Annotated in this window: 58 protein-coding genes, 1 tRNA gene, 1 rRNA gene, 1 pseudogene and 1 riboswitch (1 of these 62 cut by a window edge); of the genes and pseudogenes, 24 read left to right on the top strand and 37 right to left on the bottom strand. The window is 57.9% G+C overall.

The annotated features are described in order from the left end of the window. Positions 1-20: the start of a precorrin-3B synthase gene (locus RAE04_RS10230; protein ID WP_317027287.1), read on the bottom strand. 766 nt of this gene lie to the left of the window's left edge; only the first 20 of its 786 coding nucleotides appear in the window; it begins with the start codon at positions 18-20; the stop codon falls past the left edge of the window. An 85-nt stretch (positions 21-105) separates the two neighbouring features. Here RAE04_RS10230 and RAE04_RS10225 point away from each other — a divergent pair, with 85 nt between their 5' ends. Genes RAE04_RS10225 through RAE04_RS10215 form a run of 3 tightly spaced genes read left to right on the top strand, consistent with a single transcriptional unit; the run spans position 106 to position 3,136 of the window. Further along, on the top strand, positions 106-708 hold the full coding sequence (locus tag RAE04_RS10225; RefSeq protein ID WP_317027286.1) for an FxsA family protein: 603 nt from the start codon (positions 106-108) through the stop codon (positions 706-708). Positions 709-710: 2 nt separating this feature from the next. Further along, a complete protein-coding gene (lnt, locus tag RAE04_RS10220; protein WP_317027285.1) occupies positions 711-2,237 on the top strand; it encodes an apolipoprotein N-acyltransferase in 1,527 nt (508 codons plus the stop codon). A gap of 5 nt (positions 2,238-2,242) precedes the next feature. Continuing rightward, complete coding sequence (locus RAE04_RS10215; protein ID WP_294164587.1) at positions 2,243-3,136, top strand: polyprenol monophosphomannose synthase; 894 nt, start codon at positions 2,243-2,245, stop codon at positions 3,134-3,136. A gap of 77 nt (positions 3,137-3,213) precedes the next feature. Here RAE04_RS10215 and RAE04_RS10210 read toward each other — a convergent pair whose 3' ends face one another. Further along, the gene (locus tag RAE04_RS10210) at positions 3,214-3,597 is read right to left on the bottom strand and encodes an RNA polymerase-binding protein RbpA (RefSeq protein WP_023021567.1); all 384 of its coding nucleotides are present in this window, start codon (positions 3,595-3,597) and stop codon (positions 3,214-3,216) included. A 130-nt stretch (positions 3,598-3,727) separates the two neighbouring features. On the opposite strand from RAE04_RS10210, the gene RAE04_RS10205 reads away from it, so the two are divergent. From RAE04_RS10205 to RAE04_RS10190, 4 genes are all read left to right on the top strand, one after another. After that, entirely contained in the window at positions 3,728-4,069 is a 342-nt protein-coding gene (locus tag RAE04_RS10205) for a hypothetical protein (RefSeq protein WP_034655353.1), read from the top strand. A 3-nt stretch (positions 4,070-4,072) separates the two neighbouring features. Continuing rightward, complete coding sequence (locus RAE04_RS10200; RefSeq protein ID WP_317027284.1) at positions 4,073-4,774, top strand: YceI family protein; 702 nt, start codon at positions 4,073-4,075, stop codon at positions 4,772-4,774. Positions 4,775-4,788: 14 nt separating this feature from the next. After that, a complete protein-coding gene (locus tag RAE04_RS10195; protein WP_204611469.1) occupies positions 4,789-4,953 on the top strand; it encodes a hypothetical protein in 165 nt (54 codons plus the stop codon). Positions 4,954-5,536: 583 nt separating this feature from the next. Next, positions 5,537-6,445 (top strand): Dyp-type peroxidase, encoded by a 909-nt coding sequence (locus tag RAE04_RS10190; RefSeq protein WP_317027283.1) that lies wholly within the window; start codon positions 5,537-5,539, stop codon positions 6,443-6,445. 26 nt (positions 6,446-6,471) lie between these two features. Here the strand turns inward: RAE04_RS10190 and RAE04_RS10185 are convergent, their stop codons facing one another. Next, the gene (locus tag RAE04_RS10185; protein WP_317027282.1) at positions 6,472-7,785 is read right to left on the bottom strand and encodes a class I SAM-dependent methyltransferase; all 1,314 of its coding nucleotides are present in this window, start codon (positions 7,783-7,785) and stop codon (positions 6,472-6,474) included. Between the two features lie 233 nt (positions 7,786-8,018). Here RAE04_RS10185 and RAE04_RS10180 point away from each other — a divergent pair, with 233 nt between their 5' ends. The 4 genes from RAE04_RS10180 to RAE04_RS10165 all read left to right on the top strand — a co-directional run bounded on the left by RAE04_RS10180 (position 8,019) and on the right by RAE04_RS10165 (position 12,578). Beyond that, complete coding sequence (locus tag RAE04_RS10180) at positions 8,019-9,362, top strand: NAD(P)/FAD-dependent oxidoreductase (protein WP_005324756.1); 1,344 nt, start codon at positions 8,019-8,021, stop codon at positions 9,360-9,362. 160 nt (positions 9,363-9,522) lie between these two features. Continuing rightward, positions 9,523-9,620: riboswitch (TPP riboswitch) on the top strand. Next, the gene (gene thiM / locus RAE04_RS10175; protein ID WP_317027281.1) at positions 9,608-10,420 is read left to right on the top strand and encodes a hydroxyethylthiazole kinase; all 813 of its coding nucleotides are present in this window, start codon (positions 9,608-9,610) and stop codon (positions 10,418-10,420) included. It overlaps the preceding riboswitch by 13 nt. Beyond that, entirely contained in the window at positions 10,421-11,050 is a 630-nt protein-coding gene (gene thiE, locus RAE04_RS10170) for a thiamine phosphate synthase (protein WP_317027280.1), read from the top strand. After that, positions 11,043-12,578, top strand: coding sequence for a bifunctional hydroxymethylpyrimidine kinase/phosphomethylpyrimidine kinase (locus tag RAE04_RS10165; protein ID WP_317027279.1), 1,536 nt, complete (start codon positions 11,043-11,045; stop codon positions 12,576-12,578). Before thiE ends, RAE04_RS10165 begins: the two co-directional genes overlap by 8 nt. On the opposite strand, the gene RAE04_RS10160 is transcribed toward RAE04_RS10165, so the two are convergent. Next, positions 12,575-13,177: a class I SAM-dependent methyltransferase gene (locus tag RAE04_RS10160; protein ID WP_198493029.1), complete on the bottom strand. Its 603-nt coding sequence runs from the start codon at positions 13,175-13,177 to the stop codon at positions 12,575-12,577. The two genes, RAE04_RS10165 and RAE04_RS10160, sit on opposite strands and share 4 nt — an antisense overlap. A gap of 108 nt (positions 13,178-13,285) precedes the next feature. Here RAE04_RS10160 and RAE04_RS10155 point away from each other — a divergent pair, with 108 nt between their 5' ends. Together RAE04_RS10155 and RAE04_RS10150 are read left to right on the top strand one after the other, a co-directional pair. Continuing rightward, positions 13,286-14,359 (top strand): magnesium and cobalt transport protein CorA, encoded by a 1,074-nt coding sequence (locus RAE04_RS10155; protein WP_239274276.1) that lies wholly within the window; start codon positions 13,286-13,288, stop codon positions 14,357-14,359. Between the two features lie 23 nt (positions 14,360-14,382). Then, positions 14,383-15,549 carry a saccharopine dehydrogenase family protein gene (locus RAE04_RS10150; protein ID WP_317027278.1) on the top strand — a complete coding sequence of 389 codons (1,167 nt, stop codon included), beginning with the start codon at positions 14,383-14,385 and terminating at the stop codon, positions 15,547-15,549. On the opposite strand, the gene RAE04_RS10145 is transcribed toward RAE04_RS10150, so the two are convergent. Next, a complete protein-coding gene (locus RAE04_RS10145; protein ID WP_005324747.1) occupies positions 15,546-15,992 on the bottom strand; it encodes a PaaI family thioesterase in 447 nt (148 codons plus the stop codon). The genes RAE04_RS10150 and RAE04_RS10145 overlap by 4 nt on opposite strands. Before the next feature lie 59 nt (positions 15,993-16,051). On the opposite strand from RAE04_RS10145, the gene gndA reads away from it, so the two are divergent. From gndA to RAE04_RS10125, 4 genes are all read left to right on the top strand, one after another. After that, positions 16,052-17,503, top strand: coding sequence for an NADP-dependent phosphogluconate dehydrogenase (gene gndA / locus RAE04_RS10140; RefSeq protein ID WP_005324746.1), 1,452 nt, complete (start codon positions 16,052-16,054; stop codon positions 17,501-17,503). Positions 17,504-17,610: 107 nt separating this feature from the next. Then, positions 17,611-18,909 carry a DEAD/DEAH box helicase gene (locus RAE04_RS10135; protein WP_317027277.1) on the top strand — a complete coding sequence of 433 codons (1,299 nt, stop codon included), beginning with the start codon at positions 17,611-17,613 and terminating at the stop codon, positions 18,907-18,909. A 19-nt stretch (positions 18,910-18,928) separates the two neighbouring features. Beyond that, a complete protein-coding gene (locus RAE04_RS10130) occupies positions 18,929-19,777 on the top strand; it encodes a 3-methyladenine DNA glycosylase (RefSeq protein ID WP_317027276.1) in 849 nt (282 codons plus the stop codon). A 40-nt stretch (positions 19,778-19,817) separates the two neighbouring features. Then, entirely contained in the window at positions 19,818-20,663 is an 846-nt protein-coding gene (locus RAE04_RS10125; protein ID WP_317027275.1) for a hypothetical protein, read from the top strand. 284 nt (positions 20,664-20,947) lie between these two features. Here the strand turns inward: RAE04_RS10125 and RAE04_RS10120 are convergent, their stop codons facing one another. The 5 genes from RAE04_RS10120 to secA2 form a co-directional block, all read right to left on the bottom strand. Next, complete coding sequence (locus RAE04_RS10120; protein ID WP_198493025.1) at positions 20,948-21,511, bottom strand: MerR family transcriptional regulator; 564 nt, start codon at positions 21,509-21,511, stop codon at positions 20,948-20,950. A 146-nt stretch (positions 21,512-21,657) separates the two neighbouring features. Next, the gene (locus tag RAE04_RS10115; protein WP_317027274.1) at positions 21,658-22,251 is read right to left on the bottom strand and encodes a bifunctional nuclease family protein; all 594 of its coding nucleotides are present in this window, start codon (positions 22,249-22,251) and stop codon (positions 21,658-21,660) included. Between the two features lie 49 nt (positions 22,252-22,300). Continuing rightward, a complete protein-coding gene (locus tag RAE04_RS10110) occupies positions 22,301-23,047 on the bottom strand; it encodes a MerR family transcriptional regulator (RefSeq protein WP_269954259.1) in 747 nt (248 codons plus the stop codon). A 98-nt stretch (positions 23,048-23,145) separates the two neighbouring features. Then, entirely contained in the window at positions 23,146-23,580 is a 435-nt protein-coding gene (odhI, locus tag RAE04_RS10105) for an oxoglutarate dehydrogenase inhibitor Odhl (RefSeq protein ID WP_239274284.1), read from the bottom strand. Positions 23,581-23,665: 85 nt separating this feature from the next. Continuing rightward, entirely contained in the window at positions 23,666-25,957 is a 2,292-nt protein-coding gene (gene secA2 / locus RAE04_RS10100; RefSeq protein WP_317027273.1) for an accessory Sec system translocase SecA2, read from the bottom strand. 87 nt (positions 25,958-26,044) lie between these two features. Here secA2 and RAE04_RS10095 point away from each other — a divergent pair, with 87 nt between their 5' ends. The 3 genes from RAE04_RS10095 (at position 26,045) to RAE04_RS10085 (ending at position 27,736) form a co-directional block, all read left to right on the top strand. Continuing rightward, a complete protein-coding gene (locus RAE04_RS10095; RefSeq protein WP_317027272.1) occupies positions 26,045-27,202 on the top strand; it encodes an alpha/beta fold hydrolase in 1,158 nt (385 codons plus the stop codon). Then, positions 27,202-27,591 carry a YchJ family protein gene (locus RAE04_RS10090; protein WP_179386485.1) on the top strand — a complete coding sequence of 130 codons (390 nt, stop codon included), beginning with the start codon at positions 27,202-27,204 and terminating at the stop codon, positions 27,589-27,591. The genes RAE04_RS10095 and RAE04_RS10090 overlap by 1 nt, the downstream gene beginning before the upstream one ends. 71 nt (positions 27,592-27,662) lie before the next feature. Next, positions 27,663-27,736, top strand: a tRNA-Pro gene (locus RAE04_RS10085). A gap of 50 nt (positions 27,737-27,786) precedes the next feature. Here RAE04_RS10085 and RAE04_RS10080 read toward each other — a convergent pair. Continuing rightward, positions 27,787-28,131 (bottom strand): annotated as a pseudogene (locus RAE04_RS10080) (cadmium resistance transporter); the annotation flags it as partial. Between the two features lie 194 nt (positions 28,132-28,325). On the opposite strand from RAE04_RS10080, the gene RAE04_RS10075 reads away from it, so the two are divergent. Next, entirely contained in the window at positions 28,326-28,934 is a 609-nt protein-coding gene (locus RAE04_RS10075) for a response regulator transcription factor (RefSeq protein WP_317027271.1), read from the top strand. A 45-nt stretch (positions 28,935-28,979) separates the two neighbouring features. Here the strand turns inward: RAE04_RS10075 and RAE04_RS10070 are convergent, their stop codons facing one another. Further along, positions 28,980-30,362 carry a hypothetical protein gene (locus RAE04_RS10070; RefSeq protein WP_317027270.1) on the bottom strand — a complete coding sequence of 461 codons (1,383 nt, stop codon included), beginning with the start codon at positions 30,360-30,362 and terminating at the stop codon, positions 28,980-28,982. A gap of 204 nt (positions 30,363-30,566) precedes the next feature. Then, positions 30,567-30,740: an Rv0909 family putative TA system antitoxin gene (locus tag RAE04_RS10065; RefSeq protein WP_317027269.1), complete on the bottom strand. Its 174-nt coding sequence runs from the start codon at positions 30,738-30,740 to the stop codon at positions 30,567-30,569. Between the two features lie 335 nt (positions 30,741-31,075). On the opposite strand from RAE04_RS10065, the gene RAE04_RS10060 reads away from it, so the two are divergent. Then, the gene (locus tag RAE04_RS10060; protein WP_317027268.1) at positions 31,076-32,335 is read left to right on the top strand and encodes a site-specific DNA-methyltransferase; all 1,260 of its coding nucleotides are present in this window, start codon (positions 31,076-31,078) and stop codon (positions 32,333-32,335) included. On the opposite strand, the gene RAE04_RS10055 is transcribed toward RAE04_RS10060, so the two are convergent. The 3 genes from RAE04_RS10055 to RAE04_RS10045 are packed head-to-tail and all read right to left on the bottom strand — an operon-like array spanning position 32,332 to position 36,370. Continuing rightward, positions 32,332-33,312 (bottom strand): alpha/beta hydrolase family esterase, encoded by a 981-nt coding sequence (locus RAE04_RS10055; RefSeq protein WP_317027267.1) that lies wholly within the window; start codon positions 33,310-33,312, stop codon positions 32,332-32,334. The genes RAE04_RS10060 and RAE04_RS10055 overlap by 4 nt on opposite strands. Continuing rightward, complete coding sequence (locus tag RAE04_RS10050; RefSeq protein WP_317027266.1) at positions 33,288-35,030, bottom strand: ABC transporter ATP-binding protein; 1,743 nt, start codon at positions 35,028-35,030, stop codon at positions 33,288-33,290. Before RAE04_RS10050 ends, RAE04_RS10055 begins: the two co-directional genes overlap by 25 nt. Further along, complete coding sequence (locus tag RAE04_RS10045; RefSeq protein ID WP_408933108.1) at positions 35,030-36,370, bottom strand: ABC transporter transmembrane domain-containing protein; 1,341 nt, start codon at positions 36,368-36,370, stop codon at positions 35,030-35,032. Before RAE04_RS10045 ends, RAE04_RS10050 begins: the two co-directional genes overlap by 1 nt. A 127-nt stretch (positions 36,371-36,497) precedes the next feature. Here RAE04_RS10045 and RAE04_RS10040 point away from each other — a divergent pair, with 127 nt between their 5' ends. Further along, positions 36,498-37,304, top strand: a complete 807-nt coding sequence (locus RAE04_RS10040; protein ID WP_317027264.1) for a class I SAM-dependent methyltransferase — start codon at positions 36,498-36,500, stop codon at positions 37,302-37,304. On the opposite strand, the gene RAE04_RS10035 is transcribed toward RAE04_RS10040, so the two are convergent. The 5 genes from RAE04_RS10035 to scpB form a co-directional block, all read right to left on the bottom strand. After that, positions 37,301-38,686, bottom strand: a complete 1,386-nt coding sequence (locus RAE04_RS10035; RefSeq protein WP_317027263.1) for an anaerobic C4-dicarboxylate transporter — start codon at positions 38,684-38,686, stop codon at positions 37,301-37,303. The genes RAE04_RS10040 and RAE04_RS10035 overlap by 4 nt on opposite strands. 156 nt (positions 38,687-38,842) lie before the next feature. Then, the gene (gene der / locus RAE04_RS10030) at positions 38,843-40,423 is read right to left on the bottom strand and encodes a ribosome biogenesis GTPase Der (RefSeq protein WP_225746983.1); all 1,581 of its coding nucleotides are present in this window, start codon (positions 40,421-40,423) and stop codon (positions 38,843-38,845) included. Then, positions 40,416-41,111, bottom strand: a complete 696-nt coding sequence (cmk, locus tag RAE04_RS10025) for a (d)CMP kinase (RefSeq protein ID WP_317027262.1) — start codon at positions 41,109-41,111, stop codon at positions 40,416-40,418. Before cmk ends, der begins: the two co-directional genes overlap by 8 nt. Continuing rightward, positions 41,111-42,022 carry a pseudouridine synthase gene (locus RAE04_RS10020; protein WP_317027261.1) on the bottom strand — a complete coding sequence of 304 codons (912 nt, stop codon included), beginning with the start codon at positions 42,020-42,022 and terminating at the stop codon, positions 41,111-41,113. The genes cmk and RAE04_RS10020 overlap by 1 nt, the downstream gene beginning before the upstream one ends. A gap of 55 nt (positions 42,023-42,077) precedes the next feature. After that, entirely contained in the window at positions 42,078-42,632 is a 555-nt protein-coding gene (gene scpB, locus RAE04_RS10015) for an SMC-Scp complex subunit ScpB (RefSeq protein ID WP_200436151.1), read from the bottom strand. An 88-nt stretch (positions 42,633-42,720) separates the two neighbouring features. Between scpB and RAE04_RS10010 the strand changes: the two genes are divergently transcribed. Continuing rightward, positions 42,721-43,287, top strand: coding sequence for a GNAT family N-acetyltransferase (locus RAE04_RS10010; protein ID WP_317027260.1), 567 nt, complete (start codon positions 42,721-42,723; stop codon positions 43,285-43,287). Here RAE04_RS10010 and RAE04_RS10005 read toward each other — a convergent pair. From RAE04_RS10005 to rrf, 16 genes are all read right to left on the bottom strand, one after another. Continuing rightward, positions 43,284-44,081 (bottom strand): segregation and condensation protein A, encoded by a 798-nt coding sequence (locus RAE04_RS10005; RefSeq protein ID WP_317027259.1) that lies wholly within the window; start codon positions 44,079-44,081, stop codon positions 43,284-43,286. The two genes, RAE04_RS10010 and RAE04_RS10005, sit on opposite strands and share 4 nt — an antisense overlap. A gap of 6 nt (positions 44,082-44,087) precedes the next feature. Continuing rightward, complete coding sequence (locus RAE04_RS10000; protein WP_317027296.1) at positions 44,088-44,960, bottom strand: ParA family protein; 873 nt, start codon at positions 44,958-44,960, stop codon at positions 44,088-44,090. A gap of 126 nt (positions 44,961-45,086) precedes the next feature. Then, positions 45,087-46,094, bottom strand: coding sequence for a hypothetical protein (locus RAE04_RS09995; RefSeq protein ID WP_317027258.1), 1,008 nt, complete (start codon positions 46,092-46,094; stop codon positions 45,087-45,089). 12 nt (positions 46,095-46,106) lie between these two features. Next, positions 46,107-46,997, bottom strand: a complete 891-nt coding sequence (gene xerD, locus RAE04_RS09990) for a site-specific tyrosine recombinase XerD (protein ID WP_317027257.1) — start codon at positions 46,995-46,997, stop codon at positions 46,107-46,109. Further along, a complete protein-coding gene (locus tag RAE04_RS09985) occupies positions 46,994-47,632 on the bottom strand; it encodes an NUDIX hydrolase (protein ID WP_317027256.1) in 639 nt (212 codons plus the stop codon). Before RAE04_RS09985 ends, xerD begins: the two co-directional genes overlap by 4 nt. 3 nt (positions 47,633-47,635) lie before the next feature. Next, the gene (locus RAE04_RS09980; RefSeq protein ID WP_317027255.1) at positions 47,636-48,538 is read right to left on the bottom strand and encodes a copper transporter; all 903 of its coding nucleotides are present in this window, start codon (positions 48,536-48,538) and stop codon (positions 47,636-47,638) included. Positions 48,539-48,541: 3 nt separating this feature from the next. Then, complete coding sequence (gene steA, locus RAE04_RS09975) at positions 48,542-49,693, bottom strand: putative cytokinetic ring protein SteA (RefSeq protein WP_317027254.1); 1,152 nt, start codon at positions 49,691-49,693, stop codon at positions 48,542-48,544. Between the two features lie 19 nt (positions 49,694-49,712). After that, positions 49,713-51,383 carry a DNA repair protein RecN gene (gene recN, locus RAE04_RS09970; RefSeq protein ID WP_317027253.1) on the bottom strand — a complete coding sequence of 557 codons (1,671 nt, stop codon included), beginning with the start codon at positions 51,381-51,383 and terminating at the stop codon, positions 49,713-49,715. Further along, positions 51,383-52,267, bottom strand: a complete 885-nt coding sequence (locus RAE04_RS09965; protein WP_049378093.1) for an NAD kinase — start codon at positions 52,265-52,267, stop codon at positions 51,383-51,385. The genes recN and RAE04_RS09965 overlap by 1 nt, the downstream gene beginning before the upstream one ends. Next, positions 52,264-53,070: a TlyA family RNA methyltransferase gene (locus tag RAE04_RS09960; RefSeq protein ID WP_317027252.1), complete on the bottom strand. Its 807-nt coding sequence runs from the start codon at positions 53,068-53,070 to the stop codon at positions 52,264-52,266. Before RAE04_RS09960 ends, RAE04_RS09965 begins: the two co-directional genes overlap by 4 nt. Beyond that, positions 53,070-53,231: a hypothetical protein gene (locus RAE04_RS09955; RefSeq protein ID WP_005324658.1), complete on the bottom strand. Its 162-nt coding sequence runs from the start codon at positions 53,229-53,231 to the stop codon at positions 53,070-53,072. The genes RAE04_RS09960 and RAE04_RS09955 overlap by 1 nt, the downstream gene beginning before the upstream one ends. Next, on the bottom strand, positions 53,222-54,205 hold the full coding sequence (locus RAE04_RS09950) for an HAD-IIA family hydrolase (RefSeq protein ID WP_317027251.1): 984 nt from the start codon (positions 54,203-54,205) through the stop codon (positions 53,222-53,224). The genes RAE04_RS09955 and RAE04_RS09950 overlap by 10 nt, the downstream gene beginning before the upstream one ends. After that, positions 54,205-55,014 carry a hypothetical protein gene (locus RAE04_RS09945; RefSeq protein ID WP_317027250.1) on the bottom strand — a complete coding sequence of 270 codons (810 nt, stop codon included), beginning with the start codon at positions 55,012-55,014 and terminating at the stop codon, positions 54,205-54,207. Before RAE04_RS09945 ends, RAE04_RS09950 begins: the two co-directional genes overlap by 1 nt. Positions 55,015-55,093: 79 nt before the next feature. Next, entirely contained in the window at positions 55,094-55,453 is a 360-nt protein-coding gene (locus tag RAE04_RS09940; RefSeq protein WP_317027249.1) for a hypothetical protein, read from the bottom strand. Between the two features lie 2 nt (positions 55,454-55,455). After that, entirely contained in the window at positions 55,456-55,905 is a 450-nt protein-coding gene (locus RAE04_RS09935) for a hypothetical protein (RefSeq protein ID WP_317027248.1), read from the bottom strand. 271 nt (positions 55,906-56,176) lie between these two features. Further along, positions 56,177-56,266, bottom strand: a 5S ribosomal RNA gene (gene rrf, locus RAE04_RS09930); the annotation flags it as partial.

Here is a 56,266-nt window from a genome sequence, read left to right as displayed (position 1 = left end):
AAAAGCGCAGGAGTAAACATGCGCACTAGTCTAACCTGCCGCGGTTGCACCTTCGCGCATGAGTGTTGCCAGCACTTTATCAGTCTGCCTCGTTAGACTGAGGCCATGCCGTTTATGTATTTTGCTCTCTACATCGTCGCAGAGACCCTGACCTTCTGGGCCGTTTCTAAGTGGATCGGTGTTGGCTGGGCGCTTATCGCCCTCTTTGTCACCATGTTCTTCGGAATGTCCATCGCTGGCATTGAAGTGCGCCGCTTGATGGGAAAGCAGGTCGAGCGCACAGGGGACGGTACATACGTCGTTCGCGGCGGCAATGTGGGCAAGACCGCCAGCAATGTGGGCCTTACCTTGGTAGGCGGCATGTTGCTTTCTTTGCCGGGCTTCTTGACGACGATCCTCGGAGCCCTCTTTATTTTCTCGCCGACCCGCGCCGTCTTCCGCACGGTGATGGCCGCCTCCTTGTACCGCAAGATCGAAAACATGGGCGTGAAGATCTACGAGGCCACCCCAATGGCGCAGCAGCACGACTCTTATGGCGACTTTGGCTCCTTTGGTCGTGGCCAAGCAACACAAAGTGGGCACCCCAGCACGCAGGATGCTGGCCCGCATGAGGTGTTGGATGAGGAAGAGATCCGCCGCTGGAGCGAGAACCTGGATCCAGATGACTTCGGACCCTCCGATGGCGAGTCCAAGGGCGGAAAGAGCTAGTGATGCTGACTCTTACCCGCCTCGTTGTGGCGGGCCTTTCTGGTCTGCTCACGTATGCCTCCATAGAGCCCCGTGGTTGGTGGTGGGCTGCCGTTGTGGGCGTGGGCTTGCTGTACGCGAGCTTGCTGCCGTGGGGAACTAGGCACGTTTCCGCCCGTGTGGGCGCGCTTCTTGCAGTAACACATTCGCTCGTGCTGTATCTGCTGACGCTGCCATGGATCGGCGAATTGGTGGGCAGCGGGCCATACATCGCTTTGGCCGTATGGCTTTCGGTATACGCCATTGTACTGGGCCTTGGCGGCGCAGCAGTAGCGCGGTGGAAGTACGGTTTTATTGCCTTCCCGTTCTTCTACCTCGCGGTGGAGGTGCTGCGTTCTTCGGTACCATTCGGCGGTTTCTCTTGGGTGAAATTGGCTTGGGGACAAATCGACGGACCGCTAGCCAACCTCGCGCCGTGGGGTGGAACCTCGCTCATTACCGCAGCCACTGTTCTGTGCGGCTGCGGTCTCGCTGCGCTGCTGATTCAACGTGGATGGAAGGCAAAGAGCGTCGCACTCTTAGCAGCGATCCTTCCCCTTGCAAGCGCGACGGTGGCAGGCTTGGGAATCAACCGAGACGTTTCCACTGTCGGGGAAGCAAAGGTTGCCGCAATCCAAGGAAACGTACCTCGCATGGGCCTAGACTTCGCCGGGCAACGCCAAGCGGTCCTCAACAACCACGTGGCCGAAACAAAGAAGCTAGCCGCCCGCGAAAAAGACATTGACCTAGTTATCTGGCCCGAAAACTCCTCTGATATCAACCCACTCCGTGACGGCAAGGCAGCCTCGGCAATCAGCGGCGCCGTCGATGCGATAGACGCACCTGTTTTGGTTGGCACCGCCACGCGGGATGAGGTGGGGGCCCGCAACACAATGCAGGTCTTCGCTCCTGGTCATACGGTGGGAGACCATCACTATAAGAAGTACCTACAACCTTTCGGCGAAACTATGCCCATGCGGGATTTCTTTGCCAAATTTTCTGACTATGTGGACCTCGCCGGCGATTTTAAGCCCGGCGACGGCCCAGGTGTGGTCTCCATGGCGGGCGTGCCGGTTGGCGTGGCAACGTGCTACGAGGTCTCCTTCGATAGCGCCTTTAGGGAGTCGGTGAAAAATGGTGCAGAACTGCTGACTACTCCCACCAATAACGCCACCTTTGGCTATTCCGATATGACCTACCAGCAATTGGCCATGAGCCGATTGCGTGCAATGGAGACGGACAGAGCCGTGGTGGTGGCGGCGACTTCTGGAGTATCCGCCATTGTTCACCCAGATGGACACGTTAGCCAGTCCACGGAGATTTTTACGCCAGATGCCTTAGTAGAGCAGTTGCCCTTGCGTAGTGGCGAGACCTTTTCCGTCAGGTTTGGTTCGCCCCTGCAATGGCTCATGGTTATTATTGGAACAGTCTGCGCACTGGTAGCTTTGCGCACAAACCGCCTGCGACGCACCCCGCGCCGCTCCGGCACAGATACATACGTAGGAGCATAAACACTGTGAGCACGCTTGAATCCTCGACCTTGGTTATCATCCCGACCTATAACGAGATCGAAAATCTGCCTCTTATCACCGGACGCGTCCGCGCGGCAATTCCGGAGGTACATATCCTTATCGTGGACGACAACTCTCCCGATGGAACTGGTGACAAGGCCGATGAGTTCGCAGCGCAAGATGACCACATCCACGTTCTTCACCGCGAGGGCAAAGGCGGCCTGCTAGGCGCTTATATCGCCGGCTTTGAATGGGGATTGGAGCGCGACTACCAAGTGCTGTGCGAGATGGATGCAGACGGCTCCCACGCCCCGGAACAGCTTCACCTGCTGTTAGAAGAGGTGGACAAGGGCGCGGACCTAGTTATCGGCTCCCGCTATATCCCGGGTGGCGAGACCGTCAACTGGCCAGCATCCCGCGAGTACCTGTCCCGCTTGGGCAATATCTACATTTCCGTCGCGCTGGGCGCTGGCCTGTCCGATATGACCGCCGGTTACCGTGCGTTCCGCCGCGAACTCCTCGAGTCCATCGACTTTGATGAGCTGTCCAAGGCCGGCTACATCTTCCAGGTGGATTTGGCCTTCCGTGCGGTCAAGGCCGGCTTTGACGTCCGCGAGGTTCCCATTACCTTTACCGAGCGCGAATATGGCGAATCTAAGCTTGATGGTTCCTTCGTGAAGGATTCCTTGCTTGAGGTCACCAAGTGGGGCGTTGCTCATCGCGCTGAGCAGCTGCAGGACTTCAGTGGCGCCGTATCCAAGTTGGTCAACCGTGAAGTTAAGGACGGCTCCATTCATGATCTAGGCGTTCAGGCCCGTAATGGCGCCGGCTGGGTGTCTGACTTCGCCAGCGAGATCGGCCATCTGGCAAAGCACCAGATTGCGCAACTGAAGAAGTAGGCGCCACCGCAACGCATAAGGCCCGTACCTCCCTTAGCCAGACTAGGGAGGTACGGGCCTTTTGCTACCGTAGAACTTTAAGAGTTCTTTTGCTGCTGCTCCTGCTGTTCCTTCAGGAGGCGGGCTGCGGAACGGCGGCGGGAGCGCAGGTGGTTAATGCGCTCTTCAAGCAGCTCATCGAGCTCCTCGATGGAGCGGCGCTCACGCAGCATATCCCAGTGGGTGCGTGGTGGCTTAGCGGGCTTAGACTCAACGCCTTCACCTTCTACCAGGTGACCCAGCTTGCCGTTCTTGCACATCCATTCTTCAGGGATTTCAGCATCATCGGCGAAAGGCACCTCATAAATCTCGCCGTCTTCGGTGCGGTACTTCACCATCTGGCGCGGTGCGAGGTCGTGGTCGCGGTCGGTTTCGTAGCTGACTGCGCCCATACGGCTGCCACGGAGTACGCGATCTGCCATGCAACATCATCCTTTTCAAAGAGATCCCTGATTGAGTGCGAAGCAAAACTTCGCCTAAGAGCTACTAATTATAACGAACACCCACGCGTCTTTGTTCCCAGCCCGCCCAAAATGGACTAAAGTGTATCGGGTGATCCGTACAGCTAGTCGTGAACGCAACGTCGGTTCCTGCCAATGGTGTGGGAAGGACATTGACCAAGGCGGTAGGGGACGGCCACGGAAGTTTTGCAGCGCCTCCTGTAAGCAGCGTGCTTATGAGCAAAGAAATAACGTCAGTGGCACGGGGATTCCCGCCAATGCCGTCATCCTTACTCCAGAAAAGGCAGAGAGTTTGCGCGACGGACTTTTTGAACTACGTTGTTCCGCAGAAGATATCAATACCGCCGCGGAGGAAGGCGCTAGTGCGCAGGAGCTTGCCGGTTTGTGCGAAGAGCTTGTTGCCCTGGCGCGACGCCTAGAAGGACTTCGATAGAAGATGAAAAAGCTTTTTTATAACCGCAAACTCGTCATCACCATCTTTGTGGTGCTGATTGTGTTGCTCACCGCCGTGGCCATTGGCCCGATGGTGTATTCGCTCCTCAAGGGCGCCGGGGTAAAGACCGAACCAGTTTCCGCCGACGGCGCAAAGGCCGCATCCACGGAGCTCGATGGCACCTGGGAGGTAGCCAAGGGCCGTGCCAATAACCATACCTCGGTTGGTTTTACCTTTAATGAGGTTCTACCTGCGGAAAAGACCACCACATCGGGTTCAACCACGGAGGTAACCGGCCAGGCGGATATTTCTGATTCCACCCTTAAAACCGCCACGCTCACCGTTGATATGGATGAACTGACCACGGATAAAAAGGTCCGCGATCAGAACATGAAGTCCAAGCTCTTTGAGACTCAGCTTTTCCCAGAGGCATCCTTTGAGCTGACTAAGCCGGCCTCGCTTGCCGACGTCCCGGATGACGGCTCCATTGGGACAGTCAAGCTCACCGGCGATCTGACTATCAAGGATGAAACGCACGAGATTTCTCAAGACTTCGACGTTCTTCGCGATGGCGATCAGATCGTCATCGGCGGCACCGTGCCAGTTAATCGCCTTGATTATGGCGTAGAGACCCCAGAGATGCTCGCCGCGAAGGTCGAGGAAAACGGCGAGGTAAATCTCCGCATTTCCTTCGAGAAGAACTAGCGAGGGCTTAGCCTGTGAATTCCCGTCAGATTATCCCGTTTATGTGGCTGCGCCTCATCGTCGTCATCGGCTTTACCATTTTCGTAGCCGTTCAACAGATGTGGGTCATTGTGGCCATCTCGGTCCTTTTGGCACTGTTGACTATCTGGCAGCTGTGGAGCGCCTACCGGAATCGCTAATTAGACCTTCACGGCGTTGGGGTGCACCTCCTCGATTAACGTCAGTGTGACTTTATATAGTGATGCAGTTAGTCCCGCTAGTAGGACCTATTTTCGGCCGATATCAGGTTTTCGGTCGCTGAACGAAGCACCGCCGCCAACGGTTGACCCCGGAATAAAGAAGACCCCAAAGGCAGATGGGGTTGGCAGCCGCAAACCCGAACTCCAATGAGCTACAGCCGGAATCGATACCTGCACCTGAGTCTGGCGGCCGGCGGGTGACGCGGCAGAGACCGCGGGGCGTCGCCAAGCAAAGCGCTGTAATATCGCGTGGAGGTTTAACGAAGCTGAATCGGGGCCCAATAGATGGGCCGGGAAGATGTGTTAGCGCCCGGGCGCGATTGAGGGCAACACATGAAGGCCCTCTAGATATCAGCAATTGTCCGATAATGTACATTATGTCATTTTAAAGATGCGTGCGGTTACCTCCCAGTGGTCTATCCCGTACACCGCTTACCGTCGCGTTGCAGAGACGACCTCCAACAAGGGGCATTTCCACCCCACTAGCCTTCTGTGAATCGACCGGGTGCGTAAAATCGGCACCATGACGATTCAGCACGTAGTAGATAAGCCTTCCCGCGCAGCTCTCTTTCTTGTCCTTGAAATCAAGGACGGTGGCGAGCAAGCCACCCGCGATATGCTCACGGGGTTCGCTGGGCTTTTCAAGTCCGTGAACTTCCGCTATAACGAAGGTGAGCTTTATACCGTAGTTGGCATCGGAGCTTCCATGTGGCCGCGTTTGACCAGCGCACCTATGCCTGAACGCCTGAAGGAATTTGAGGCAATCGATGCCGCACATAGGGCCCCAGCCACGCCAGGTGATATTCTTCTTCACTTCCGTGCAAATAACTATGACCTGTGCCACGAGATGGCCCGCCAGGTTCTCGATCAGCTCGGTGAAGCCGCCAGGGTCATCGATGAGACCCAAGGTTTCAAGTACCTGGATCAGCGCGACTTGCTGGGCTTTGTGGATGGCACCGCCAATCCCCTCGCCGAAGAGGCATTAGATACTGTGCTGCTTGGCGGTGACGCTGACTACCCCCGCGGCTCCTATGTCACCGTTCAAAAATATATCCATGACCTCGCCAAGTGGAATGAGCTGAGCACTGAAGAACAAGAGAAGGTCATCGGGCGCACCAAAGCCGACGATATCGAATTGGACGATGACACTAAGCCATCAAATTCCCACGTCGCACTCAACGACTTAGAGGAAGATATCTACCGCGAGAACATGGTCTTCGGCTCTTTCGCCGCAGGTGAGATGGGCACCTACTTCATTGGCTATGCCAAGGATCCAGAAAACGTAATGGAGCGCCTGCGCAATATGTTCATTGGCAAGCCGGTGGGAAACTACGACCGCATCTTGGACTTCTCCACCGCGCTTACAGGCACCAATTTCTTTGTGCCCAGCGCGGATCTGATGAAGAACTTCGACGAGCTGCCGCCGGCCTAAGGGCCACCTGCTTAACGGCCGGCCGCCTAACGCCGTCCCCCACGGTTGCGGTGGGCCAACCCAAATTGCACCGAGTCAATCATCCCGAGCGTCATAAGGGCCTCGCGGAGGGCAAATTGGAAGGTCCACAAGCGGCGGAAGACTGGGTCGAACCCAGCGGCCGCTGCCTCTCGCAGGTGCCCGTCGAAAAAGGATCGCTGCTGACGCAGGGACTCCAAGTAATGGGTGCCCACGTGAGTTTCGGACACGATGCGCAAATTGGAGTTCTTATCTACTAGCTGGTGCATCTCCGTGGTGCGCGGATAGTCCAACCCCGGCCACACATAGGCTCGCAAGGCCTGAAGCGAGGCCTTACCGGCCTCCGTCATCGACTCGGTCGCCACGATGGATTGGATTCCTGCCCGCCCATTAGGCGTCAAGAACCGATCGACTGCGCGGATGTAGTCTTTGCGCTCACTAGCGCTGAGTTGTTCTACCTTTTCTACGGTGACGATGGCGTCATAGTGCCCGTGCCACTGCTTGGGGTTCGGGACGACGCCGGGAATGCGCTCGATATGGATGGAATCGTCTGCCCCCTCTAGTACGAGGGCCTCGCGCATATGGCTCATTTGGTCCACATCACTGGTCAAAACGTCTACCGTAGCGCGCCGCTTAGTCGCCCGCATCGCCGGCTGCATTCCGGCAGCCGGGTATACCAACAGGTGGGTTCCAGCGCCGGTACGGGTTACGTCAAGCAGCCAATCCGCCGCGCGGCGCTGCGCATCTCCTAGGTCATCCCTGTCCACACTCGTGGGCTCACTCAGCGTCGTGACATCGACGAAGTGGCTCTTCGGCTCCTTGCGGCCGGCCTTGGGGCTATAGCTTTCCACCGTTTCCCTAATGGTGGTCGGTACGCCACTGGAAAAAATCCCACCTACATGGCTTAATCCATCGCCGGCATAGAGCCGAACCAATTCCAGTGGCAGCTCCCCTGGCTCCGACTTACCAGCACCTAGCATTTTGGCCTTGGGGAGGTAGCCTGCTCCCAATAGGCGGCCGAGCACCTTTACCAGCTGCGAGGAGGAGGTGACGGTCCACTCTCCTGCCATATAACTTTCCGCAAATCCCAGCCAACCGCTAGCGGCAATGCGCTCAAACAAAGCATCATGCCCCACCTTGAGATCTGGTCCACCTTCGGCTTCGAGGTCAAGTTCTAGACCGGCATTATCGCAGGCCTTGGCAAATTCAGCCTCTGCCCGTCGGGCTTTCATTCCAGGCCAACGAGGTGCGGGAACCGTAGCCACATTGGGCCAGGATTCTGCATCGATAGAGCTCAAGTGCTCAGGGCGGGTAAAAGACATGATGCCAGGTGCGCTCCTTGGTGGGCGGAGGAAGTCACTATCCGGAACAACCTTAGTCAGCTTTGTGCGCACCCCGGTTTAGGCGCTCCGCGCAGCCGCGCCGGTTCTTCCCACGGAGTCTGCAACGCAGCGGCGGAAGTTTATTAGTCATTAAGTATGCGCGTTCTGTTTGAAGTGTTTAGACTGTATGGGTACTAAACATTAGCTTTCTTAAGGAAGGTAGCATTAAATCCATGACTGATACCCCTTATCGCCCCAACGGTGGCCGCCACCACGTCGTCGTGGTTGGCGCCGGCTTCGGTGGTCTCAACACCGTTCAGAAGCTGAAGAACGCCGATGTGGAAATCACCCTCATCGATAAGAAGAACCACCACCTGTTCCAGCCGATGCTGTATCAGGTAGCTACCGGCATGATTTCCGCCGGTGAGGTTGCCCCTTCCACCCGCCAGCTGCTGCGTGATCAGGACAACGTCCACTTCGTCAACGCTGAGGTAACTGATATCAATCTGGCGGATCAGACGGTGACCGCCGAGCAGGACGAGTTCTCCCGCACCTATGCTTATGACTCCCTGGTTGTCGCCGCAGGTTCCGGTCAGTCCTACTTTGGCAACGACCACTTCGCCGAGTTCGCCCCTGGCATGAAGACCTTGGACGATGCCTTGGAGCTGCGTTCCCGCATCATCTCGGCGTTTGAAAAGGCTGAGCTTACTGACGACCCCGCAGAGCGCGAGCGCCTTCTCACCTTCATCATCGTTGGTGCTGGCCCAACCGGCGTTGAGCTCACCGGCCAGATTGCCGAACTGGCAAACCGTACCCTCAACGATGTCTACTCCAACTACGGCACCACCTCCGCCAAGATCTACCTGCTCGATGGCGCCCCACAGGTACTGCCACCATTTGGCAAGCGCCTAGGCCGCAAGGCGCAGCGCACCTTGGAAAAGGAAGGCGTACAGGTTCACCTCAACGCCATGGTGACCGATGTAACCGCGGACACCGTCACCTACAAGGACATGAAGACCGAGGAAGAGACCACCCTGACGGGTGCTACCAAGATCTGGTCCGCCGGTGTGGCCGCTTCCCCACTGGGCAAGATGGTTGCAGAGCAGGCTGGTGTCGAGGCAGACCGCGCAGGTCGCGTCTCCGTCAACGAGGACCTGACCGTGGGCGAGCACAATAACGTCTACATGGTCGGTGACATGATCTCCCTCAACCGCCTGCCGGGTCTGGCACAGGTTGCAATCCAGGGTGGCGCGCACGTCGCTAAGCTCATTCAGGCCAAGGTGGATGAGGAATCTACCGCTAATGAGAAGGAAGCCTTCGACTACTTCGACAAGGGCTCCATGGCCATCGTCAAGCGCTTCAACGCCGTCGTTAAGCTGGGCAAGACCGAGTTCGGTGGCTTTGCTGGTTGGGTAGCATGGCTCGGCCTGCACCTGACCTACGTCATTGGTCTGCGCAGCCGCTTGGCCGTGCTGGTTAACTGGGCAACCAATATCCTCTCCCGCGACCGCGGCAATCTGGAAATCACCACCCAGCAGCGCATCGCGCGCAATATCATTAACAAGAACGAGAAATAATATCTCCTCGCTCGCATCGCCGCCCCACCTGCTGCAAGCAGGCTGCGGGCGGCGATTTTTATTTTCCGGGACTGGCCCTTTATTAGCGCCGGCGATTCCACAACTGGATGCCCGGATGCTGGTTTTCGCACATAGTTTCCGTAACCTTTGTTAGGCTGAGACACGCAACATGGGGTGCCGCACACGGTGCGGCTGAGAAATACCCATCGAACCTGCACTCAGTTAGAACTAGCGAAGGGATAGTTGTGGATTATGCTTTTCTGCGCGCACACGACGCTGTGCGCGAGTCGACGCCGCTTATTCAATGTTTGACCAATAAGGTAGTCAGCAACGTCACCGCCAATGCCCTGCTGGCCATCGGGGCTAGCCCGGCAATGGTCGATACGCCAGAGGAATCGCGCGAATTTGCGCAGGTAGCCAGCGGCGTACTCATCAATTGCGGTACGCCCAGTTCAGAGCAATACGGCGGCATGCGCGAGGCCATCACTGGGGCGAACTCCGCGCACACCCCCTGGGTACTTGATCCGGTAGGCGCCGGCGGCCTGAGCCGCCGCACCGACTTCATGCGCGAGGTACTGCCACTTGGCCCAGCCGCCATTCGCGGTAATGCATCAGAAATCATTGCCCTCGCAGGAACCGGACGGGGCGGCCGAGGCGTCGAATCTACCGATGGCGTGGAAGCCGCCCTGGATTCGGCAGTAGCACTTTCCAGGGATACCGGCGCCGTCGTGGCCATTTCCGGCCCGCGAGACCTTATCGTCCACGTCGGCGCTACAACGCGTGCCGTCTACCTCGAATCAGGGCACCCGATGCTCCAAAACGTCATCGGTACTGGCTGTTCGCTTGGTGCTATCTGCGCCGCATATCTGGCCGCGTGGGAGGATCCTTTCGAAGCGATCATCGCCGCCCACGCGCACGTTGGTGCGGCGGGAAGCGTGGCCGCCGAAAAGCACCACGCCCCCGGCTCCTTTGCCGTTGCTTGGCTGGATGCGCTCTACGATGTTCCGACCGCGGACATCGAGGGCCTAGTCAAGCTCACTGATGTGGAGGAGGTTTAAGTGGCTATTGACTGGACGCTCTACCTGGTCACCGATCCAGATCTGGCTGGCGGGCGAGACAACGTGGTCCCCATCGTGCAGGAGGCTATACGCGGCGGTGTTACCGTTGTCCAGCTCCGGGACAAGGAAGCTAGCGATGAACAGATCGAGCGCACCGCACGCGAATTGCTTGACGTACTGGGCGATGTCCCACTATTCATCAATGACCGCGTAGAGGTGGCAGCAAAGCTCGGCTGCCACCTGCACATTGGGCAGGATGATATGGCTTTTCGCGAGGCCCGGGAGAAGCTGGGTGAGGGACAGCTTATTGGCTTATCCATCGGCAGTAACGAGGAGCTTGCTGCTATTGCGGACGATGCGCGCCCAGACGTCATCGGCATCGGGCCCGTGCATTCGACTGCAACAAAGAAAAACGCCCCAGCCGGCATGGGTACGGCTGCGGCCGCAGCACTCGCTCACGCCGCACATGAGCGTGGCATCGAGTCCGTCGCCATCGGCGGAATCAAGACCCATAATGCGCACGAGCTGGCGGGCAGCGAGTTTGCCGGAATTTGCGTAGTCAGCGACATCATGGCGGCCGAGGACCCCGCAGCAACCGCCGCCCACCTTAAGGAGGCTTTCCATGGCTAAAGGCATCTATCCCCGAGTACTATCCATTGCCGGTACTGATCCTACCGGCGGAGCAGGAATTCAAGCCGATCTGAAATCCATCTCTGCCGCAGGCGGCTACGGCATGAGCGTCGTGACGGCGTTGGTGGCTCAAAACACCCAGGGTGTCCGCAGCGTCCACGTACCACCGGTGAACTTTCTGCAGGAGCAGCTAGACTCCGTCATCGACGATGTGGAGATTGATGCGGTAAAGATTGGCATGCTTGCCGACGCCGCCATTACCGCCAAGGTCGCAGCCTTCCTGCGCCGCCTGCCGGCCGATGTTCCCGTGGTACTTGATCCGGTCATGGTGGCTACCAGCGGAGATCGCCTGCTGGAAGAGGAAGCAGAACAGGCCGTGCGCGATCTCTGCTCCCAGGTGGATCTCATCACCCCGAACTTAAAAGAATTGGCAGTCCTTACCCACACGAACGAGGCGAGCGACCTAAAAGAGGCCATTGCCACGGCAAAGGAGTGGGCAAAGGCTGCTAATACCGCGGTCGTCGTCAAGGGTGGGCACCTCGATGGTGACATCGCCGATAATGCGGTGGTCAATGCGGATGGGTCCGTGCACCGCGTTGCCGCAAGCCGAGTGGACACGAAGAATACGCATGGCACTGGCTGTTCCCTTTCCTCTGCCCTGGCCACCCGCCTGGGAGCCGGCGATAGCCCCGCGGCAGCTCTAACGTGGTCCACCCAGTGGCTGCACGAGGCCATTGCCCATGCGGATGCGCTTCACGTGGGCAAGGGACACGGGCCCGTGGACCACCTGCACCGCTCGCAGCGTCTCATGCAGGCGGCGTCTACCCTGCCCCAGCCGTACTTATCCGGCAACCTGGTAGAACCGGCAAATGTCGACCAGCCCCACGTTCCCGCGGCCGGCCCGCATACACAACGCCTGTGGAACCTAGCCGGGGACCACTGGGAGGCGATCAAGGCGCTGCCCTTTATTCGGGCCTTGGGCACGGGAGCGTTGGAGGAGGGAGCCTTTGGCTTCTACCTCGACCAAGATGCCCAGTACCTGAATGCTTACTCCAAGGCGTTGGCTCGCCTCGCCAGCCAAGCCCCAGAAGCGGCACAGCAACTGCACTGGGCTGAGGGAGCGCATGATTGCTTGGCGGTGGAGGCGGAGCTGCACCGCGGCTGGCTCGAGAGCAATATCACGACCGCAGCCTCCCGGGTAACTAGCGCCTATACGGATTTCCTGATCCGTTCGACGCACACGGATGACTACGTGGTGGGCGCTGCGGCGGTACTGCCCTGCTACTGGCTATATGCAGAAGTAGGCCTCCACCTCGCAGAATTTGATTCCCCCGAACACCCCTATCACTCATGGCTCTCCATGTATGGCGGCGAGGACTTCCTCAACGGGGTTCGCACTAGCCTCGACATCGTCGAACAAGCTCTCTCCGAGGCAGATGAGCGCACCCGCCTGCGGGCCGAGCGCGCCTATATCACCGCCAGCCACCATGAGGTCGACTTCTTCGACCAAGCCGATAGGCGCTTTTAGGCCAGTAAATCTGACCCAGGGCGCGAAAGAACGGCGACGAGGAAGGTGGAATGCTCCGAGAAGAGCTTCATGTCCCACGAGGAGAAAGTGAAGTCGACTCGGTAGCCCACCTTCTGCGCCATGTCGAGGAAATCAGCAAATTCCCACCCACGGCCCTCGCCAAAGCCGCTGACGAGGCGACCGCCTGGTTTTAGGGAATTATAGATATTGCGCAGCGCGGGTTCGCGGCCGTCCTTCGCTAGAAAGCCCATGACATTGCCCGCGGACACGGCGATATCAAAGGGGCCTTCTGGCACCTCTTCCTCGCACAGATCTCCCACGAACCATTGCCCCTCTGGGAAATCGTGCTCAGCGTGCTCGATGAGAATGGGGTCTACGTCGACGCCCACAACGCTGTGGCCACGGCGAAGCAGCTCGCCGCCGACGCGGCCGGTGCCACAGCCGGCATCGAGGATGGTGGAGTTGCGCTCCACCATGGCGTCGATAAGCCGGGCCTCGCCATTGATGTCTTTGCCCTGTGCGGCAAGCACCTTCCATTTGCGGGCAAAGTTATGGGAGTGCTCGGGATTAGCTTCGGTTACTTCTTTCCACGTAGGCATAGATTCGATTATATTACCCGACTTCGGTGTAAGATTTACCCGCTGCGTAAAATCGCCGCCTGCCCATTGGGAAAATACCCGCACTACCGCGCAAAGGAGGCTGAAAAGATGCCATCCGTACCTTCACCCTTTAGGGGCCGCAAGAAATCCGAGCCTCCTAGTAAGCCCACTTCCCTGGCGGTACCACCGGAGCGCGCCATCGAACATTGCCGCGTCTTTGTGGATGGCGAGGCGCTTCCCGGGGAGTATTCCACCAGCTCCGCGCTGGAAGCCATAGAGGAATACGGCCGCGGATTTATTTGGGTGGGCCTCCATGAGCCCTACGAGTCCCAAATGACCAAAGTGGCCTCCCAGTTTGGCATCCATGAACTTATCGTGGAAGACGCCGTTATGGCCCACCAGCGCCCCAAGCTCGAGCGTTACGATGATCAGCTCTTCGTGGTCGCGCGTTCCGTGAACTACCGCGATCACGATGAGGTCACGGATAAGCGCCAGATCATTTCCACCGGTGAGATCCAGATGATCATGGGCTCCAACTTCATCATCACCGTGCGCCACGGCGCAAAGCTGCCCAACCTGGCTTATACCGTGGAAGATGAGCAGGACTTAGTGGAGCTTGGCCCGGTGGCCATGGCCTGGAAGATCCTGGATATGATGGTGGACCGCTATTCGGAGATTTCCCGCCTTATCAGCATCGAAGTCGATGAGCTGGAAGAAGAAATCTTCACCCCGAACCTCAAGTTTGATGTGGACCGCATCTACATGTTTAAGCGTGAGGTGCTAGAGATGAAGCATGCCATTGACCCGCTCTCAGTGGCGCTGAAGTCCATGGTTTCTGACCACAAGGATTTAATTTCCAAACAATTGCGCTCCTACCTGCGCGATGTCAACGACCATGAGCTTGTGGTCAAGGACCAGGTCTCCAGCTTCGATGAGCGTCTTACCTCGCTTATCGACGCCTCGGTAGCCAAGGTAACCATGCAGCAGAACTCCGACATGCGCACGATTTCCGCAGTCGTTGGTATGTGGGCCGCGCCTACCCTGGTGGCGGGTATCTACGGGATGAACTTCGACATCATGCCGGAGCTGCACTGGGCGTTGGGCTACCCCATGGCGATTATCATTATGATCTTGGTAGTGGTAGGCCTGTGGGCTTGGTTCCGAAAGAACCACTGGCTCTAATCCATCCGGTACGCTCGTGCACTATGAGCGATATCACTGTTTACGGCGCTACCGGGCTGGTCGGCCAATTGGTGGCGCGCTACCTTGCCTCGATTAACGCGCCCTCTGTGACTCTGGCCGGCCGGAACCGACCGGTGCTAGCCGCGCTGCGCGATGAACTCAATCAGCACTGGGACATCGCCATCGCCGCCGCCGATGATGCCGACGCTGTGGAGCACATGGTGGAAAATACCAAGGTAGTAATCACCGTGGTCGGACCCTACAGCCTGTATGGCGGCCACGTCGTTGCCGCCTGCGCGCGCCATGGCGTAGATTATGTTGACCTCTGCGGTGAGGTTCCCTTTATTCGCCGAAGCATCGATTCCCACCACTCCACCGCCCAATCCACGGGTGCGCGCATCGTTCACTCCTGCGGCTTTGATTCCGTCCCTTCGGATATTGGCATGCTCAATCTCTACCAGGCGGCAGGAAAGCCGTTTGCACGGGTGCAGATGGTCGTCGACAAGCTCAAAGGCGGAATCTCACCAGGCACCATCGAGTCTTCCCTGCAGGTCTCGTATGCCGCGCACGCGGATAAAGATGTAGCCCGCAACCTGCACAATCCTTACTCACTAGACCCGGATCCCAAGGCCGGGCCACGCTTAGACGGTCTCCAGAATGACTTCGAAATCAAAGAAGTCGACGGCGTGGGCTGGGTAGGACCATTTTTCATGTCCATGTTCAACACCCGCGTGGTGCGCCGCTCTAACGCTCTGCTAGGGCGCGCGTGGGGCACACGCCTGTTTTACAAGGAAGCATGGTGGGCTGGCACCGGTCTTCCCGGTCGCGCCCGCGCCTATGGGCTGGCCCTCGCCACCAAGCTACTTTTTGATGGCACTCAGTCGCGCCTGCGCCCACTGGTGGAAAAGGTCCTGCCCGCCCCCGGACCTAGCGGCGCACATTTCCAGGTCAGCCACCACGGCATTACCGAAGATGGCCAACGCTGGCGAGCAACCGTGTCGGCACAAGGCGACCCGGGCTATGAAGTCACCGCAATGATGCTGAGCCAGGCTGCGCTCTGCTTGCTCGATTCGCGCTCCGGTACTAGCCGCGCAGGCGGCGTACTCACCCCTGCCACCGGACTTGGAAAGCCCTATCTGCAGCGGCTTTCCGCCCACGGCATGTCTTTTACCGCCGCTCGGATGAACTAGCGCAGAATCATAGTGCGCAAGGTGGTGCGGGCGATAAGCTCGCGGCCTTGCCGCATCTCGACGCTCCACACATGGGTGCGGCCGCCTAGCTGCACCGGCGTGGCCACGGCTTCTAACTCGCCCTCGCCTGTGGAGCGAATGAAGTCGCTGGAGTTATTGACGCCGACTGCGGGGGCGTCGGCAGCCGCCACGCTGGCAATGGAAGCCACGGTTTCTGCGATGGAGCAATACAACCCGCCGTTGGCTACTCCCCAAGGTTGGTGATGCTCCGGCAGCACCTGCAGTTTCGCACGGGCCTCGCGCGGGCCCACGTGGGTGAACTGCAGTCCTAGCAATTCTGCAAGGCCGCCGTTTAAGGCATTGAGAGACTCCAGTTCTTCTGCGTTGAGCACTCGCGTGTGCGCGAGGTGGAGCAAGTCATTGAGTTTCTGCGTATCCGACATAGTCCACCAGCCTAGCCATTGATGCCAGCCTCGCAGCCTAGTGACGTAGGATAGGCAGCATGACTGATAAGAATGAACTTGCTCAGATTGGCGTCGTGGGATTGGCGGTCATGGGCTCTAATTTGGCCCGTAACTTTGCCCGCAACGGCAATACCGTAGCGGTGTATAACCGCAGCCCTGAAAAGACTCATGCACTCATTGAGGCCCACGGTGAGGAAGGCAATTTCGTGCCCTCGGAAACCATCGAAGACTTTGTGGCTTCCTTGGAGCGCCCGCGCAAGGCAATCATTATGGTCAAGGCTGGCAAGGCCACCGATGCCGTCATCGATCAGCTGGCCGAGGCCATGGATGATGGCGATATCATCATCGACGGCGGCAATGCCTTGTTCACTGACACCATTCGCCGCGAGAAGGACGTAGCCGCCCGCGGCAAGCACTTCGTCGGTGCCGGAATCTCCGGTGGTGAGGAAGGCGCGCTCAACGGTCCGGCCATCATGCCCGGCGGCCCCAAGGAGTCGTGGGAGACCCTCGGCCCGATTCTTGAGTCTATCGCTGCCAACGTGGACGGCACTCCGTGTGTAACCCACATTGGTGCGGACGGCGCCGGCCACTTTGTCAAGATGGTCCACAATGGTATCGAGTATGCCGATATGCAGGTCATCGGCGAGGCTTATCAGCTGCTGCGCTATGGCGCAGGCATGGAGCCGGCCGAGATCGCAGAGGTATTCCGCGAATGGAATTCCGGCGACCTTGATTCCTACCTCATTGAAATCACCGCCGAGGTTCTGGCCCAAAAGGATCCGGAGACTGGCGCTCCGCTGGTCGACATCATCGTGGACGCCGCCGGCCAGAAGGGCACCGGCCGCTGGACTGCCATCAATGGATTGGAACTCGGCGTTCCGATTACCGGTATTGCCGAATCCGTCTTCGCCCGCGCGCTGTCCTCCTCCACCGCGCAGCGCAGTGCCGCCCAAGAAGGCCAGCTTCCCGCCGGCACCATCAAGGCGCTCGACGTGGACAAGGCCGAGTTCATCGAGGATGTTCGCCGCGCGCTCTATGCCGCCAAGCTCATTGCCTACTCCCAGGGCTTTGACGAGATTAAGGCTGGGTCCGAAGAATTCGGCTGGGACGTTGACCCGCGCGATCTAGCAACCATCTGGCGCGGCGGCTGCATCATCCGCGCCAAGTTCTTGGATCGCATCCGCGCAGCCTATGACAATAATGCGGACTTGCCCGCCCTCATCCTCGATCCCTACTTCAAGGGCGAGCTGGAAGACCTCATCGACCCATGGCGCCGCGTAGTCGTCGCCGCTACCCAGCTGGGACTGCCGGCACCGGTCTTTGCGTCATCCCTCTCCTACTACGACAGCCTGCGAGCCGAGCGTCTGCCGGCCGCTCTCATTCAGGGCCAGCGCGATTTCTTCGGCGCCCACACCTTCAAGCGCACCGACAAGCCAGGCACCTTCCACATTGAGTGGTCCGGTGACCGCAGCCTGACTCAAACCGACTAGATTCGCAGTGACGCAATTGGGGCCCTTCGGGGCCCTTTCGCCGTTCCAAGCAGGTCTTTCTCGTGGAATACGGCGATCCGCCACGCTGCCGATAGGATAGGAAAGCGATGACTACCTTTGCCGATCTCGGCCTTCCCCAGCGCCTGGTACACGTTCTGCACAACGAAGGCATTACCGAACCGTTTCCTATTCAAAAAGCCGCGATTCCCGACGCCCTTGCAGGCAAAGACGTACTCGGCCGCGGCCCTACCGGGTCGGGCAAGACCTATACCTTTGGCTTGCCCATGCTCGCCCGCCTTGCCGGAATCGGTGCTTCCAAGCCTGCTCATCCCCGTGCGCTTATCCTCGCCCCGACCCGCGAGTTGGCTACTCAGATTCACCAGCGCCTTGATGAACCTGCGGCAACGCTGGGCTTAAGAGCGCTTGCTGTCGTGGGTGGGGTAAATATTAATCATCATATCCGCTCCCTCGCCCGCCCCGTTGATGTTCTTGTCGCTACCCCTGGCCGTGCCCAGGATCTAATTGACCAGGGCAATCTGCATTTGGATGCGGTCCAGATCACTGCGCTGGATGAAGCCGACCAGATGGCCGATATGGGCTTTTTGCCCCAGGTACGCAAGCTTCTGCGCCTGACTCCGGTTCAAGGCCAGCGCTTGCTGTTTTCGGCGACGCTTGACGGCGACGTCAACAAACTGGTGCAGCAATTCCTCCATGCCCCAGTGGTCCACTCCACTGCCCCGGTGCAAGCTGCAGTGGATTCCATGTCCCATCACCTCTTTTTCGTCGGCGGGCGGCCCGCCCGCAACGAGGTGGTGCTGCGCATTGCTGCCCGCCAAGGCAAAACCATCATGTTCATGCGCACTAAGCACGGCGTGGACAGGCAGGTCAAGAAATTGCGTCGCTCCGGCATCAACGCTTATCCATTGCATGGCGATAAAGGCCAAGGCGCGCGTACCCGCGCAATCGAAGGCTTCGCCGATGGCAGCATTCCAGTTGTGGTCGCCACCGATATTGCCGCCCGCGGTATCGATATTGCAGACGTTTCACTCGTCGTGCACGTCGATCCACCCGCAGAGCACAAAGCCTATCTCCATCGCGCCGGCCGCACCGCACGCGGCGGCGCTGCGGGTACCGTAGTCACTTTGGTCATGGATGAACAACGCAAAGAAGTAGCCGCTCTCATTAAAAAAGCCGGAGTCACAGCTACGGAGCACGATATTTCTCACCGTGACAATCCTGCAGGCTCTCCACTACTCAAGGAAGTTACGGGCGCTCGCAAACCCAATGGCCCAGCCCTTCCCCCACCAGGGCATGCCTCACCCCAGAAGCCGGCACAGCCTGTCAAGAAGTCCAATTCCCAACGCCGCCGCTCAGGCGGCAAAGTCGCCCGCCGCCGACGCCGCTAAGACAAGGAGGTAAACGCTCATGCGTATCTTGGGCCCTGAGGACTGGAGTGCTCAACAGCATGAACATGAAAAGCAAGCCACCGACCGCTTGGGGCGCTTCCGACATCCTGGCAGCTACCACCCTGTTTTCGACTTTCTCTTTGAGTACTACCCCGTGCGGCCTTCTCACCTAAAGCGTTGGCACCCAGGTGTTGGAACAGCGCTTAAAGGCGCTCCTCCGCACGCCGAATGGCGGGATTACCACGCCACCCCAGAAGGCGTCACCGTTGACCTCGCCAGCTTTCTAGAGCGTCGTGGTGACACGGTTCGCTATATATCCAATCTGCTCCGGCGCTCTGGCACCAATCCAGCCCACTTTGACTGCTTCGGTCTGCATGAATGGGCAATGGTCTACCACACGGATTGCCCGCGTCACTCGCTGCCCTTGCGGCTCGGTGCGGACGGCACCAACCGGGTTGTCGATGAGCACTCAATTAAGTGTTCTCACTACGATGCCTTCCGGTTTTTTACTCCTCCCGCTCGGCCTCTTAACCTCACTGTGCTGCATCGTGAAGATCAGCCCGACAATGACCAGGCAGGCTGCGTACACGTCACAATGGATTTATATAAGTGGGCCTGGAAGCTGGGACCACTAGTTCCAGGCAAACTTTTCCTTGAGTGCCTGGATCTGGCGATTGAAGCACGCATCCTTGACATGGAGGCATCTCCTTATGACTGCCGTGATTGGGGACTTGGCGTCGTGCCTATCGAAACCCCTGAGGGCAAGGCCGAGTACGTCTCTCGCCAGAGAACCTTGGCACAGAAAGCCAAGCCGCTGCGAGACCGGCTTGTCGCTGTGATAGATCAGGCACTTGCCCCGCTAGAATGAGCCACTAACAACGGCAGTTTGCTTGGGAGGAAAATACCACATGGCACGGCATTCAAACGGGAAAAATAGCTTCGCAGTAGCGGGATGGGTTATCGCGGTGGCTATTATCGCGCTGCTGACCATAGTCGCCTTGGTGGCCTTCCTATTGCGCGGCGCGGGCAACGACGACGGCGAAGACTCAGCCGCACCCGCCGCAGTGGAAAGCAGCACCGAAGCTGCACCGGAGACCAGCACGACAGCTGCCTCCAGTGCTTCCACGTCCGCTGCGCCCACGAGCTCTTCTTCCCCGAAGAGCTCCGCTCCAGCGACGAATTCCGCAGCAGCTCCCAAGCCCGATGTGACGATGGCGGCAAATACGCTCCTACTCTTGGATACCTCTTCGGCCATGGCGCCGATGTACGGCCCTGTGTCCGAAGCCTTGAGCACCACTGCTTCTGACCTAGCCGCGGACGGCGGGGCAGTCTCGTTGTGGAACTACTCCTCTCCTATCTCTGAGACCGCCACGGTTGGCTTCCGCCAAAACCTAGGCTTTGGCGATGGCAACGCTGTATCCGGCACGCTCGGTGGCTTTGGAACCGGCGGTGTTCCGCAAACGCGCAGCGCCGTTGTAGCAGCTGTCGCGAATGCCGCCGATCAAGCCGCAGGAACTGGCGACAAAGCACGCGTAGTCGTAGTAACTACTGGCACCGAGCAAGACATGGATGACGCGCAATTCACGTCCGCTCTTGATGACGCCGCCTCCAAGGACGTTTCCCTCAGCGTCATCCACGTCGGTGAAGGTAATGTCGATGCCGCACTGAAGTCCGCAGCTGATAGCTTCACCTCCGTTGACTCAGCCGATAAGGCCACGGTCTCTGAAGCAATTACTAAGGCCGCAGGAGTCTAATACGCGACTCTTTCTTTTCCACGGCACCGAACGACGACTCGTTCGGTGCCTTTATTGTCGGCCCATGGTGACTAGTGCTCTCCTACACTGCGAACCTACGGGTACTTCGCCAGTTATTAGCTCAGAGTCGGCTCGGGCTCTAAGCCAGAGCTCGACCTCGATCCTGCGAGCCGCACAGCGCGGAAAAGTACTACTTTACATGGTGCTCTTATCGCGATAGAGATCAAAAATCCACCCTGCTTCCCCGTGAGCTGGGAAGCAGGGTGGATTCAGCGTGGACGAGCTTAGGAGCTCTTGCGCTTGCGACGAGCAGCCAACTCGTCGAGGCCGACTACATTGTCTTCGGCGAAGTCTTCGATGCGCTCCGAAGGGAAGGAAGAAATGGTGCCGGACAGTTCCTTCAAGATGCCCGGAACTGCAATGCCGAAGACGCCTTGACCGCCAGCGAGCAAGTCAATCACCTCGTCGTTGGAACGGCATTCATAAACGGTAGTGCCATCGGATACGAGGGTGAGTTTTGCCAAGTCATTGACACCACGATCCCGAAGGGACTCAACTGCCAAACGGATATTCTGCAGGGAGATGCCTGTGTCCAGCAGGCGCTTAACGATCTTGAGTACCAGTACATCCTTGAAGGAGTACAGGCGCTGGGAACCCGAGCCGCGCGCTGTACGGATCGAAGGGTTGACCAGGTTGGTGCGAGCCCAATAGTCCAGCTGGCGGTAGGTGATGCCCGCTACCTGGCAAGCGATGGGAACGCGGTAGCCCACCTCTTCGTCGGGCCCGACGTCAAAAAGCGACTCCTGCACGTAGGTGGATCCGGACTGGGAGTCCTCGTTAATGCTCACGTAATTACTCCAATGGTGTTTGTTGGAAGTTCTAAAGATCAATTAAAAGCCAAGCGCATACGCCCGTCAAGCGCTGCTCGCTTAACTGTCAAGTACAACTTTAGACTTCTCAAACCCCATTGTCACCATTAGTCACACGCGTGTCATTAACTTTTTTCGTCATCATCCCCTGATAGGAAATCTTTTTCCTCCATCCCCAAAGACCTCATCATGGCTTCAAAATCGGCATCTGCCTGCGCATTTCCCGATGCGGAGGTCGAGGATTCACTGCTTTCGCTGCTCGGTAGATCAACGCCTGTGCCGGGGGTGGAAATTTCCAGGTCGAAGTACTCTTTCACATCCGCATCGCTGGCATAAACAGATACCTGGGCAAGGAGATCTGCTTCGGCTGAAATAGGGACGCTGAAATATTCGGATACCGCGAGTGCATCGATTAACCGAGAGTCATAAACTTCCCCGTTCGGAGCCTTAATATCTACCATGAAGGTTCCCTGGTGGTAGTTGGCAATTTCAATGGCCTCTACCCCGCCAGTGCCCTCTAGCACCTCGCAGATAAGATCGTGCGAGGTGGGACGGTTTGGCTGGTGACCGTCTAAGACTGCGGCCAGTTGCATGCCCTCGATGGGAGAAACCCACACGGGAATCAAACGCTCTTCTTCGGGCCACCGCAGCAAAGCGCACACATCGTCTTCGGGGCCGACTTGGTGGATACCGTGAAACTCTAAGGATACATCGCTCATAAATACCACTCTCCCACAAAGACGGGAGCACGTGTGTATCACGTGTGTATTAGGAGTGGTATTCCTCGCGCAGATCCGACTTCACCAGCGTCGCATGCAAGGAGACCACGAGAGCGGTCATTTGCTGGGAGATTTCCTCCGCCTTCTGATGCGCGGTATCAGAGTTTGAGTGCGCCACGGGAGCCGCCGCCTGGGAGATCAGATCCGCCTGACGGCGGGCGTTATTGCGCAGGGACTTAAGTTCACGGGCGCCAAAACCAAAGGCCTTAAGCGCCACGGCGGCAGAGACGATGGCTACGTCGTCGGTATTGAAAAATCCGGCGGCATCCGGGCGGATGAGGCCATATTTAACCAAGGAGGCTACATCATCTTCGCTGGCACTAGCCTGGGTAGCTACCTCCACATCTGTCAGACGGGTGACCACAGGGGCCTTAAATTGCTGCGGCGAGAGCAGAGTGTCCGCATTTCCTGCGGAAACGATCGCGGTAACTTGGCCGGAATCCATGGCTTCTAGCTGCTCACGAATAACCTTTAGCGGCGTATAGTTATCGCGCTGAGTGGTGAGAATATACCGCAGCCGGTCCACGTCTTCTTGGGTGAAGCGGCGGTAGCCCGAGGCCGTGCGCTGTGGACTGATGAGCCCCTCAGATTCAAGGAAGCGAATCTTGGACACCGTGACGTCTGGGAATTGCTGATTCAACGTCTCCAAAACCACGCCAATGGACATGGTCTTTGGCTTCTTAGCTTTAGGGCTGGTGCGGCGTACTGCTGCTGCCGAAGAATCTGCTGCGCTCACTGTGTCTATCTCTTAGGGGTACTGAAAGTTCTTATCGTGCCATAAGCAGACTACACCGCCCCTCCTAATAAGGAAGCGCGGCTAGTCTACGTGAAAAATTAGCTCTGGTTAGCGATGAAAACCAAGCGGAACTTGCCAATCTGGATTTCGTCTCCCACCTCGAGCACCTGGGAGTTGCGGGGCTCGCGGTTAACGTAGGTTCCGTTCAGGGATCCCACATCAACTACCTCAAACTTGCCGTCATCATTCTTGCGAAACTCCGCGTGGCGGCGGGACACCGTAACGTCATCGAGGAAGATGTCTGCCTCAGGGTGGCGGCCGGCGGTAGTAGTCGCCTGATCCAGCAAGAAGCGGGCACCCGCGTTCGGGCCACGCTTTACCACGAGGAGGGCCTGACCTTCCGCCAGGTTGTCGGTGCCGGCAGTGGGAGTATCGTTGCCATTCGCGCCGTTTTCCATCTCCTTGAGCAGGTCTGCGCGGAATACAGATGTGGTCTCTACCTGTGGTTCCGGGGTTCCGGTGTTCTCGCTCATTGTTACCTCCGGGGATTAGTTACGAGTTACTTATAACAATACTAGCGACTCATGTGAGTCCGTGGCCCCTTCGCGGGGAATTATTTCACCGGAAAATGTTTCCGATGCCGCTCAGCACGGAATTTCCCTTGCCCGCAAGGGGGTTATCGGACACCATGTAGGTCCATGTAGCACTCGGACGAGCGAGGCCGGCGTCATCGAGGTGCGCCCCAGCGGCGTCGATAAGCACGGTGCGGAAAGTCTCCACAGACTTGTCGACGGCCCGCTGGGCCAAGTCCTTAAACTCCCTCACCGCAATGCGGTGGTACTCATCGATCGGCGTCTCTCGTGCGATGGCGCGCAGGTGGATAGACTCGCGCACATCGTCCATAAGCTCCAAGTGGTCGGCCCAGGCCAAGTCCAGGTGATAGAGCATGATTTCGCGCGCGGCCTTGATGCGTGCTTCCTCAGGGACCTCCCGTAGCTCTGCTGTGCGCTCCGGAGCGCGTTGGGATAGTTCCTTCCAGGCTTGATCAGTATCCAATAGTTTGGCTCGGCGTTCATCAATAATGATGCGCTGATCGGCTAGGAGCTGATTATACTTCCAGGTCTGGGCATGAATTTCGAGTAGTTGGCCCTCGGTCACTCGCTGGCAGTGTGCCACAAAATCGCTAACTCGCTTGGATTCAATGCGTCCGTCTTCTGCTGGTTGGGCACGCACAGTCTCTCCGTCGCCGCCTTGCTGGACCACATCGTCTTCAAGGGAGACGAAGAATAGGGACAGGCCCGGATCACCTTGCCGGCCTGCACGGCCGCGCAACTGGTTATCCAAGCGGGCGGTGCGGTGGCGAGAGGTACCGATAACCGCCAAGCCACCCATTTCCGCTACTGCATCGTGGTCAGCTTCGTGAGCACCGCCCAGCTTAATATCGGTGCCGCGTCCGGCCATCTGTGTAGAGACGGTGACGCGTCCAATATCGCCGGCCTCGGCGACGATCTGTGCCTCCTGCTCATCATTTTTGGCGTTGAGCACATTGACCTCAATTCCCCGCTCGCGGAGAGCATCCGCCAGATCTTCCGACTCGGCGACATCCTGCGTGCCCACGAGGATGGGTTGCCCCGTGGCGTGAATGGTGGCAATTTCCTCCACGATGGCGGCGGATTTATCGTCTACTGTCGCGTAAATGCGGTCTCGCTCATCAAAGCGTTGCAGCGGCTTATTGCGGTCGATCACGGATACATGAAGACCATAGAACTGCCGCAGCTGATCGGTCGCTTCCACCGCGGTACCAGTCATGCCGCACACAAGTGGATAACGCCGCATAAGTTCTTGCAGCGTGATGGTGTCGAGGATGCGCCCGCCTTCAGAAACCTCTAGGCCTTCCTTGGCTTCTACCGCCGCTTGGAGCCCGTCGGGCCAGCGTTGTAGGTCGGCAACGCGGCCCCGGGAGGCGTCGATAAGCTGCAGCTTGCCATCCACCACGATGTAGTGGATGTCCCGGATAAGCAGGGCCTTGGCATGCAGGGCGAGGTTGACCTTCACCAAGATGGTGCCGATATTCTCCTCCGAATAAAGCGAATCAATGCCCAATTCCTGCTCCACGCGGCGGGCACCAGTCTCGGTCAGCTGAACGGTGCGGCCGTCCTCAGAGATGGAGTAGTCCAGCTTTTCGCGCAGCCGGGAAACCACATTGGTGATGTGCCCAGTGGGGGCCTCACCTGGCCGATTCCCGGCCAGCACTAGGGGCACAAGGGCCTCATCCACTAGGACGGAATCGGCTTCGTCCACGAGGGCAACGTCGCCGGCTGCCTGCACCGTGTGAGAGCGGTCGGTAATTTGGTTATCGCGCAACAAGTCAAAGCCTAGCTCGTTGACCGGTGCGTAGATAATATCCTGAGCGTAGGCAGCGCGGCGCTCATCTGGTGACATGCCCTCAGTTACCGAGGCAACGCTTAAGCCAAAGAACTCCACGACAGGGCGCATCCATTCGGCGTCGCGGGCGGCGAGATAGTTATTGACAGTGACAACGTGGACGCGTTTGCCAGTCAACGCGAAACCTGTAGCCGCCATGGCGCCCACCAAAGTTTTGCCTTCGCCGGTTGCCATTTGGATGACGTCTCCGGTAAGTAGGCGCAGGACGGCCTGGGACTGGACATTAAAGGGATGCATCCCCAGGGTACGCTCGCACGCTACTGCTAAGGCCGCGAGGAACTGTGCCTTATCTGCAATTTCGCCACCTGCAACGGCATCGCGTGCGGCTTGGGCTACACCTGCGTCGTCCTGCTGGCCCAATACCCGGACCGCTTCATCGGCTGAACCCACGATGGCCTTGGATTTCTTATCGTTACGCGAGCTTTGCGAGCCCATTGCCTTCCAGAACCAATCGAACGCGCCCATACCTCATCCTCCTTATTTGGATTACTCTTATCGACTGTAGTCAACCTGGTATGGCTTGCGGCTAAGAGGCCCGTTATTGTAGTTCTCATGCAATCCGTCAACGTTAAGCTACCTTCGAGCCGGGGTACCGAGATGGCCGGAACCATCGACTTCCCGGATTCTCCCCCGATCGCCTATGCCATTTTTGCCCATTGCTTCGCCGGCTCCCGCCACACTCCCGGCGCCGCCCGCACTGCGAAACAGCTCACTGAATTCGGCATCGCCACTTTGCGTTTCGATTTTCCCGGCCTTGGCCAGTCCGCCGGTGAATTTGGCGATACTACCTTTAGCCAAAACGTTGATGATATCCATGCCGCTGCCGCCTGGCTGACGGAGAACTACTCTGCCCCGCAATTACTCATGGGCCACTCGCTAGGTGGCGCCGCCGCGTTGAAGGCGGCCACCACCATGAAATCACTCAAGGCGGTAGCCACCATTGGCGCGCCCTTTGATCCTGCCCACTCCGTGCTGCACTATGCGGACAAAATCGGCGAGGTCGACGCCAACGGCGAGGTGGAAGTCATCCTCGGCGGCCGCGGCCTTATCATTTCCCGCAAGTTCCTCGAGGACTTGGCGGATACTAACCCCGAGGAGTACCTGCCCAAGCTCCGCAAGCCACTGATGGTATTGCACTCGCCCATTGACCAAACGGTGGGCATAGACAATGCGCAAAATATCTTTCTGCTCACGCGCTACCCCAAATCCTTGGTTTCCTTGGACAAGACCGATCATCTGCTCACCAAGCAGGGCACGGCAGCCCGCGCTGCGGATCTCATCGGTGCGTGGGCCGAGCAGTTTATCGTTCCTGACTACCGGCCAGAAGAAGTAGGAACCGACGCCGCAGTTGCGCAGCCGGCCACCGGCACCAAATTCGGCGTGGTCGTCCGCCACAATGACCACAGCCTCAGTGCCGACCGCACGAAGAAGAATGGCGGCAAGGGTAAGGGCTTTACCGCAGAGGGCCTTATTATGTCCGCGCTGGCCACGGCCGCTACCCAAGCAGTCAAGGATGCCGGCAAGAGGCTTGCGCTTGACGACGTCCACGTGAGCATCACCCAAACCGGCCCCGCCAGCTTTGAGCGCCGCATCGAGCTTGCCGGAAAACTGTCAGCGGAAGAAGAGTCCGCCCTGCGCTCTGCCGCGAAGGGCACCGATGTGGAGCGCATGCTCGGCAACGTCACCATCGTGGACGTGGACGCGCTCTAATGGCGGCTTTTGATTCCTCGCGCCGCTGCCCGTGCGGCACCGGCCTGACCTACGGCGAGTGCTGCGGCAAGTACCATGCCGGCACCAATGCCCCCACCGCGGAGGCGCTCATGCGCTCGCGCTTTAGCGCCTTTGTTACTGGCGACGAAGCCTATCTCCTCCGTACGTGGGATCCCGATACTCGCCCTGCAACACTCGACTTGGCTGATTCTCCCGTCCGGTTTTATCGCCTCGATATTCTGGACACCCAAGCAGGCGGATTGCTCGATAATTCCGGCGTAGTGGAGTTTGAGGCATTTTATAAAGGCGCGGCCGTTGGCTCACAACGCGAGCGTTCTTCGTTTCGCCGTGTCGGCGGCGCTTGGGTCTACTCCAGCGGCGAGTTTTAGCGCAGGTTACACCCCAGATTTCACAGTAGAATCCTACTGATGTAATCTAGACAAGTCGCACAGTTCGACGGCGGGCTATGGCGCAGTTTGGTAGCGCACTACACTGGGGGTGTAGGGGTCGCAGGTTCAAATCCTGTTAGCCCGACAAAAAGTTCAGCCGGCACCTTCACGGTGCCGGCTTTTTCCATTCTGCGTTTACACCGCAAGCAAGATCGCAATTCCTAAGAGAATTAAGACCGCTGGAAACAGTACGCTTTCCCACTTTTCCAGTGCTTCTGCGATGCCCGGCCGCGTGGCCACAAACCGCGCTGCCCACACTAGGGGCGCCACGTGGATTAAGAAGACCACGCAATAGATCGCTACCTCAGCTGGCGTAGAGGTGGTAAACACCGGCACGTATACACCGATATTGTCCCCTCCGTTGGCAAAGGTCACTCCGGCTACCGCCAGTGTGCTCAGCTTTTTGCTGGAAACGTCCTCATCGTCGTCCTCGCCCCGAAATGCTTGCCACGCTGCCCATAGGCCCAAAACAATGGCGATGGACAATGGCTGCGGGTTTGACGCTGATGATAGCCTTTCTCGTGCCCACGGCGGGATTGACGGTTTGTGCAAAGGCATAACAGGTGCTGGCGGACAGCTGATCCTTGCGCGCCGCAATGGCTGTACTCTGGCCTTGGTTACTATGAAGGGCGACACGGACTCTCTTCCTCTTACTACCGCCGGAGGCTCAGGCAATGACTTATCCCATCCGAGTTCTCATTGCTGAGGACCAATCATTGGTGCGTGGGGCGCTAGTTGCCCTCTTGGAGACAGAGCCAGATATTAGCGTTGTGGCTGAGTGCGCAACGGGCGCGGAGGTGGCGGGGCTTGTCGCCAAGCATGGCGTCGACGTTGCGCTACTTGATATTGAAATGCCCGGTAAGAACGGTCTTGATGCGGCCGCGGAACTAGAGGGCACTGGTTGCCGCAGCCTGATTGTCACGACCTTTGGGCGCAGTGGCTACGTCAAACGTGCTTTGGAAACGGGCGTAGCTGGCTTCGTAGTCAAGGACACCCCACCCGAACAACTTGCCGAAGCCATTAGGCGAGTGCACGCCGGTCTAAAGGTCATCGACCCTGCACTGGCCCAAGAGACTATTTTCACGCCCGACAATCCACTAACCGCACGCGAAAGGGAGGTCACACGTCATGTCTTGGAGGGTAGCGACACCCGCCAGATTGCCGGGCACCTTCATCTGAGCACTGGCACAGTGCGCAATATTGTCTCTTCGCTCATCGCCAAGACAGGAACTGGAAACCGCTTTGAGGCAGCAACTACGGCACGTGCCCGGGGATGGATATAGAAAAAAGGGGGAGCCCGCTGCGGGTCCCCTTTATTGTCTGGATACCTATTCTGGCTTCTTTAGCTCGAGGACATTGACCATGCCCTGAATGACTATGTCCATCACCTTGGAAGCTAGGTTGAAGTAAAAATCAGCCGAGTGATAGCGCAAGGCTCCTACGGTACTCAACTGCGAGAGGCCGTGGATGGAGGCCCACAGCGCCGCAATCTGGGTGAAGAGAATCCATGGTGATCGTGGCCCATTCGACTCAGAAATGGCATCGCGCACCAGATTCATGATGAAGGTGAAGGCCTTACCCATATCGAATGGTTGCTCAGTATCGCCGGACTCATCGAAAGAGACGGGAACAATCGAGCGGCTTGATACCTCAATGAGGGCGACAAAGCCGACGGGGTCTTCCAGCGCATACTCCAAATATCCGAAGCCGGTTGCCTTAATATAATCCAGCCCGTGGGATCCTTCTGGCACGGCCTGGTTCTGGCGCATGATCGCTAGCGTATTGGCTTCATCCAAAGACTCTTCCAAAGAGCGCAGCAGGTGAGAATTACCATCGAAAAGATGCTCCGCGTCTGCCAAATCTACGCCTGCTCGCGCAGCAGCAGAGCCGAGATGCAAGCTAGGAAGACCGTTATAGGCAATCTCTTCGGCCGCACCACGGAAGATGGCTGCACGCTTTTCCTCAGCCGTAGACTTTGGCATGTCCTTTGCTGCTGTAGTAAACGGTTCCGCTGGTTCGCCAACGAGTGCTCGCGGTTCAAAGGGCGCTATCTCCCCGTCACGCAAGCTAACTTCCAGCCCAGAGAATAAAGTCTCAATGCAAGCATTGAAGGTCTGCTTTTTCGCCGTGGGCGAGAGATGACGCATAATGCCGAACGTGGCCAAGTGAGTAATGCCCTGCAACTCAGACAAGAAAGTAAGTGCTTGGATCACTACCAAGCGGTGATCAAAATCGCCGCGTGCTGCAATGGCGGCTTCCCGCATGCGTTCAAGCATCCAGCGGAAAGTGGGCGGGAAGGCATCAAAGCTTTTCGACTCTTCGATACCGTCCTCAAAGTTGGGAAAGCTCGTTGCCGTCTCGCAGTTGTTATAGGCGGCGAAGTAGGTGGGGTTATCAAGAGCCAAGTTGAAGTAGACCTTGGCAACCTCGCGAAGTTTCTGAATCGCGGTCGCGTCATCTGGCAGTTTATCGAGTGCCTCGTAGGACGCTACTCGGAGACGCTCATCCAAGAACCGGCTGGTCTGAATGTAAAGGTCGTGGTCATCTTCAAAGATAGACTTAGCTTCATCGACGGGAACAGCAATCTGCTCCGCCACAGCACAAACCTTTAAAGCGTCGCACCCACCCTTAGCCAGGATACGGGCACTCTGCTCCAGCAAGCGCTGCTTAGTGGAGCCCGCATGGGAAACGGTGCCTTCAAGATTGTTCACAAATACAATCCTAGCGATTTCATGCAAATTTGCTTGGGATACGTTCACTCTATAAGTTTAGTCACCCACAAAAAGGTGGGAGCACCTATATAGACCTTTGCCAGCTTTATGCTGCTGGTCTTTATACAGCTTTGGCCCCCAGCCCTTGCGGGCTGGGGGCCAAAATATAAAGTAGCCATTCGCCCTTTAAGCGGGCGAAGCTATTTACTCGTTACCGAGCTTGTCGTCAGCTGCGTCCCGAGCCTTGTCGATCTGGTCAGCCTTATCCTCACCGAGCTTGTCCTTAGCTGCGTCAGCTGCCTTGTCCAAGCCCTTGTCGCTAAGCTCTTCGCCCTTGTCGGAGTTCAGTGCATCCTTTGCCTTATCGAAGATACCCATGTGGTTATCCTTTCTTCTAGTTCTAGCTTTATCTAAAAGCTGCCGTGTCCGGCAACACACCCCAACGTACCGACACTTGAGCCAACATGCCACCGAAAAGTTTCTTCGGCCACTAGACCAAATAAATTTTGCCGCCCCGCAACGGGATTGTTCTCAGGGGCATCCGGACGCACCGCAGCATATCGAGCACCCAATAAGGCCTGCTGCTTTAGCCCTACCCTAGCGAAGTATAAGCAAAATCAGGGTGCACAATTTAGCTTCAGGTCAAATTTCCTCAATCGTGCAAATGATAGCGTTAGACGGTATCGACGATTTACCAACGAAGGCTTCGCACCATGGCTTCAACTACCCCAGCGCCACCGTCCACCTCGGAGACGGCCAGGGAATTCTTTGGCTTAGTATGGCCGGGTAAAGACGCTGCCCGAGCAGCCGCCAGCGCGCCGCTGACACAGCGTTTCACGCGTGATTCTGCGCTCAGCACAGCCTGGGACACCGGCAACGCTATTATTGCGGCAGATAATCTTCCGGTTCTGCAAGAGCTTGCCAACCGCGGGGAGCTCTTTGACGTCATCTATATCGACCCGCCTTATAATACCGGCAAGGACTTTGTTTACCGCGATAACTATCGTTTACGCCGCCAGATGCGTTCCGGAAGCTATGCAGAATGGCACTCGCAATGGCTGTCGATGATGCTTCCCCGACTCATCTTGGCCCGAGATGTACTTTCCGCACAAGGTTTTATTTTTGTCTCCATTGGAGAAGACGAAGTGGCCAATACGCGCAAGGTACTCGATGAAGTTTTTGGGGAGGAATGCTTTGCCGGCCAGTTGATTTGGAAAAAGGCCGGCACCGGTAAGAACGATTCTAAATACGCGGTGGTAGAGCATGAATATATTCTGTGCTACGCCCGTACTCCTAACAATCCCGGTTTCAATGTCGATCTCCAAGGCCATACTTCCACCAAATACAACCATAAGGACGACAAAGGGAACTATTCCTTGGTGCGTTTGGACTCTAAGACCCTTGGGTACCTTCCCTCCCTCGACTTCCCTATCTCCGGCCCCGATGGCAAGGAGTATTGGCCGGACCAGCCGGTGGGAAAAGAAAAAGTCGCCCGTTGGCGCTGGGGCCGGGATAAGGTTGAGCAGCGCTTCGATGAGCTCGTCTTCCGGCGAGGTTTTGTCTATACCAAGAACTATCAGAAGGTGGGAGCGCGCCCACGCTCCATCTTGGACGGGGAGCGCTTTGGAGTGACCCGTACCGGCCGACGCGATGCTGAAGACGTCATGGGTCTAGAGGGCGTTTTCGAGTTTCCCAAACCGGTGCGCTTGATTAAGCACCTCATTTCCATTGCGGGTGGAAAGGATGCGCGCGTCCTAGACTTTTTTGCGGGCTCCGGCACCACTGCCCAGGCGGTAGTGGAACTCAATAACGACGATGGGGGCACTCGGTCTTTTCACCTTGTACAAATTCCAGAGCCAACCTCCCCGCGTAGCGCTGCTCATCGCGCGGGCTTTTCTACCGTGGCAGACATTTGCATTGAAAGGGTGCGCAAGGTTCCAGGCGCTAACTTTCATGTCTATAGACCGGACTAAGTCTGAGCCGTACCGGACGGGCGACCGGGAATACCGAAGAAGTCTAGGACGCGGTCAGTAGCAAAGAATTTGCCTACCTCATTGTGCGCGTCTGCTGTACCACCGGGCCATACGTGTGAGCCTCCGGCGATACGGATGTGTTCAAGCGGTGCGGTACAGCCGCTCCACTTCATATCGAGTGCATTGTTGACCAGGCGGATCGTATCGACCTTGGTAGAGCAACCATTGCGTTTACGGTCTTGTTCCAGCACGGATTCCACGGAATAGTACTTGGTCTTATGGCGCGTTCCACCGTAGTAACCCACCACGGGGTCCACGGTGCCGTGAATATCCAATCGACCCACGGGGGAATGGGCACAGTCTTTAAGAATATCTTTGTAGTAGGCAGCGGAAACGGTAGCCACGGACTTAAAAACATCGGGCATCTGACAGGCCAGGTAGGCGGCAAACCCGCCGCCGTTCGACATGCCGGTAGCAAAAATCCGGGAGTCATCTACCCGATACGTTGCTCGAACGGCATCAATGATGTCGCGAACAAATTCTTTGTCTTCTGCTGTTGACGTCTTGGCATAAGGAGCAGGGCTCCAAGCCTTCTTTTTACCTTCTGCGAAAGCGGTGATGGCATCAGCGGCATCGAGGCGGGAATAGCCGCGGAGATTTTCGGCAGATTGTCCCCAGCCTGGAAAGGCCAGGACGATGGGCCACTTTTTATCCCCCGTGTAGTCCTTGGGCACGCTGAGGATAAAGGAACGGCCCGATGGCAGATTAACGGTGGTATAGCTTCCTGGCTCGGGTCCGCTTAGCGGTGCGGAGGTTGGAATCCCTAAGTTTTTCGTCTCAGTTGGGACTGCTTGGGGCGCGGAGTCGGGCGAATCGGCCGAACAAGATGCGCCGGCAACCGCAAGGAAACTCACTGCTACCGCACCAACCAGGGCCCGTAGCGACCTCGCGTTCATCTCTGTCGTCCCTTCTGCCATGCGGTCCATAGTTGCTTATAACGGCCACCATAATCTAACAGTTCGTGGTGACTGCCTTGCTCCACCACCCGTCCGTTATCCATCACGGCGATGCTATCGGCTCGTGCGGCTTGGTCTAGTCGGTGCGCCACTATCAGTGCGGTTCGCCTACGGGTGACCTCTGTCGCGGCTTCTTCCAGAGCTTCCGCCCCCACCGATCCGGCCTCTGCAGTGGCCTCATCCATGATGACGATCTTGGGATCTAAAAGCAATATTCGCGCCAGCGCAAGCTGCTGTGCTGCTACTGGGTCAAGGTGGATTCCCCGAGCTCCAATGACCGTATCTAGGCCCTCCTCTAACTGTGCATACCACTGTGCGCCGACGCGCTGTAGTGCATCTTCCATTTGTGCGTCTGAGGCTTGCGGGGCGGCCAAGGACAAATCTTCGCGCAGGGTTCCTGAGAATACGTGAACCTCTTGGGAAATCATCGCTAAACGCGCCACCCTTTCGGAATCAGAAAGGGCCGATACCTCTACTCCATCCACCAAGACTGTTCCGGTAGCCGGGACTCGCAGTCCGGCCAGAAGAACAGCGACCGTGGTCTTTCCCGCGCCAGAGGCTCCCACTAAAGCTACGGTGTGTCCAGCGGGAAGCTTAAGGTTCACGTCTTGCACAGCCCAGCCGCCGTCATCGTAGCTGAAGCTCACTTCTTTTAATTCGGCAACCCCACCTGGGGTCGGCGCGCCGAAGTCTGGCACCGCCCGTGGCGGATCCATGACCACCCCAACTATTCGAGACAGAGAGGCATAGCCGGATTGAACGGTATCGATTACTCGCATCAATCCCATGAGCGGGCCCCGCAAGCGAATAAGAAGGAGCATGGCAGCGATGACTGCGCCAACGGTCAACGCCCCAGCCTGCACCACCCAAAAGCTGATGAGCAAACCGCAGACCAGCATAACTAACTCAATGACCGTCATCCATAGCTGCAAGACCATCATTGTCCTTCGCGCTGCGTACCCCTTATCCACCACCTGTGCGGAGGCACGCTCAATCCCAACGTGCATCTGATCTTCCATGCCAAAGGCGCGCACAGTCTTTCGCCCGCGAATTGCCTCCAGGAGTCTGCGCGCCCGTTCCGCCATGGCAGCGCGTTCCTCGGTATAGCGCTGCGGAGCGCGCTGCAGGTACTGGCGCGCGGCAAATACATAAAGCGGAGCAACTGCACCTACGACCAGTAGGTATTGCCAATTGAGGCTGACTAGTGCCACCCCCGTAGTTGCGATGGCGAAAGCAGATTTGGCCAGCACGGGGACGGTCTCGGTGACGGCAGCAGAGAGTTCTGCTACATCATCGGTAGAGCGAGAGACCAAATCCCCAGTGCCGGCTTCCTCCACACGGTGGGTAGGCAGGCGGAGAGCAGTAGAAACCATATCTTCGCGCAAAGCGGAGATCACGCGTTCGCTCAGGCGCGAAAGGACATAGAACCCTGCCGCGGAAAACAATGCCGAGACCGCGGCCACCAGAACTAAGGAAATACCAATGGGCACAATGGCGCCCTGAGTAATGACTGCGTCGACGATCTTTCCCAACAGGATGGGAATCGCTACATTGCTGCCGGCCCCTGCGGTAAGCAAGGCTAAGGCCGCTGTGGCTTGGCAGCGGACGGCGGGGACGTCGGAAAGCTGGCGACCCACTTCCTTACGCACTTGAGGCCAGGAGGCCGTAGGAAACCGCATCAAAGCTCCGCCCCCACTGCTGCCCACGCCGGCGAGGTGGTGAAGACAAGCGTGGGCTTAGGCCCACGGTGACGCGCCACCCGCTGCGCTATTTCCTGCTCGGTCACCGAGTCCACGGCGGTTGTTGGATCGGCTAAAACTAAGATCTCCGCGTCCGCAGCAATGGCTCGTGCCAGCGCCACCCGCTGTTGTTGTCCGCCGGAGAGGTTTCGGCCGCCTTCTCCCACCTCGCGGTCCAACCCGCCCGGTATATCTTCCCCTGCAGCTACGAAGAGGGCCCGTTGTGCCCTTGCGCTATCCGGATGAATATTGTCCCGCACGGTCCCCTCAAAAAGCATAGTTTCGTGTGGAACAACCAGGAACCGCTCGCGCGGCAAGAAGACGAGATCCTCTGGCATAGGCTCGGGCACCACGTTGACCCCAGGAGCGAGGGCCGGAACCTGCGGTTCACTTTTCTCTACCCCGGGTGCGGCGAGGACGGCAATAATACGCTCTGCGCTTGCCTGTGCGGCCGCCCACCGCGAGGCGATATTTCGGCCCAGCATCGTCATCGGGGTGATAATGAATTGCGTGAGGCCGATAACCGTAATGAGTTCACCTACGCTCACCATGGAGTGCATGGCCATCACGCCTGCACCAATGCCCACCGCAATGACATACACCGAGCCCAAAATCTCCGTAGTCGCATTAAGTCGCGCTTGGGCAGCATTGGCCTCTACTGTTCGTTCGTAGGCAGCTCCAGACACCGTGGAATATCGGTTACTGACAGTGGCTACTGCACCCAGGCCCTTAAGGATCCGCAGGCCCTGGACCACATCGGTGGCCATGGAACTGGCCTTCGCCAACGCCGCTTGGCGGCTTCCGGAACGCGTGCGCAGAGGCTTTGCCGCGCGCACTGAGCCCCACACCATTAACGGCCCGCCACACAAAATGGCGATGCCTAAAGGCAGGTTAATACGGCTAGCCATGATCGCCACATACACAATGGCAGCGATCTCAGCGACGGGAAAGACCGTCATCATAACGGCATTCTGCACGCGCCGTGCGTCTGTGGAGGCGATGGCAAGCAGTTCGCCGGTGCTGCGGGGCTCGCCTGCAATGCCCCGCGGATCTTGAATCCTATCCGTGATGGCCATGCGCAGATCGTGGCCAATTACTAGCATGGCTCGCGCGTTGAGGCCGCGTCCGAACCATGCGGCTATGGCATTAAGGCCAAAAGCTACCCCCAATACCACCAGCCACATGCCTAGTCGGTCAACGTCTCCTTCCGAGACAGCTTCATCAATAGCATGTCCCACTATCACTGGAGTCGATCCGTTAAGCAGAAAAGATACAGCCATGCAGAGTGCAGCCGGCACGGTGAGGGATGGACGAGAAAAGACAGTCTTTAGCAGCCACCTGGGATCTGATGGTGCAGGAAGTGTCCTCATAGGCAGCTATTCTAATTCGCGGTAGGTTAGATGGGTTATGTCGACTCGCCGCCCCAATCCCAGCCACTTCCCTAGCTACCGCAAGCCCTCCACTAGACAAGGCCCTGGCTTCCGCGATGCCGCACAACGCACCGCTTCCGCTCAGGCCTTCCGTCACGGCGCGAGCACCTATCACGATGTGCGCCCCGGCTATCCGGACGAGGTCTCTGCCCTTATCGCTAACGCCCATACCGTTGCCGATATTGGGGCCGGAACTGGAAAACTCACCGCGTCCCTCCCCAATGCTCAGGTTTTTGCGCTAGAGCCTTCCGCCGATATGGCTGGAATCCTCGCAGCACACCTCCACCTGCCAGCCCTTCGTGCTACGGCCGAAAACACCGCGCTCGCCGACGCCTCCTTAGACGCCGCCTGCCTCGCCCAAACCTGGCACTGGGTCGACGTACCAGCCGCCTGTGCAGAGCTTGACCGCGTCCTCGCGCCGGGCGGAAAGATTCTCCTGGTGTGGAACACGCTTGATGTCAACGCGGACCCCTGGATCCTGCGGCTCTCGCGCATAATGCACTCTGGCGACGTGCACAAACCGGGTTTTTACCCCACCTACACCGCACCGTGGGTTTTAGACCGTGAACTGCGCTTGACCTGGGAACACGAACTTACCCCCGAGCAGCTTCACCAGCTGATGCACACCCGCTCCTACTGGTTGCGCAATGGCGAAACCATCCACGAACGCATGACCCACAACCTGGATTGGTACCTCTACAAGCACATGGGGTTTAAACCGGGGCAAAAACTACGCATCCCGTACCGCACGGATGCCTTCGTGTTGGTACGGGATTCGGATTAGAGCAGGACCTGGGCCAGTAGCGAGCCCACCACGCATGAGGTGAAGACCGAAATCGCTCCAGGCACAAGGAAGGAGTGATTGATGACGAACTTGCCAATGTGCGTAGTGCCCGTGCGGTCGAAGCCGATGCAGGCAAGGTCCGAGGGGTACGTCGGCAAAATGAAATAGCCATAGGCTGCGCCGTAGAATCCGACGATAACGGCGGGATCGATGCCGAGCTGCAAACCGATAGGCGCGATCGCGACCAACGCTGCAGCCTGGGAGTTAACCAACTTGGACACGATGACCAGTACCACCGCGTAGGCCCACGGGGCGGCCTCCACCACGGACCCGAGGTTGGACTCCAAAGCATCAATATGGGCTTCAAAGAAGGTATCGGCCATCCACGCCACACCGAAGACGGAGAATACTGCCGTCATACCGGCCTTAAACACTGGAGTGGACGCGATCTTCTTCGGGTCAGCCTTGCAGCTGAGCAAGATGATTGCGCCGGCAACAAGCATGACCATCTGGATAACCAGGTTCATAGATAGCGGGCTCAACTCGCCATCGTCGCCTGGAACGAGGGGGCGCAGGAATTCAAACGCACCGAGCGCCACCACGCTGGCAATAGCCAAAAGGAAGATAACCACCGAGCGTTTTGCTTCTGGCGAAAATTCCTCATCCATGAGCGACCCGGTGGACTGGTGAATGCTCTCTGCAAACTCCGGATCCTTCATTCGCTCCTGGAAAGCCGGGTCCTCGTCCAAATCTTTTCCGCGGCGGAGCGACCACAGCGAGGCAAGAATGACACCGGCAAGCGAGGCGGGCATAGCCACCATGAGGATCTGCGGAATGGAATAGGCGTGATCGATAGCGCCAGCATTCTCGGCGATAATAGATGCCAGAGATACAGTGGCCACAGATACTGGCGAGGCCGTAATACCCATCTGAGCCGACGTCGAAGCCACCGCCATCGGCCGCTCTGGTCGGATGCCCTTTTTCAGGGCAATATCCTCAATGATCGGAAACATGGTGTACACCACGTGGCCCGTACCGCACAGTACCGTCAGGAACCAGGTGGTCAGCGGGGCGAGAATAGTGATGCGCTCTGGGTGGGCGCGCAGAAATTTCTCGGCAAATTGCATCATCACTTCAAGACCACGGGCTTGTTGCAAGGTGGCCGCGCAACCGATAACCGCAATGATGGTCAGCATCACAGATACCGGCGGCTCACCCGGGGCAAGGCCGAAGACAAAAACCATGAGCATCAAACCGATGCCGGAAATAAGTCCTAATCCGATGCCACCATATCGAGTACCCAGAAGCAGGGCACTGAGAATGATGATGACTTGGAGCACGATGGCCAGAATTGAATCTGGCGCAATGACGCTGGCTAGCATGCTGAGCCTTCCATCACGAGAGAATTATTAACTGGTTATATCCTATCCAGACCCACATGATCGGACATAAACGGAAAGGCGAGCGAATTCTCACACCGTGTCCGGTGCAACAATCGCTCGCCTGAGTGCTATAATCCCAGCGTAACGGGCATACTGCTAGCGCTTCTTGCCGCGCCTCTCCCTCACTCGCACTGCGATGCGGATGGGCGTTCCGTGGAAACCAAACCGCTCGCGGAACTTGCGCTCAAGGTAGCGGCGATACGCCGCGTCCAAGAAGCCCGTCGTAAACAAGACGATGGTCGGCGGCTGAGTCGAGGCCTGCGTGGCGAACAATACGCGCGGCAGACGGTTATTCTTCATCGGCGGCGGATTAGCCGCGATAGCCTCACGCAACCAGTTATTCAACTGGCCCGTGGACACACGCTGATCCCAACTTTCCAGTGCCTCAATCATGGCCGGCTCCAGCTTCTGCAGCGCGCGGCCCGTTTCCGCAGAGATATTCACACGCGTGACCCACGGCAAGTGGCTCAGCTGCTGATCAATCTCGCGGTCCAAGTAATAGCGGCGATCCTCATCCATGAGGTCCCACTTATTAAATGCAATGACTAGGGCCTTGCCGGCTTCGAGCACCATATTGAGCACGCGCTGGTCTTGCTCGGAAATCTCCTCAGAGGCGTCGATAAGCATGATGCAGACCTCGGCAGCATCGATAACGCCGCGGGTGCGCAAGGACGCATAGTATTCATGCCCCTGCGCGTTCTTCACCTTCTTGCGCAGGCCCGCAGTATCAATAAACTTCCACAGCTGCTCATCCAGCTGCACTAGAGAGTCAACCGGATCCACGGTGGTTCCCGCGACGTTGTCGACCACGGAGCGCTCCTCGCTGGTGAGCTTATTCAGCAGCGAGGACTTACCCACGTTAGGCTTGCCCACCAATGCGACGCGGCGAGGCCCAGAGGTAATCGCGGTCTGCCGTGGTTCTTCAGGAAAGACCCGCAGAATCTCATCGAGCACGTCCGCACCGCCGCGGCCATGCTGGGCGGATACGGGCCACGGATCGCCCAAACCTAGGGCATAAAATTCCGCCATATCCGCGTACTGATTATCGGAATCGAACTTATTCGATACCAAAATCACTGGCACAGGCGATTTTTGCAGGCGGCGAGCCATGACCTCATCCGTCTCCGTGATGCCCACTTTGGTGTCTACCACCATAACGATGACATCGGCGGTTTCCATGGCTACTTCTGCCTGGCGGGCAATCGCCGCATGGATACCCTTCACGTTGGGATCCCAGCCACCAGTGTCCTGTACCAAAAAGCGCTGACCGTTCCAGTCCGCAACATAGGAAATTCGGTCTCGGGTAACGCCAGGGTGGTCCTCTACCACTGCTTCGCGGCGGCCAAGGAAACGGTTAACCAAAGAGGACTTACCCACATTTGGGCGCCCGACTACGGCCACCGTGCACAAAGCTTCTTCGGTGTGATCATCGGATTCCACACCGAAAGCGCGGGAAAGTTCTTCCCACTCCTCTTCACTCAGAGGCTCTTCTGCGTGCGCACCGTCGCCATAATCAGCCTCACCAAATTCCGAGTCATCGAAGTCATAGTCGAATTCCTCGGTATTGAAATCATCGGCGGCCCAACCAGGAGAGGCTTCTACCACCTCATCATCGAATTTACCGGCCGGGTAGTGGAACTGAGTCTCCGACTCTTCCTGGGGATCGTGATTAGTCATTGACAGACTCCTTTACCACGTTAATCAGAGCTTCCAGCACATCCTCTGGGCTCATTTTGGAAGTATCGACTAGGGTTGCGTCTTCCGCTGGGCGCAGAGGTGAGGCCTTGCGGGAAGAATCCGCAGCGTCCCGGCGCTGGACATCTGCGAGTACCGTCTCGTAATCCGAAGCGATACCCGCCTTTTCATTCTGGGCTTGGCGGCGCTGAGCGCGGACCTCGGCAGAGGCAGTCATGAATGCCTTAGCGGGGGCGTCGGCAAGCACCACAGTGCCAATATCGCGGCCTTCTACAATCGCGCGGTGAGCCTCGCGGGCAAGCTTGCGCTGCAGCGCAACCAGATTCTCGCGCACCTCCGGAATGGCAGACACGGCGGAAACGTTACGGGTGACTTCGTCTTCTCGAATAACGCGCGAGACGTCCTCGCCGCCGAGGAGAACCTCGGTGGAATCTGGGTCATCGGATACCCCCAAGGGCAGATCAGCCGTAGCCGCAATAACCGCGGCGGTGTCAGCAGGGTCAACGCCTTCACGCAGCACCGCAAGCGTTGCCACCCGGTACATAGCACCAGTGTCGACGTACTTTGCATCCAGCTGCTTGGCCAGTGCACGGCAGGTGGTAGACTTTCCAGTTCCAGATGGGCCATCCACGGCTAGGATGAGACCGTCATTCGGCATATTAGAAATCATTACATCTCCACCGCCTTGTACAAGCTAGTCAGCTCGCTGGAGTTGAGGGCACGCAGACCGCCAGGCTTCATATCGCCCAGCTGAACTGTATGCAGCTTGGTGCGCACCAGGCGCTGCACGGGGAATCCCGCCTCCTTCAACATGCGGCGCACGATATGCTTGCGGCCCTCATGCAGCTCAAGACGCACTAAGGAATAGCCCTGGTTGGTATCAACTACCTGTGCAAAATCGGCCTTTGCCACTCCGTCTTCCAGCTCAATGCCTTCCTTGAGCTGTCGCACGAGCTTCCTATCGGCCTCGCCCAATACGGTGGCGAGGTAGGTCTTGGTCACCTCGTACTTGGGGTGCATCAAGCGGTTGGCTAACTCGCCATCATTAGTGAGGATGAGCAGGCCTTCCGTATCGGCGTCGAGGCGGCCGACGTGAAAGAGTCGCTGGCCGGCTGCGACCTTTTCTGAAACCACGTCACCCACGCACGGGCGCCCTAGGTCATCAGACATGGTGGACTGCATGCCGCGCGGCTTATTGAGCACAAAATATTCGTGCTCTTCATTGACGTTGACGCGCACACCATCTACTCGGATGACGTCAACGGAGGGATTTACCTTGACGCCTTGTTTGGCGATGATCTTGCCGTTGACCTCAACTCGGCCGGCATCGATGAGGATTTCTGCGTGGCGGCGGGAAGCGACGCCCGCCTTGGCGAGCACCTTTTGGAGGCGCTCTCCCTTGGGCTTGCCTTCATCGACCAGCCAATCGGCACCCAATTCGCGGGCTACGGATTCTGCGGTAGCCTTCTGCTTTTTCTTTGATACATGCTGGTGGCGGGCCGGCTTGGCATTGGAGACAATGATGTCACTGTCTCGCTGCTTCTTATCCGGTGTGCCGTCACGGCGAGCGGGAGGAGTCACGTACGTGTCCTTTTCTCTCGAAGATATGAAATTACCTGGGCAATCCTACCCCACGCTAGTACTCTTCGTCGATCGCCTCTACGTCAGGCAACAGCGGCGCCAAGTCTGGCAGGCGCTCCAAAGAATCGATCCCCAATAACTCGAGGAACAATTCTGTCGTTTCGTACCGGTGAGCGGCGCCCTCAAAATCATCCTGCGGCAACTCCCGGACCAATCCACGCAGGTTAAGGGTTCGCATAACACCGTCAACGTTGACGCCGCGAACCGCCGCCACCTGCTGGCGAGTAACGGGCTGGCGATAGGCCACTACCGCCAAAGTCTCCAGGGCAGCGCGGGAGAGTTTGGTTTGGGCGCCATCCAAGAGAAATTCTTCGACTGCCCCAGCATTTTCGGTGCGCGTATAAAAGCGCCACCCCTCCTGGGTCTCGCGCAGGTCAATACCAGAACCGCGACTATCCAACTCCCGCTGAATAGAACGCAAGCAATCACTGACGACGTCCCTTTCCGCCCCCAGCGCACGCGCCAATGACTCCACAGAAGCTGGGGAGTCGAGCACGAGCAATATGGACTCAAGACGGGAACGCAGCTGCGAGATGAGGGGAAGATCCATAGCGCCCGAGTTTAGTGGAGAAGAAAAAATTGCTGAAAATTCTCCAGATCACTTTCGGCTCCGACTGTGACTCGTGTAACATATTGTCATGGAAACTATCACTCGCACCGACAGACTCATCCTCATCCCGCTGTCCGCCGCAAATACCGAAGAGACCCACAAGGTCTACAGCGACGGACGTATCTGGAGCCACCGCCCCAACGGGCGCTTTGCCGATATCCGCACCACCCGCGCACTCGCACAAGCATCCTCCCAGTCGTGGGACGCCCACCACTTCGGGCCTTGGGCCGCCTATTTGCGCCACAACCCTTCGGAATTCGTCGGCGTCGGTGGTGCCATCTTCGTCGAAGAGGCAAACTTCTGGGACATCAAATACCGCCTGCGCCCCGCCCATTGGGGCGCAGGTTTTGCCACCGAGATCACCTCGGCAGCGGTTAAGTGCATCCGCCAAGTGGACCCTGACTCACCGATCACGGCCCGCGTTACGACAAACCACCCGGCGTCCATCCGGGTCATCGAAAAGCAAGGGCTCCAACAGGTATGGGAAGGGCGCCGCATAGGCACCGAGGACAACCCCGAGGAACCAGACGTACGTGTCTACTCCGACCGCGAGCTCTCCCCCGAGACACTGGAATTCATCCAACAGCGCCCTTAGTCCCAGTTCGCTGCGGCAACTACCGCTGGGTCAACATCCAAGCCTGTCCACGATAGGTCCAGCTGACCCAGCGCTTCTTCTTGTTGTGCATCAACCGCCTTGGCTTTGTACAACTCCAACAGGGCCAAAAAACGCCCCACTACCTGCATAGAAACCGTACAGTCGCGGGTTAGTGCACCAAAGCTGGTCCATTGACCTGCGCCGAGTAGCTTGAGTGTTTCCAAAATCTTGCCGGCCTGCTCTGGTACCGATACTGCTACGGCGTGCACGTGACCGGTTGCCACCCCCTCCGGCGGCTTGGGACGGAACACGCCCGCCGCTAGCTCGGCAAAACTGGCCGGCGTATGGCCGAGCGAAACTGGAGGCAAAAGTTCCGCAAACTTCTCCTCGATGGAAACCGCACGCGGATAGCTGCGCTGCGCCTCGCGCTGCCACACGGCGAATTGGTCCGCTGCTTGCTTATAAGCCTTGTACTGCAACAGACGGGCAAAAAGGAGGTCGCGCGACTCCAGCAGTTCCAAGTCTTCAATATCGTCGACATCACCGCGCGGCAGAAGCCGCGCTGCCTTCAAATCCAAAAGCGTGGCTGCCACCAATAAAAAATCAGTGGTCTCATCCAGATCAGCAGATGCGCCCAACTGGCGTGTATACGCCACAAATTCGTCCGTTACTTCTGACAGCGCAACCTCCGTCACGTCCATCTTCTTGGACTGAATAAGCTGCAATAGCAGGTCAAAAGGGCCTTCAAAATTTCGCAGTGCAATGCGAAAGCCCGTAATCTCCGGCTGGGTCACGATACCTTAAACGGTCGAGCGCTCGATGACCTCTTTGGCCAAGTTCCGGTACTGCTGTGCGGCCGGGGAGCTGGGTGCCCAGGTAGTAATCGGCTCTCCGGCTACCGAAGTCTCTGGGAATCGAACGGTCCGGGTAATGACTGTGTCAAAGACCTTATCGCCAAAGTAATCCACCACTCGGGACATCACTTCCCGGGCGTGCTTGGTCCGGCGATCAAACATGGTCACTAGGATTCCCATGACCTCAAGGTCAAAGTTAATGCGATCAGAAACCTTCTCCACGGTATCGGTCAACAGCGCCAAACCGCGCAGGGAGAAGAACTCGCACTCCATAGGGATGATCACACCCTGTGAGCAAGCAAGGGCGTTGACGGTAAGCAAGCCCAAGGAGGGCTGGCAGTCAATAATGATGAAGTCATAATCGCGGCGCACCGGACGTAGCGCACGGGCAAGGGTGTGCTCGCGACCGACTTCATTGACCATCTGAATTTCCGCGGCGGAAAGGTCGATATTCGCCGGCACCAGATCCAAGCCCGGTACCCCGGTGTGCTGGATAGCGGAATGAATAGAGGTGTGACTATCGAGCATCACGTCATAGATAGTGTCCTCGATATCGTCATGTGTGAGCCCGAGACCCGCCGAAAGCGCGCCCTGGGGGTCAAGGTCAACCAAGAGGACTTTACGGCCGTATTCCGCCAAGCAAGCACCCATATTGATGGTTGAGGTGGTTTTACCTACGCCACCCTTTTGGTTACACATCGAAATGATGGTGGCCGGCCCATGCTTTTCCAAGGGTGCGGGTTCCGGTAACTCACGGATAGGACGACCGGTCAGCCCCACCTCTACGTCAGAGGCAGAAAATAGACCCTCTTCGCTCACAGTCACACCTGCTTCCTTGACGCCAAGTCCGGACCATGACACTTGGCTTAGGGTTGATTACAACGTTGTCATTAAAGCGTACCCGTTACGGATTAAAAGTACCGAGACTTAGTCTATATCAAGTGTTTAGCGTTGACTGGAACGGCGTTTTCGGATTGCCACCAGAGCTATGAGCGCGATGAGTACCGCCGCAGCTGCCCCTCCAATAATCCAGCCCAAATGTGAGCCGTCGTCTTCTTCTTTGGGTTCCTTTCGCTGGCGCTCATCGAGGTTTTCCGCGGCGGATTGATAGTTAGGGTCCTGTAGGGTGACGATGAGTGCGGCCCCAGAACCGTCATTGCGAAGCAACTGCATGATAAAGGGATTATCAGGCGCCTCGCCCTCCGGATAAGTCAAGGTGAGGGTTCGAGAAGAGGCATCCACGTCACGCTCTACGCCTTGGATGATATTGCCCTCGCCATCGAGGTAACGCAGCGTGACGTCGTTTTCTTGCGTGTCCTTGAATTGCTGGTAGAGGTCAAAGGCCTGCTTGAAGCCCATCTTCGCGGTAATAGTATTGCCTTCGATCTTGGATTCAAGGTTGACGTATTCCGCGCCTTCAAGGTTGGCTTCTCCAGCAGGCTTGCGCTCCGGCTTTTCACCTGGAACAACCGGCAAGTTGCTATTTTCCTTCGACGGCGCGGGCTTGCCATCTCCGCCCTCGGCACCTTTTCCTGCTGGAGCATTATCACCTCCAGCCGGCTTATCAGAGCCCGAATCCGGCGCTGGAGCTGGGGCCGGTCCGCCTTCCGCGCCATCAATTTCTTCCTGAATGTCCTCCTGCGCAACCGACCCATCGGCTACCAGCGTCAGGGTCGCATTCATGCCTTGGGCGGAGACAGGAACCGAGACTTGGCCGCCTTCTGCTGGGGCGGTGATGGTAGCGGAGGTACCAGAGGCAGACACATTCCACCCATCGCCGGAGTAGCTGGCTTCGGCCGGCACAGGCAAGCTTACAGTCGTGGTCTGGCCGGCAGGAACCGAAATGGGAGCGGCAATAGCAGCCTCTACTTCCGGCGGCAGCTGGGCGTGTGCCACCGCTGGGAAAAACAAGGCGGTAGATAGCACCGCACCAGCTACACGAGTTGAAAACATATAGGTCCTTTCTTAGGCACGGGGATGGGCAGTGCGCCACACCTCGCGCAAGGAATCGGCAGTGACGTGAGTATATATTTGCGTTGTCGTCACCGAGGAATGTCCCAGCAATTCTTGCACGGTGCGCACATCTGCGCCGCCTTCAAGCAGGTGCGTCGCAAAAGAATGCCGCAAGGTGTGCGGAGAAATGGACTTTCCCAATTGCGCCCGCTGCGCTGCCGTCTTCAACACAGTCCATGCACTTTGACGCGATAGAGCCCCACCGCGGGTATTGAGAAACAGCGCGGGCGTCTTACCTTTGCTCAGTGCTGGACGAGCCCGCACCAAGTAGGCATCGAGAGCCTGGCGGGCATGCGAGCCCACTGGCACAATCCGCTCTTTGTCTCCCTTGCCCCGCAGGCGTATTACCTCCTGCGCGGCGGACACGTCATCAACGGTCAGGGAGATAATTTCCGAGATTCGCGCGCCGGTGCCATAGAGCATCTCCAGCAGGGCACGGTCGCGCACATCTACTGGGGTCTCAGTAGTAGTCGCTTCAATGAGGGCGGTGACCTCATCTACCGATAATGTCTCAGGCAAATGCTGCCCGGTTGACGGAGGGGTTACCTCAACCGCGACATCGACGTCCACTACGCCCTCTGACACGGCAAATTTATGCAGTCCGCGAGCAACGATGAGCGCTCGGTTGGCTGAGGCCACAGCCATGTGGGAGCGCAGGTCTTTAAGATAAGCCTCTACCATCGGTCGCGTCACCGACCGCAAATCCTCAACCCCGTTCTCCCCCAGCCAGGCAAGGTAGCGGCGGACATCGCGGCGATAGTTGCTCAAGGTATTGGCGGAAACGCCGCGCTCGACTGCTAGATGATTAAGCCACGTCTGCGCTACGTTTTCGAGCGCGCTCACAGCTGTTTTAGGTCCGCGCCCGTGCGGCGGGAGCTCATTGAGGTCGGTCGAAGGTTGAACGGCTCCTCCACACTGCGGGTTCCCTTGCCGCCGCGCAGCACCGCGTAGGCCGCTAAGATGCCGCTACAGGCGATGGAATTGACGATGTCACCGCGCAGTACCTTGTCAACGGTCTCATCGAGTCCCACCCAAGCGATTTCCATATCGGCTTCTTCGTCACCGGTAGCCTCCATCCGGGGGACGTCGGAAAGCTCCGAGGCAAGGAATACGCGAACCGCCTCCTCGCAGAAACCCGGCGAAGTCACAAGGTCCGTCAACACGGACCACGTCTGTGCGCTTAGGCCGGCCTCCTCCTGCAATTCACGCTGCGCGCCGGTCAGCTCATCCTCACCGCGGACGTCGAGCAATCCCGCCGGCAGTTCCCACAGGCGCTTTCCCACGCTGTGGCGGTACTGATACACCATCGCAATACGCTCGTCTGAGTCTACTGCCACAACGGCCACAGCACCTAGGTGCTCGACTACTTCCCGGGAGGCGGAAACACCACCGGGCATGACTACCTCGTCGCGGCGCAGGGCAATAATGGGGGCTTCAACAAGCAGCTGCGAATCAAGCACCTTGAAATCATGCGCCATGGGCTATTCCTTTCCCGGCAAGGCGGAGTCAGCAGTCTCGGTGGCGCCATAGTGACCCTGGCCACCATCCAGTTGTTCCTGGGTGGCCAGAATGACCGCAATGCGCTCTACTGCCCGTTCGGTGCCATCGACCGTAGACAGCTCCGCGTCCTGATCACGCACCTGGGCTAGCGCCTTATCATCCTGAGTCTGCTTGGTGCGCCCGCTCAACACCACGGACCCATTGACATCATCCAAACCGGTGGCAAATTCTGCCAGCGCGGTGGACGGATAGCCTCGTAGGCCACTTCCAGAGACCACGACGATAGCCTGCGCAGGCACGATGGTGCCGTCCTCGTAATCAATAAAGCCCTCGTCGCGCAGCTTATGGAGCACGTCTGCACGCTCGTCTACTGAGGCCAAAGGCTTCGTGCTCTCAGGATCCATAGACAGCGCAGTCCCCAAGACCTCACCGCTGAGGGCTCCTGCAGAATCTAAGCCTTTGATATCTGCCTTCTTGGGCGCAATATCTTTCAAGATGGGAAGCAGCTTGTCCTTAGTTTCGGAGCGTAAGAAGTCCTTGGTCAGCTTAATCTCGCCGGCCTCCGTGGCATCGGAAGACTCCAAGAGCTTCCGAATCGCGTCCACGTCTCCGCCATTGGCGTCATCGGTGGTCACGATGAGCACTGGGCGCTGTGACAATGTCCCGTCAACCATTTCCGCGCCAGAATCGGCCACCAGCTTGTCGCTGGCCTCATTCTGGGTCTGCAGAATCTTATTGTCTTGGACCACTTTCCGGTGCTCCTCGCGTATCGGATCGTCGTCCGCCATGCTGGTGGTCAAGTTCGGCGCAATCACTAGGGCGCCTAAGGCTACGCCTACCGCGGCGCCGAAGCCCAAGCCTGCTACGAGCTCAGTCTTTGCCATGGCTTATGCGCCTCCAAAGAGGCTAGACCAGGTTTCGCTAAGGTTGCTGGCAAAGTCCTGGCTGCCGCCGAAACCGACGATGAGGATGACTGCCGCAATGGCAACCAGGATTCCCAGGACTGCCCACAACCAGCCGAGGTTGGAGGAGGGCGCACTGTAGAGATTGATCACCGCATCGGCGTCTACCACCTTGGTACCGGCCTTGAGGCGGGACAGCACGGCCGAGGGGTTGGTGCGGTCAGCAAAGATATCATCGAGGTCTACCCCACCGCCGGCCTGCACGATGAGATCCGCGCCGTGGTAATCAGCAAAGAGCAGGCCTAGGTCGGTACCTGAGTGTGTTGCTGCGGGGAAAGTCATCGCGCCGATGCCGAGGTCCTGGATGCGGTCGAGGCCTTCTACCTCTCCTTCCGGGTTCGCAGGAACGATTACGCGGGCGCCGCAACGCAGAGCTTCATCGCTCACGTCATTGGGATCCCCGATAATGAAATCTGGCTTATACCCTTGGGCCAGCAAGGAATCTGCCGCCGTTCCCACTGCGATCAGCAGCGGCTCATACTCGCGAATAAAGTTGCGCAGCTGCTTGAGCTGTTCGCGGTGCCTATCGGTAGGCGAAAAGAGGACAACCTTCCGGCCGGCGATTTCGGAACCGGAAGCGGGGACGCCGAGGCCGTCGATAAGCAGCGGGCCTTCCGAGTTAATGAAATCAATGGAATTGCCAAAGAAGGATTCCATATGGTCAATCAGCGCGCCCTGCGCCGCGGTGAAGTTCTTTTCTGCTCGTTCGCGGGTTACTACGCGGCCGGTGCCGAGCGCTTTATCGCCGCTAAAGACGGTGCCGTCGTCCCCGATGCGCGCCTTTTTGCCCTCTTTGAACTCGGAAACAAAGGACTGTCCCACGCCTTCAAGGAGGGTAATGTCGGCGTCAAGCAACATGTGCGGGCCATAATTAGGGACTGTGCCGGTAGAAAATTCCGCCACGTTAATAACGGCGGAGGGCTTAAGGTCTACGAGAGTTTGAGCCTCGTGGCGAGAGATATTGGCCGCATCAATTACGGCGACATCGCCTTCACTAAATTTTTTCATCCCCTTAGCGCCTGGAGTGCAATCGCGCAGTGCAGCAGGCTGCTCGGGGTTACGGGAAAACAGAGCCATGAGCCCTATTGTGGCGTGATTATGGTTTCGAGTGGGCGAGGCGCGCGGAAGCTTCTTCCTGCGCGCGGTCAAAAAGCTCCTGTGCGTGCGCGCGCCCGGTCTCGGTATCGTCCAACCCCGCCAGCATGCGGGCCAATTCCTCTACGCGCTCCTCCTGTGAAAGCTCGGCCACACCAGAGGTAAATTTCTCCTTCGATACATGCAGGTGCGCATCCGCGTACGCTGCGACCTGTGGCAGGTGCGTTACCACAATCACTTGGTTATGCACCGCCAAGCGCGCCAGGCGGCGGCCGATCTCTACCGCTGCGCGTCCGCCCACGCCGGCATCGACCTCATCGAAGACCAAGGTGGCGCCGTCCTCGTCTGCCAGCACGACCTCCAAGGCCAGCATGACACGGGAGAGTTCGCCGCCCGAGGCAGCAGAGGCAATCGGCTTACCATTCAACTGCAGCTCGGCCGCGTCTGCGCCGGACTTAGAATATTTCGCTTGCGTAAGCTCGACCGTCAGAGTCGAGTTGGGCATGGCCAAGCCGTGGAGCTCCTGCGTCACCTGCTCGCCTAGGGCCTTCGCCGCTTTCCGACGCCCCCTTGTCAGCTCCCCTGCCCGCTCAATCATCACCGATTCAGCGTCTTTGACCTGCTTTTTCAGCTCCTCTAGGGCTTCTGTAGAGGTATCCATAGACTCGAGCTTTGCCGCAGCCTCATTGCGCCAAGCTACGACTCCATCAATATCCCCCGCGTACTTCCTAGTTAACGTGCGCAGTTCCTGCTGCCGCTGGAGGGACCTTTCCAACAGGTGTGGATCCGCCGGCAGCCCGGCTAGATACCCACCGAGCTCGCCGGAGATATCGCCCAGTTGCGACGAGATCTCGCCGAGCCGTTCGCCCAAGGCCGCCAGTTCCTTATCGGTGGATCCCGCCAATGCAGAAACCGCCCGGCCTAGCAGGGCCGAGGCGGCCTCTTCCAGTTCCTCGGTACCATCGATGGAAGCCAACGCGATTTCCGCGGACTCGCGCAGCCCATCGACGTCTTGCAGCTTGCGAACCAGCTGCACCAGTTCCTCGTCCTCGCCGGGTTCTGGGGCGATGCCATCGATCTCATCGACGGCGAATTGCAGGCGATCAACCTCCTGCGCCAACTCGCGGCGCTGCTCCGTACGCCGCTTATAGTCCTTGGCGAGGCTGCGCCACTCTTTGAAGGCCTCGGTATAGCGCTCCCGCACGCCCGCCAACTTCGGATCCGCACGGTCTACCGCGCCCAGTTGTTCTTCGGGCGCGAGCAAACGCAGCTGATCATTTTGCCCGTGGACCGTTATCAGCTCGCGCGCGAACTTGCCCAGGGTTGCAGCCGGTACTGCGCGGCCGCCTAAATAGGCCCGCGATCTTCCCGCGGCGGAGACTGTGCGCGAAACAATATATTCTCCGTTTTCGTCGGGCTCTCCGCCTACCGAATCCACCAACTCACGGATCGAGTCCTTTGCGGAAGAAAAATGCCCCTCCACTGCGGCCTTTTTCGCGCCATCGCGCACCCGGGAGGCGTCCGCGCGACCACCGGCTAAGAGCCTTAAACCAGTAACCACCATGGTCTTACCCGCACCGGTTTCACCGGTAAGCACAGTAAGGCCCGCGGATAGTTCCGCAGAGCTCTGGCTAATAACACCCAGATCATTGATGGAAATATCGACGAGCACTACTTCTCCTTCGGCCCGCGCCACCCTTCTACGGGCAGGCGCAGCTTCGAGACTAAACGGTCAGTAAAAGGTTGGTCATCCAAGCGTACCCATCGCACCGGACGCGCGCCTCGCACTACTTCCACACGTGCCCCTGGTGGCATTGCGAGCTCACGGAAACCGTCCAAAATCACGGTCGCCGGTGTCGTACGCATAGTTGATTCAACGGCCACTAAAGAATTGGGAGATACAACCAATGGCTTGGTAAACAGCGCATGCGCGTTATTCGGTACTACCAAAATCGCATCGAGGGAGGGCCACAGCACTGGGCCGCCAGCCGAAAACGCATAGGCAGTCGACCCAGTAGGCGTGGAAATTAGCACCCCATCGCAACCAAAGGACGACACCGGTCTGCGGTCAACTTCCAAGATTGCATCTAGCACGCCGGATCGGTTTTGGTTTTCTACCGAAGCCTCATTCAAAGCCCAGCTGCGGTTAAGAAGGGTCCCTTCCTCATCAAAGATAGTGACATCGATGGTGAGTCGATCCTCAATACGGTACCTCTTATCTATGACCCGCACTAGGGCCTGATCTAGGGATTCGACCTCCCACTCGGCCAGAAACCCCACGTGGCCTAGATTGATGCCCAACACCGGAATATCTACGGCACGCGCCATGTCGGCGGCACGGAGGAAGGTTCCATCGCCGCCTAAAACCAACACCAATTCGCACCCTGCGGCCGCATCTTCGGTGTGAGGTACATGCTTTAATCCCGGCAGTACCTTTTCGTCCGCGCACACTCGAACAGTAATTCCCGCACTTTGTAGGAGTTCTGCCGCACGCGACGTAGCCTCCAAGTTCTGCTGACGGTTGGCATGAGGCACCAACAGGATCTCACGTGTCATTGCGGGCCTCCCTCGACTGCGCGGTCAATCATTTCTTCCACTCTAGCCAGATCTGTTGGCTGACCGTCCTTTTTCAGCCACAGGAAGTACTCCACATTGCCGCTTGGCCCAGGCAGCGGGGATGCAACAGCCCCATGCATGCTAAGCCCCAGGGACAACGCAAATTCAGCGACTTCCCTAGTAACTTCTTTACGCAACTCCGGCGAACGAACCACTCCACCGCTTCCGAGGCGCTCTTTGCCCACTTCAAATTGCGGCTTCACCATAGGCAACAACCAAGCGCCGTCCTTCAGACAATCCACAATGGCCGGCAATACCAAGCGGAGGGAAATAAAGGACAAGTCGCCTACCATGCCGTCGCAGGGGCCGTCGGTAAGCTCCAGCGTTAAATTCCGGATATTCGTACGGTCTAAAACGGTTACGCGATCATCGTTTTGCAGGCGCCATAACAGCTGCCCATAGCCTACGTCGACAGACAGCACTTCCTGCGCACCGTGTTCAAGGCACACGTCCGTAAAGCCACCGGTAGAAGCGCCGGCATCGAGGATGCGGCCGTTCATGTCGACGTCGAACGCCGCCAAGGCGCCCAAAAGCTTGTGAGCGCCACGTGAAGCCCACTTGTCTTCTTCGGCTTCCTCTACCTTGATGGAAACCTCGGGCTCTACAATCGACGCCGGCTTGTGCGCCTTGAAGCCACCAACCGTGACACGGCCCGACTTAATCATCTCCCGTGCCTGCTCACGTGACCGCGCAATCTTTCGGCGCACCAACTCCGCATCTAACCTACGACGTTGAGGGGGCATTAATTCTCCTGCAATGCATCGCGCAACACATTGTGAGCGCGATCAAGCTGATCTACTTCAGCGGCCAAGTCCGCTGCGTCTTCTCCAAGGATCTCTGCTACTTCCGCATCGATCTCTGCCGGCTCCTTGACGGCTCGAAAGTCGTGCGGCTTTACCGCCATTGCGCAACCACCTTTTCCGCACGTTCGCTACGCGGCTGAATATAGCGCGGCGGCGACGGCATGGCCCATGCAACTTCCAACACGGTGCGCAATGCCTGAACGGAGGTAGACTTTTCGTCGCCGCCCTCGAGCAGAAGGTCATGGCCATCGCACCGCGCCGTAAATCCACCCTGGGCTCCGGGACGAGCAACGGAGACAGGAAGGGCCAGCTCGTGCATCCCTGCGCCAACAAAGTTGGGGCGTGCCTCCACAGGTGCCTCAATCAGCTCCAACTCACCAGAAACGCCGGTGAGCACATGGAAGGTATCCATTGCAGCAGAGTTACCACCTGCAATATCAGTATCCAGACGGTCGCCCACAGCAAGTGGCTTCTTCGCGCCGATTTGCTTTGCCGCAAAAGTAAACATGGCCGGCTCAGGCTTGCCAGCAGATACCGGCTCTACCCCGGTGGCTGACTGGATGGCGGCAACCAGAGAACCATTTCCCACAGCAAGACCTCTCTCAATTGGGAGGGAGGTATCGAGATTCGAAGCAAAGAACTTGGCTCCCTGGCGAATGGCCAAGGCACCTTCAGTCAAGTGTTCCCAGCCAACCGAGCGGTCAAAGCCTTGCACTACGGCAGCAGGCTTGTCATCGGCGCTGGAGACTACCTTGAAGCCCATGTCGAGGGCCAAGTCACGGAGGGAATCGGCACCGATGACAAGCAGCTTCGCCCCAGCTGGGACCTCTTCCGCCGCTAGTTGAAGAACCGCTTGCGCAGAGGTAACGATCTGATCCTTACCCGCAGTGAGACCGATGTCCGCCAGCATCTTCGTCACTGCCTGTGGGCTGCGCGAAGCATTGTTGGTCACATACACTGCCGGCACTCCGCAGGTGTTGATGACGTCCACCACGTTAGAAAGCGGGCGACCGCCTTCCCACACGGTGCCATCGAGATCGAGAAGAAGAGCATCGTGCTTGCTTAGAACCGTCACTACTTGCACTCCTCAAGGCGCTCGGCAGCATCGGTCCAGTCGCCTTCATCAATAGAAACTGCGTGCTCAAACCAATCCCGAGCTTCTTCCTTCCGGTCCGCTTCTAGCAGAGCATTACCGTAGGCATAAGCGAGACGGCACGCGCTTACCCCGCGGGCATCGCGGTCAGGATGTGCGCGCTGAATGGTGACAACCGCGGACTCAGCTTGACCCAGGTCTAGGCGGGCGCCGGCCAAAACAATGGCCAGCTCAATCTTGGACTCTTCATCAAGTTCCGATGCTTCCTCCGAACGGCCTAGTTCGAGCGCCTTTTCCGGGCGGCCCAAGCCGCGCTCGCAATCAGCCATTACTGCGAGCATTCCGGGGCCACCGGAAATGCGGCGCGCGGCACGCAGCTCAGCCAAAGCTTCTTTCCACTCGCCGGCGCGATACGCAGCGATTCCGTTGACTTCACGGGCAATTGCGACGCGGCCAGCGCGGTCTTTAGCGGCACGCGCATGCCGCAATGCGAGCTTAGGATCATCCTCCATCCAGGTCGCAGCCATGATCATATGCTTAGCGACGGCCTCGGAGTTCTCCTTCGATAGCGACTTCAGGTCTTGCAACACCATCGGGTCTAGGTCGTTGACATCTACCTCTGCCGGGATGTCTGGGTCACTCATGCGACGGTTAATGCGTTCCTCACGGTAACCGGAGCGCTGCGGCGAAAAAGACTTCTTCTTCCGGGAACCGCCCTTAAAATCACGGCCCTTGTTATTGCGTGGCTTACGGTCACGTCCGCCCCGCCCATTGTGATTGCGCTCCGACATTCAGCCCTACCCTTTCTTGGTTGGAACTAGCACAGAAATACCCGCCCTATTCTACAACCCACAAACAAAAAGCCGGAATTTAGATCCTGACGGGCTGCCGCAGCGTTACCCGAACATTGCTCATCACAGCAATCCAAACACACGTCGTAAAAAAGCGGCTGCTACCACTAGGAACAAGTAGCGCGCCTAGAATGCCGTAGACAACGAATAGCAGGCCCCACAGCGCTTGACGACGCCATGACTTCCTCAACGCAGCCCAACAGAGAAGCACCACCGCAAACGCAATCAAAACCGCGCCGGTCGCAACGTCCCACCAGCCCTCACTGCCGCCTTCACACCAAATAGACAAGAGCAAAGAGCCCGGCAGCGCAGTGCCGATACCGAATAAGACCTTAGCTCCGGAAACATCTAGCGCCCTATCAGAAAGGAAGTCAGACACCGCTAAATCTCCTTAAGCCGCTGCGAATAATGGCTACGGTTAAATTCTTGATTCTGAGCGAATTCCCTGAGCACACCTGGCCAAGTGGGATACGCATCAATAAGGTTCTCTGCGACATTCAATAGTGGTGAAAATGCTATCTCACCCCATCTAACGCCTATGCCTACCCGTTCAGAGTATGCTGTACTGCTCAATGGGCCTAGTGCCCACTGGCTACCGGAAGCAGCATTCATCCATGTACCGCTGATAGCCAGTATTCGGGAGACCTTGTCTTCGTAGCTGTACTTGGAGTTTAAGACGTCTCGCACCGCGTCGAACGGAAATTCTTTGGCACCCTGGGTGACTTGCTCTTCCTGCTCCGGCGAGAGCTCCGCGAGCATCGCGGGAATCTCAACCGCATGAAACTCTTCCAGACGTTTTCCAAATTGCTGATGATAGCCATCGAACCACATGAGTTTCCTCCCCAACTATCGAGTGGGTAAGTGTAGCGAAGATGCAACAAAAAGTTTGCCCTTCGAAACATCATAATGAACTGACGTTCAGGGCAAACTGCCATTCAAGATAGCTTATCTACCATGTCCGATTAGGTCAGAATAGTCCTTAAGCTGGCCGCCCGAGCAATCGAGGTAAAAACACGAATGAAGCCGTAGGAGACTCCGGCACTTTGTCCGTTGTCTTCTACGGCTTCATTGTTTTTGTATTTTGTTGTTTGTTGTTGTTTGGTGTCGGCGGTGACTTACTCTCCCACAACCTCCCGGTTGCAGTACCATCAGCGTGTGCAGGCTTAGCTTCCGGGTTCGGAATGGGACCGGG

Source organism: Corynebacterium sp. CTNIH16 (assembly GCF_032821655.1).
In the GTDB taxonomy this organism is placed as follows: domain Bacteria; phylum Actinomycetota; class Actinomycetes; order Mycobacteriales; family Mycobacteriaceae; genus Corynebacterium; species Corynebacterium marquesiae.
This window is presented reverse-complemented; position numbering and strand designations above follow the sequence as displayed.

Coding starts and splice junctions, on each gene's coding strand:
- RAE04_RS10115 (WP_317027274.1), bottom strand. CDS start 22,251: ATGAGCGATGTATCCTTAGAGTTTCACGGTATCCACCAAGTCGGCCCC.
- RAE04_RS10090 (WP_179386485.1), top strand. CDS start 27,202: ATGGCGGCTTTTGATTCCTCGCGCCGCTGCCCGTGCGGCACCGGCCTG.
- RAE04_RS10035 (WP_317027263.1), bottom strand. CDS start 38,686: ATGCTAGCCAGCGTCATTGCGCCAGATTCAATTCTGGCCATCGTGCTC.
- secA2 (WP_317027273.1), bottom strand. CDS start 25,957: ATGGGCGCGTTCGATTGGTTCTGGAAGGCAATGGGCTCGCAAAGCTCG.
- RAE04_RS10045 (WP_408933108.1), bottom strand. CDS start 36,370: ATGGCTGTATCTTTTCTGCTTAACGGATCGACTCCAGTGATAGTGGGA.
- RAE04_RS10165 (WP_317027279.1), top strand. CDS start 11,043: ATGGCTAAAGGCATCTATCCCCGAGTACTATCCATTGCCGGTACTGAT.
- RAE04_RS10040 (WP_317027264.1), top strand. CDS start 36,498: ATGTCGACTCGCCGCCCCAATCCCAGCCACTTCCCTAGCTACCGCAAG.
- RAE04_RS10190 (WP_317027283.1), top strand. CDS start 5,537: ATGACGATTCAGCACGTAGTAGATAAGCCTTCCCGCGCAGCTCTCTTT.
- RAE04_RS09935 (WP_317027248.1), bottom strand. CDS start 55,905: ATGTGGTTCGATGGCTATCATCAGCAATTTGGAAAACGTCTGGAAGAG.
- RAE04_RS09985 (WP_317027256.1), bottom strand. CDS start 47,632: ATGGCGCATGATTTCAAGGTGCTTGATTCGCAGCTGCTTGTTGAAGCC.
- RAE04_RS10225 (WP_317027286.1), top strand. CDS start 106: ATGCCGTTTATGTATTTTGCTCTCTACATCGTCGCAGAGACCCTGACC.
- cmk (WP_317027262.1), bottom strand. CDS start 41,111: ATGATTTCTAATATGCCGAATGACGGTCTCATCCTAGCCGTGGATGGC.
- RAE04_RS10145 (WP_005324747.1), bottom strand. CDS start 15,992: ATGTCGGATACGCAGAAACTCAATGACTTGCTCCACCTCGCGCACACG.
- RAE04_RS10055 (WP_317027267.1), bottom strand. CDS start 33,312: ATGGCAGAAGGGACGACAGAGATGAACGCGAGGTCGCTACGGGCCCTG.
- RAE04_RS09965 (WP_049378093.1), bottom strand. CDS start 52,267: ATGACACGTGAGATCCTGTTGGTGCCTCATGCCAACCGTCAGCAGAAC.
- RAE04_RS09995 (WP_317027258.1), bottom strand. CDS start 46,094: ATGTTTTCAACTCGTGTAGCTGGTGCGGTGCTATCTACCGCCTTGTTT.
- RAE04_RS10185 (WP_317027282.1), bottom strand. CDS start 7,785: ATGTCTTTTACCCGCCCTGAGCACTTGAGCTCTATCGATGCAGAATCC.
- RAE04_RS10135 (WP_317027277.1), top strand. CDS start 17,611: ATGACTACCTTTGCCGATCTCGGCCTTCCCCAGCGCCTGGTACACGTT.
- RAE04_RS10065 (WP_317027269.1), bottom strand. CDS start 30,740: ATGGGTATCTTCGATAAGGCAAAGGATGCACTGAACTCCGACAAGGGC.
- RAE04_RS10130 (WP_317027276.1), top strand. CDS start 18,929: ATGCGTATCTTGGGCCCTGAGGACTGGAGTGCTCAACAGCATGAACAT.
- RAE04_RS10155 (WP_239274276.1), top strand. CDS start 13,286: ATGCCATCCGTACCTTCACCCTTTAGGGGCCGCAAGAAATCCGAGCCT.
- odhI (WP_239274284.1), bottom strand. CDS start 23,580: ATGAGCGAGAACACCGGAACCCCGGAACCACAGGTAGAGACCACATCT.
- RAE04_RS10150 (WP_317027278.1), top strand. CDS start 14,383: ATGAGCGATATCACTGTTTACGGCGCTACCGGGCTGGTCGGCCAATTG.
- RAE04_RS09980 (WP_317027255.1), bottom strand. CDS start 48,538: ATGGCAAAGACTGAGCTCGTAGCAGGCTTGGGCTTCGGCGCCGCGGTA.
- der (WP_225746983.1), bottom strand. CDS start 40,423: ATGACTAATCACGATCCCCAGGAAGAGTCGGAGACTCAGTTCCACTAC.
- RAE04_RS10180 (WP_005324756.1), top strand. CDS start 8,019: ATGACTGATACCCCTTATCGCCCCAACGGTGGCCGCCACCACGTCGTC.
- RAE04_RS10050 (WP_317027266.1), bottom strand. CDS start 35,030: ATGCGGTTTCCTACGGCCTCCTGGCCTCAAGTGCGTAAGGAAGTGGGT.
- gndA (WP_005324746.1), top strand. CDS start 16,052: ATGACTGATAAGAATGAACTTGCTCAGATTGGCGTCGTGGGATTGGCG.
- RAE04_RS09955 (WP_005324658.1), bottom strand. CDS start 53,231: ATGGCGGTAAAGCCGCACGACTTTCGAGCCGTCAAGGAGCCGGCAGAG.
- scpB (WP_200436151.1), bottom strand. CDS start 42,632: ATGGATCTTCCCCTCATCTCGCAGCTGCGTTCCCGTCTTGAGTCCATA.
- RAE04_RS10125 (WP_317027275.1), top strand. CDS start 19,818: ATGGCACGGCATTCAAACGGGAAAAATAGCTTCGCAGTAGCGGGATGG.
- steA (WP_317027254.1), bottom strand. CDS start 49,693: ATGGCTCTGTTTTCCCGTAACCCCGAGCAGCCTGCTGCACTGCGCGAT.
- RAE04_RS10200 (WP_317027284.1), top strand. CDS start 4,073: ATGAAAAAGCTTTTTTATAACCGCAAACTCGTCATCACCATCTTTGTG.
- RAE04_RS09960 (WP_317027252.1), bottom strand. CDS start 53,070: ATGCCCCCTCAACGTCGTAGGTTAGATGCGGAGTTGGTGCGCCGAAAG.
- RAE04_RS10075 (WP_317027271.1), top strand. CDS start 28,326: ATGACTTATCCCATCCGAGTTCTCATTGCTGAGGACCAATCATTGGTG.
- RAE04_RS10095 (WP_317027272.1), top strand. CDS start 26,045: ATGCAATCCGTCAACGTTAAGCTACCTTCGAGCCGGGGTACCGAGATG.
- RAE04_RS10010 (WP_317027260.1), top strand. CDS start 42,721: ATGGAAACTATCACTCGCACCGACAGACTCATCCTCATCCCGCTGTCC.
- lnt (WP_317027285.1), top strand. CDS start 711: ATGCTGACTCTTACCCGCCTCGTTGTGGCGGGCCTTTCTGGTCTGCTC.
- RAE04_RS09945 (WP_317027250.1), bottom strand. CDS start 55,014: ATGTCGGAGCGCAATCACAATGGGCGGGGCGGACGTGACCGTAAGCCA.
- RAE04_RS10210 (WP_023021567.1), bottom strand. CDS start 3,597: ATGGCAGATCGCGTACTCCGTGGCAGCCGTATGGGCGCAGTCAGCTAC.
- RAE04_RS10060 (WP_317027268.1), top strand. CDS start 31,076: ATGGCTTCAACTACCCCAGCGCCACCGTCCACCTCGGAGACGGCCAGG.
- RAE04_RS10160 (WP_198493029.1), bottom strand. CDS start 13,177: ATGCCTACGTGGAAAGAAGTAACCGAAGCTAATCCCGAGCACTCCCAT.